The organism is Flavobacterium taihuense, from assembly GCF_019351435.1.
Taxonomy (GTDB): domain Bacteria; phylum Bacteroidota; class Bacteroidia; order Flavobacteriales; family Flavobacteriaceae; genus Flavobacterium; species Flavobacterium taihuense.
In genome coordinates, this window is the sequence record NZ_JAHWYN010000004.1 from 51,394 (window position 1) to 109,064 (window position 57,671).

Genomic DNA, 57,671 nt, shown 5'->3' on the forward strand with positions numbered 1-57,671 from the left:
GTGTTGAAGTAGCGACTCTGCGGTAATTTGTTATTACAGTTACAGCTGGTGGATCGAAAGTTGCAGATGTAGCACCTGCGATATTTGCCCAAGTACCATCACAACCCGTTGTACTCATTTGCCATTGATATGAAATGACTCCTGCTCCTGTAGTACTTCCTGCTGTAGTGTTGGTAAAGGCTACGGCATCAAATGGGGAACAACCTATTTGATCTCCAGCGATTACTCCAGGACTTACTGGGTTTGGAGTTACTGTCAAGCAATTACTGTTTGCAGAACACACAACATTATTGAGTGTAGCGGTAGTGACTCTACGGAAATTAGTTATTACGGATACGACTCCTGCATCATAAGTTGCAGATGTAGCCCCTTGGATGTCAGTCCAAGTACCGTCACAGCCAGTTGTACTCATTTGCCATTGATATGAAATTACTCCACCATCACTTGCACTTCCTGCTGTAGTGTTGGTAAAGGCTGCAGGATCAAATGGAGAACATAATGTTTGATTGCCTGCAATGACACCAGGATTTACGGTGTTTACTATTGCAGTAACCTGAGTTCTTGGACCTTCACAGCCTGAACTACTGGTACAACTTACCCAATAACTGGTAGTTGTAGAAATAGTTGGGCTATAGGTGAGTCCCTCATTAACTTTTGTACCATTTGTAGCAGCATCATACCATTTTAGAGTTCCTCCAGTACAGCCATTAGCGGAAAGATTTACTTGTACCGGGCCAGGGCCGCATACAGTAGCTCCTGTGGTACTTGGAGCATCTGGTCTGAAATTCAAATTCAACTGAATAGGAGCTCCAGGAAAATCTTTTAATTCAGATTGAGATGAACTTCCAGAGGATCTTGTTCGAATAAACAATGTGCTAATTGAAGTGCAGGGGTTATTTAGGTATGTTAACACCTGAGTAAGATTTATGGCTCCTTCAGCCCATTGATTTGGAGCATAAACGCCTGGGTTTACTCCATAAGCATCAAATGGAACTGTAGTGGTTACATTATTATTGGTGCAAAAAATGAATCCAGGAAAAACAGTATTAGGAATAACTACATACTCATAAGCTGAACCTACTAGTTTCCATTGTCGTATTACAACAGTTGCATCACCACCACCTTGGGTAAACTCAATAGTGATCAATATGTCACCAGGGGTACGGCCACCAGTTGCATCAGGAGCTGCGCTATGAAATACACCACTACCTCCAGTAATTGGAGCAACACCCGTAAAAGGGTCAGGAGGCCCGTAAGTGGCCCCAGTCATCGTTAAGGGAGCTTGTAAAAATTCAAAATCAATATAGCTGCTACCATTAGTAACTTGGCGGTCACCAGCAAATAGACACCATAAATCAGTTGCTGATCCTGAGACTCCTCCAGCAGGGGATGGACTAATAAAGGTGCCAGATGCATCTGTTACACCACCTTTAATACCTGGATCACCATAACTAAAATGAGCTCCACAATTTTGAATTTCATTTTTGTTAGGAGATGTTCCTGCTCCCCAAGAATAGGTATTGGGATTATCGTTTATTTTATTGGAGAGGGTGAATATCGTAAGATCATCTATATAGCGATCTTTTATCTGATAAGTCACGGGAACACTCTGAGGAGTGGGGGGATCTGTAACAGGGCTTGGTTTATATAGAACATTACCTGAAATAGGATCAATCAATCCATGATTGATGTTATGCATATTAGTTGCATTGTTTGGATCATAAGCAGGACTGCCTGGATTATATCGATCATCAAACAAATCCCCAACTTTTTCAAAATTAGTACCAATAGGCTGATGAGCCCAAAAGTCTCCATCAATTGCATCTCCACTCACTGGGGTAGACACAGGAACAATTCCTTTAATGTTTTGAGCGCTAACGGTCGTGTAACCAGTCATAAGAATGCCCAAAAAGACTAATGGCAAAGCTAGCTTTTGATGCCAACTGGTTAGCCAAAGTTTTAATACTTGATTTAAAGGAAATGTGAAATTAGATTTTGAGAATCCTGTTTTGAAGCAACAGGAAAAAGCGAAACAATATTGTTGCATGCTTTTTATCGTAAAAGGAATAATTTTTTTCATATCAGTATGGTTTTTATGACCATAGTATCAATAAGAAAAGATTAGTAGATATTGGGTTTTCGAAAAACCAGAGAATGTTGTTTCATATAGTATAGTTTGGTTAGGTGAAATTTAAAAAAGGGCACTCCTTTTTTAAGGAATGCAGCTTTTAAATCAGGAAATAAAACACAACCCTCATAAATTCATTTATGAAGTACACGATCATCAAAAAGACATTCTATTGTGGGGAACAATAATTAAATTCTTTTTCTAACAAAATTTGTTTTAAAAAATCAAAAATTTTAATTTCAAAAAATGCTTCCAAAAAAATGAATTAATGCAAAATAGATTAAAAACTGAAAATGTGTCTTTAGAGAAAACAGCACTTGCAGCAAAATGACAAACTTCAAATTAAAATACTGAAGTCTAAGATCTTATTCTTAAATAGTTTTGTTGTTTTGATTGTTTTTTGCTTTTTTTATTCAAATATTTCTATTTTGAAACAAACTAAAATAATATCAATGCATTCAACTGTCAAAGAATAATAACCAATTCATTTATTTACCTTATGCTCATCCTTTTGGATGGGCAAAATCACTTCTAAGAGTGACGGTATAAAATTAATTAATAATAAAAAAATAAGCTTTACAAATCGTTAAATCTCCGACTATAGGATCAATATAAACGACAAAATACGACCAAAATGCGAATTGGCTTACATGTAAAATCTAAATAACTATTCATTAAAAATTAACATAACTTATTAATAATCAGATAAATACGTGTTAATAAATTTTTACAAAAACCAAAAAATGTAGAATAATTTAGGTTTAATCAGTATCTAAAGTATTTTACCTTAAAAACGGCAATATTTTAACTTAAAAGCTGCTTTATTTAAGAGTTAAGCGCAAATCAAAATTAATTCAGAAAGTATTGATTAAATATATTTTGTATAAAGGGTTTTTACGACAAAAGGGTTGTGTATTTGAATCGAAGTTTGTTTAAAAACGGTATATAGCACAAAAAAAAACCTTAACTTTACTCAACTTTCAAGTATAAGAAATGTATTTAAATAATTGATCATCAATTTCTTGAAAATTAGGCCCCTTATTATATTCTTATCATTTCGTTAATTAATCGAATTTATTGTTCAATTAAAATAACTACTTCCGATGAAAATAATACTAACAGGTGCGACAGGTGTTTTGGGTTCTCAGATTATGTATGAAATCCTCGAATTATTTATCAAAGAATCTATTGATGGCAAACTTATTTTGATTTCCAGAAGCAAGAAAAAGAGAACTGCTTTGAATAGAATAAACAATTTGCTTACCAGTACTTATGCTCCGCAATTTCTAAAAGACATAGGAACTACAAAGCTCGACGAATATATAGAAATTGTAGATACCGATTTAGACTCGGTTAAAGAAAGCTTTTCAAATAAAATAGATGGAGCTTATTTTATTCATTCGGCTGGATATGTCAATTTATCAACAGATGAGGAACATCGCGATAAAATATTTGAAGAGAATACGAAGATTACCAAATTCATTTTAAATAATTTTCATCATTTTATCAAAAAATTCATTTATATCGGAACTGCCTTTTCTTCTGGTGAGCGTTCAGGAATTGTTGATAATGATTTTCATAATCTCGGTTTTGTTCCCAAACATCGAAACGCATATGAAAACGCAAAATTTCATTCAGAAAAATTTGTTGCACAACGATGTAAAACTTTAGGATTGCCTTATCAGATTTTGCGTCCAAGTGTTATTTGTGGGAAAATGTTAAGTGATGAAAATAAATATTTTATCTCGAAATACATGGTTTTCTATCTATTGGCCAAATTTTTTTATTTTGCGGCCCAAAGAAAAACGGAACAGGAAAATGTCCGCTTTGCAATCAACAAAAAAACGGGGCTCAATATCATTCCGGTCGATTATGTGGCCAAAGTGATTGTTTCTGTGTTTAGAAGAGACGATATACAGCAGCTCAATATAGTGAGTCATAAAAGTCTAAACCTCGTGAAAGGCTTAGAGTTGATTATGAAAGAAGTTGGATATAACAATTACACTATTATAGAAGACACACCCGATTTTGAATATCAAAACACTACCGAAAAATTATATTATGAGAGTATAGGGAAGCACCTCAAACCTTACCTTGTTTCTAGTGCCAAACAATATAACACCTCTTTATTGAATTCTATTCTAGAAATCCCGGTACTGGATGACGAAACATTTACTCAATTGATCCGGTATGCCAAATTGCATAAATTTAAAGACGTTGAAGTGTAATTTAGTTTCTTAATTAATTCAAGTTGCTGGACAATCCAATAAGTTTTATTGTAAATTTGAGGAATAAATCCCCAAATTATGAAGTTTTTAATCACGTTGCTATTTAGTTTTACGGTTTCCTGTGTCTTCGCTCAAGAACAAATTTCATTTTTTTTTGATAGTGATAAGTTTGTTTTGCAAAAAAACGAATTATTGAAATTGAACCAATGGCTGGTAGCGAACAAGGAAGTTAAAGTTGTTGGTGCTTATGGTTTTTGTGATGAAGAAGGTTCAGTAGGATATAATGATACTTTAGCCAAAAAAAGAATCGATTATGTATTTAATGCCATTAAAAACAAAGTAAAAATTAGAGAAGATTTCAAGACTAGAAATTTCGGAGAGCTGCATACATCGTCTGCTATTAAGGCAGAAAACAGAAAAGTTACGCTTTATTATATTCTGCCAAAAGATTTTGTGAATGAAGAAAAAATAATTGGCTTTAGGAAAGCAGTGGTAGTAGAAAAGAAAAAACCAAACATAAAATTTTCGGATATTTATATTTATGAAAACCCAGACGGTTCTACAGCAAACATTAAAGTAGACACTGTTTTTATGAAAAAAGTTAGTGTTGCTAATGTAGGGGAAAAGATTAAACTGGAAAGCATGAATTTTTTTGTAGACACTTTTGCGATTATGCCTCAATCCAGATCGGTTATGTTTGAACTGTTGGCTGTAATGAAAAGTTGTCCAAATTTAAAAATACAAATTCAAGGACATATTTGCTGTGTGCAAAAAGATGTTAGGGATTTAAGTACGCAAAGAGCTAAAGCCATTTGTAAATTTTTAGAATATAATGGTATTGAGAAAAGCAGAATGACCTTTGTTGGTTATGGAAGTACAAAACCATTGTATCCTTTACCCGAAAAAACAGAAGCAGAACGCGAAGCAAATCGTCGAGTAGAAATTGAAATTGTAGCTAATTAGAAGAGAATTTCAGATTTCAGAATTAAGATTTCAGATTTCAGATTTCAGAAATTTGCCATTATAATTGCCATTAAAATTGATTCCTTATATAATTGTATAATTGTTACATTAAAATTATCTTTGCCCAACATACACACAACTAAAAAAATGAGTTCAGATACTTCAAAAAGATATGCACAACGCGGTGTTTCGGCATCCAAAGAAGATGTGCATAACGCCATTAAAAATATTGACAAAGGTTTATTTCCTCAAGCATTTTGTAAAATTGTTCCTGATTATTTAACTCAGGACGAAGACTATTGCTTGATTATGCATGCAGATGGTGCTGGGACAAAATCTTCTTTGGCCTATATGTACTGGAAAGAGACAGGAGATATTTCGGTTTGGAAAGGCATTGCTCAAGATGCTTTAATCATGAACATTGACGATTTATTGTGCGTAGGTGCCACCGATAATATTTTGCTTTCTTCTACTATTGGAAGAAATAAAAATGTAATTCCAGGCGAAGTTTTATCTGCTATTATTAACGGTACCGAAGAACTCATAAAAGAATTGGATTCTTTTGGAGTAACTATTCATTCCACAGGTGGAGAAACTGCCGATGTTGGTGACTTGGTGAGAACCATTATTGTAGATTCTACCGTAACGGCTAGAATGAAACGCTCCAAAGTAATTGATAATGCGAATATAAAAGCAGGTGATGTTATCGTTGGGTTGGCCTCTTTTGGTCAGGCTACTTACGAAAAAGGCTATAACGGAGGAATGGGAAGCAACGGACTAACCTCTGCTCGACATGATGTATTCGGCAACTATTTGGCCAACAAATATCCAGAAAGTTTTGATGCGGCTGTTCCTAGTGAATTGATTTATTCCGGTCAAGTAAAATTGACTGATGCTGTTGAAAATTCACCAATAGATGCGGGTCAGTTAGTGCTTTCTCCAACAAGAACTTATGCGCCTATAATCAAGAAAATTTTAGACAAATATACATCGAAGGAAGTTCACGGAATGGTACACTGTAGTGGAGGTGCACAAACCAAAATTTTGCATTTTGTACAAAATCTTCACATTATAAAAGATAATTTATTTCCAGTTCCGCCTTTATTTCAATTGATACAAGAACAATCCAAAACGGATTGGAAAGAAATGTATCAAGTATTCAACTGTGGACATAGAATGGAAATATATGTACCGGAAAACATTGCACAAGATATTATCAGTATCTCAAAAGCATTCAATGTCGATGCCCAAATCGTGGGTAGAGTAGAAGATTCTGATTCCAAAAAATTAACAATTACTAGTGAGTACGGTACTTTCGAGTATTAATATAATAAAACAATACTATGTACGAATTGCTATTTTGGAAATACTTGGACGAAGTTTATTTGAATCATCATGAGGTGTACGAAGCTATTGACGACCAGCAAGAAGTTGAAGGTCTTGAAGAGCTACCTATTACTGTTATTATGAATAGAATTAATTCCGTGTTTTCAACTTGGGAAAAAGTAGATGAAAACAGTTGGAAAAATCCAAATGGCAAAGGAGCTTTTCATGTAAAAACAACTCCGCAAAGTGTTAAAATAGATTGTTACGGTACAGAGGGTAAAACTATGAATTTACTTGTAGATACCATGGCCGAATTCAAATGTCCGCTCTACGATCCTCAAGTTCCAGAGCGTTATGATGAAATGACCGAGTAATATTCCAGGAGCTTCATCCAGCTATCCATTACAAGTCCGCGCATAAAATACCATTTTTTCTAAGTCATAAAAGGAGCTTCCTTGGTCGCTCTTTTATAACAAGAAAAAATAGTTTTTTATACTGTGGGCTTTTCATTTTATCTGGGCTATGACATCAGTGGGTATTTGTAAAAAGGCTGTAATTTGTCTTTTTTTTATACATTAGCAAAAAAAAAAAAAGATAATGCCAACTTCTCAATTTCCCCAAGATGTTATACTCGAAGACGAAATGGTTTTGCTTCGTGCTCTTCAAGCAACTGATGTTAATAATCTATTGGATATTTCACTCCATGAACCCGAAACCTGGGAATACTCTTTAGTTCGCGCCAATGGAAAAGAAAATCTGGAAAACTATATTCAAATTGCTCTAAAAAATAAAGAAGATCAAACCGAATTCCCTTTTATTGTTTTGGATAAAAAATCGGGAAAATACGCTGGAAGTACTCGTTTTTATGATATCAATATGGGCTTCAAAACCCTGCAATTGGGGTACACGTGGTATGGTAAAGATTTTAGAGGTACTGGCCTCAATAAACACTGCAAATACCTTTTACTACAATTTGCATTTGAAACATTGGGAATGGAGCGCGTAGAATTTCGTGCCGATAATAACAATCAACGAAGTATTGCAGCCATGAAAAGTATAGGTTGTAAAGTAGAAGGTGTTATGCGTAGCCATATGCCAACATTAGGCAGCGATGTTCGTAGAGACAGTATTATATTGAGTATTCTTAAATACGAATGGTTTGATGAGGTCAAAGAAAATTTGAAATCAAGATTATAATCGATTTTATTACAGTCGCTAGTTGATAAAATTTGTAATGCTTATGTGTTTTAAAATTGTATTTTATTTTAGAGAATACAATTGGTTTATTTTTGCCTTGTTCATCTTTATAAGTACCTCATAAAGTATCTTCTTGTTTATTTAAGGTTAGAAAATGTTTTTCTTTGGTTTCTATCCTGGTATTTATTGCTTTGATAACAATAACATCATGGGTAGCAGACGTGTGTTTTATTTCTCCAATATTATATTTGACCATTTTGGTGCCTTTAAATTCAAGGTAATGATTCATGATGATTTTATTACAATCTTGCGCAATTATCACAGAGCAATTTTTAAAATTGCTGGAGTTTTCATCTGAGCATACGCCATTTATATTTGCAGGTGGAGCATCTGTTTTTAAAGCACATGAAGATATAATCGTAGCAAGGGTTAGAATAGCAATAGTCTTTTTAGATAAGACTTTTGTTTCGTATTAGTTCTGATTAAAAAGCAAAAAAAATTAGTATGAATTAAATTAGGTTAGAATCCCTATTTGGGAAACTGATGTAAAAAGTAGTTCCTTTTCCTTCTTCGCTTTCAACCCAAATTTTACCCTTGTGTTTGTCTATGAATTCTCTACATAAAATTAAACCCAACCCTGTACTAGGCTCGTCGTCAGTTCCAATTCGATTGTTTTGTCCATCCAGGTTGAATAAGTTTTGAATCGTTTTAGGGCTCATGCCAATACCATTATCGGAAACAGTTATAATTGTATTTTTACCCTCCTGCTTTCCTTGAATAGTAACAGCTCCATTTTTTTGGGTGAACTTTATTGCGTTTAAAACGACATTACGAATGATCGCCTGTAACATGTTTTTGTCTGCAAATATCTCTATGGAATTTGGTATGTTAGTGCTAATATTTATTCCTTTTTTATCAGCGTTGTTGTTTAATGTTATAATACTGTCCAGAACAAATTGTTTTAATGGATATTCTTGTGGATCAAATGGAATTAGATTTTGCTCCATGCGGGACCATTCCAATAAATTTTCCAAAAGATTAAAAAGATTTTGGGCAGAACTTTTCATGTTAATAGCCGCAAATTTTATTTCATCTTTTGACATAAGATCGATATCTTCGGCCATTAACTCGGTTAGTCCCAAAAAGCCGTTGAAAGGGCCTCTCAAATCATGTGCTATAATAGAATAAAATTTATCTTTTTGAGCGTTAATATTAGAAATTAATATGTTTTTTTCTTTAAGGAGTTGGTTGTTTTTCCTTTTGGATACGTATAAAAAAAGAAAAAGTCCCAGTAAAGCGGCAACGGAAATAGATATTGTAATTAATAAATAGACTTTACGGGTTTCACTATTTATTCTAAGGGTTTGAATTTCTATTTGTTTATCCCTTAAGTCTATTTCTCTTTGGAACTTAACATTAGCTAACTTTTTTTTACTTTCTTTAGAAAAGATAGAATCTTTGATCTCGGAATATTTTTCAAAACAGTCTAATGCTACAGCAAAATTACCTTTGACTTTATTTACTTTGGACAGATAAAAATAAGTTTCCTGTATGTCTTTTAAGGAGTTGTATTTTTTGAAGTTTTGTAAAGCATTTTCAAGTAAACGAATGGATTTCTCAATATGTGTATTTTTGTCATTCTTGTATTTGTCATCTTGTGACATCAAGTAATGGGCTCTCCCTAGATCATAAATGTTATATGTATTGAACAAACTTGAAACGTCATCATAAGTAGCGATTGATTTGTTTAACATTTCAATCCCTTTTTCGTAATTTTTTAGGTTTATATTACAGATGCCTATATTAGAAAGATTTAACCCTATTCCTTCAATATCTTCAAGCTTTTTGTTTATTATTAGTGCTTTGTAAAAATAGTTTAGCGCATTTTTATATTCCTTTTTTTGCAGATAGACATCACCAATATTGTTTAAAAGCAAAGAAACATTTCTTTCTTTTTTTGACTGATAACTTAATCGTAATGCTTTATTATAAAAAATCAGTCCTTCCGGATAGTTTTTAAGGTCAATGTAAATTAATCCGAGGTTGTTGAATATGCTAATTAATTTTGTTTTGTCATTCAGGTTTTCAAAAATTGTTAGTGCTTTATATAAATTTTTCAAAGCATGGGCATAGTCTGATTTTATTTCATACGCTGTGCCTAAATTTCCATAGGCATCTCCAATCAGTTTTTCATTTTTTGTTTTTTGAGCATAATAAAGTCCTTTTTTGGCATAATTGATGGCTTCATCAGGACCTATATATTCGGAATAAGAAGAAAGTTTTGTTAATAAAAGAGCTTTATCAGAATCGTTTTTTGAGTTTCTCAATTCTAGTTTTAATGAATCAATAGTTTTGTAGGCAGCATTTTGTGCTGAAATTGGAGTAAAAGAAAGTATTAAAACAAAAAAGATAAGTAGAGTAATTTTTTGAATCATTCAGGTGGTATTTTTTTCAAAAATACACTTAATTATGTAATAGCATGAGGAAAATTAAAATAAAATATGGAGCCTTTATTTACTTCACTTTCTAGCCAGATTTTGCCTCCGTGTTTTACTACAAATTCTTTACATAATATCAGTCCCAATCCAGTACTTGGCTCACCATCGGTTCCAATTCGATTGTTTTTTGCATCAAGTTGGAATATGTTTTTGACCATTTTGGTATCCATTCCTACTCCCGAATCGATAATTGAAATGACAGTATTTTTTTGGTTTTCTCGAGCTTGTATTTTTACTGTTCCATTTTTTGGGGTGAATTTTAGAGCATTAGATAAAATATTTCGAATGACAGATTGTAAAATGTGGTAATCTGCAAAAACCGAAATATTTTTATCTATATTAGTTTCAATTAGGATGTTTTTTTTGTTTGCAGCATCTTGTAAGGTTGCAGTACATTGTTTTACCGCTTCGGTTAAATTTATTTTTTGTGGTGAAAATGGAATTAAACCCTGTTCCATTCTAGACCATTCTAATAAATTTTCTAGCAGTAGGTTCAAGTTTTTGGCTGAATTTCTCATGTTTATAGCGGCAAACTGGATTTCTTCCTTGTCCATGTCATCTATGTCTTCGGCTAATAGTTCAGTCAATCCCAGAAAACCATTGAATGGGCCTCGTAAATCATGGGCTATGATTGAGAAAAATTTGTCTTTTTGTTTATTGATGTTGGATATGATTTTGTTTTTTTTCTTTAATTTTAAATTTATTTTTCTTTTGGATAAATACAACCACAGAAATAAACTGAGCAAGATTATTACTGTTGAAATTATGGTGTATAATAAGTAAACTTTTGCAGAATCACTTTTTATTTTAAGATTTTGTATCTCTATTTTTTTATTTCTGAGTTCGATTTCTCTTTGCGATTTTAGAAATTCTATTTGTATTTTGTTTTCATTTGAAAAAATAGAATCGTTAAGATTTGAACTTTTTTCAAAAAACGCAAGTGCTTGTTCTGTTTTTTCATAAGCTTTATAAATCTTAGATAAATAAGAATAGGTATCTCTTATGTCGATTAGAGATTCTTCCCTTTCAAAGATTTTTAAAGCCTCATTAGTATAGTCTAAGGATTGCTGTAAAAGTTGATTTTTTTTTATTTTATTTTGTTCTGCAATTGCAAGATAATAATGGGATATGCCTAGCTCCAATTTATTATAAGCATTGAATATACTTGAGTCATTATTATAAATTAAAGCGGATTTGGTACAAAATTTTATAGATTTTTTATACTCTTTAAGGCGGTTTAAAGTAATGCCAATATTGGTGTAGTTTAGTCCAGCTTCGTAACTGTTTTTTTCAAACACATTCATTTTAATGGCCTTATCGAAGTAGTATAAAGCTTTTGCGAATACTTTCGCTCTCAAATAGACATCTCCAATATTGTTTAAGTAAGTAGCAATTGATTTTTTGTCGTTTATTTCTTGACTGGATTTTAGTGCTTTGTTATAACAAGATAATGCTAATTTGTAATTTTTAAATTCAACATAGATTGTTCCAAGACCATTATTTGTTTTTGCAATACCACTTTTGTCGTAAAGGCTTTCATATATGTGAAGCGATTTATAATTGTATTTTAATGCTTTTGGGAAATCAGATTTTAGTTTATAATAGACGCCAAAATTATTGTACGAAAGAGCTATTCCTTTAGTGTAGTTTATTTTTTTTTGAAAGGCTGTAGATTGATTTGGCATATTGTAAACTTTTTTTTGAGTCAATATAATAGTAAGCGGTAGATAAGCGATTCAATAGATCTATTTTTGTGGTATCTACTGTTGTTTTATTTAAAAGTACTTTTAAAGAGTCAATTTCTTTTAGTTGGCTTTTTTGAGAAAAGCAACTTACAATTACAAGAAGAAAACTCATTAAAAATATAACTTTTTTCATTTTGTTTATTTTTGAATGCCTAAATGAGATTGACTGTATTGTTTTTTTTGGGGAAGCTAATATGAAATGTAGATCCTTCCCCTTCTTCACTTTCTACCCAAATTTTACCACCATGTTTTTCTACAAATTCTTTGCAAAGAATTAAGCCCAATCCAGTACTAGGCTCGCCATCGGTTCCAATTCTATTCGATTTGACATCAAGTTGAAATATGTTTTTGAGTATTTTGGCATTCATTCCTATTCCAGTATCGGATATGGAAATGGTGGTATTGGCATCATTTTCTTTTCCTTCAATGTTTATAGTTCCTTTTGTTGGAGTAAACTTAATAGCGTTTGACAAAATATTTCGAATTACTGCATGAAGGATATTGTTGTCTGCATAAACTTTTGTGTCCTCTGGTATTGTGGTGTTTATTTTGATTTCTTTTTTGTTGGCAGCGTCTTGTAACATGCTAACACATTCCGAGGCTACAGTGAGTAGTTTGTTTTCTTGTAGCAAAAAAGTAATTAAACCCTGTTCCATTCTAGACCATTCTAATAGGTTTTCCAATAAATTATTCAGATTGTGTGCTGATCGTCTCATATTGATGGCCGCAAACTGAATTTCTTCTTTGTCCATGTCATCGATATCTTCGGCTAGTAATTCTGTCAATCCCAAAAAGCCATTAAAGGGACCTCGCAAATCATGAGCAATGATCGAGAAGAATTTGTCTTTTTGTTTATTGATATTTTGTATTTCTTCGTTTTTGTCCAATAACAATTGATTTGTACTTCTTTTGGAAACATACAACCAGAAAAATAACACAAAGAGCAAAGCAATTGAAATGGTCATGGTAACTAACAAATATACTTTTCTGGAATTACTATTTATTTTAAGTTTTTGAATTTCAATTTGTTTGTCTCTTAAATCGATTTCTCGTTTGGATTGCAAATTGGCTAGTTTGTTTTGGCTTTCATTTGAAAATAATGAATCTTTAATAGTATTGTGTTTTTCAAAATAATTTAAAGCCTCGTTGAAATTACCTTGTTCCTTTTTAGTTTTGTAAAGTTCAAAATAGCATTTACTTAATCGGTCAAACATGCCTATTTCTGAAAATAGATGGAGAGCCTTATTTAAGTATTTAAAGGACTCAGCTAATAATTGTTTCTTATTTGAATTTTCTAAAGCCATTTTTTGATATGAAATTCCCATTTCAATGTAGGTATTTCCAATGTTATAAGTTTGGCCTTTATCGTAGTTGTTTAATGCTTTTTTGAAGTAGTAAATACTCTTTGAATATTCTTTTAGATCGGAATAAATTTTTCCAATTTTGGAGTAGCAGTATCCTAAACCATTTGAATCATACATGGAAAAGTTTAAGTCTTTTGATTTATTGTAATATTCAAGAGCTTTAGCGTAATTTTTTTTATCGGAATAAGCTACAGCAATATTATTTAGGTTGTAAACCATTAAAATTTTATTGTTTGTTTTTTTGTTAATAGCGTAAGCTTTATTGAAATATGCAAAAGCTTGATTGTATTTTTTTATTTCAACATTAACTAATCCTAAATTATTATAAGCTCCAGAAATACCATTTTGGTCTTTTAAATCTTCATAACTGGATAATGATTTGTAAAAATAGTTAATGGCTTTTGGGTAGTCTGTTAGTACCCATTGGCATACTCCAAGATGATCATTTGCCAACGCAATTCCTTTTTTCCAATGAATTTTTATGGCTAATCGAAGTGCCGCTTCTCCGTATGGAATTCCCTCTTTAGGGTTGGTATAAAAGTAGCTGCTGGCAATTCTATTTAGAATATTGATTTTGGTTGTGTCGACGGTAGATTTTTTTAGTAATTCCTTTAATGAATCTACTGATTGTGAATATTGTTCTTGTTTGGATGATATTCGTTCTAATGTTTTTATTGAAAGGGCAACATATTTTTTTTTGTTTTTTGCATCTGCCTGTGACATCAAAAGATATACATTGCTCAATTGCCTGAGTGTGTTGTCAATGTTTTCAATTTGATTTTTATCGTATTTCTCTAAAGCTTTTGATAAATAACTTAGGGCTTTTGAGTATTCTTTTTTAGTTGAATAAATTTCGCCAATACGACTGAAGCAATAGGCAAGGCCATTATTATCCTTTAAGTTTTCATTTATTGTAATAGATTGGCTGTAATGGTAAAGCGCTTTTGAATTGTTATTTTGTTTGAAATATACATCAGCAATATCATTGTAGTTGTATACCATTAAGCGTTTATTGTCGCTAAGTTGATTTATTTTTAATGCTTTATTGAAGTACGAAAGAGCTTCTGGATATTTTTTTTGTGCCAAATAGACGAGTCCCATATCTTTGAGTGTTCCCGAAATCGCTGATTGGTTCTGTAGTTCTTTATATAGTTGCAAGGCTTTCTGAAAATGGCTTAAGGATTCTGTATAATAGGATTGAGTTAGGTTGCAAATACCTAGGTTCTTATTTGCTGTAGCAATCCCTTTTTTCCAATGTATTTTTTCGGCTAACGCTAATGCATTTTTCCCGTAGCTTATCCCTTCTGGAGCATTAGAATATTTATAAATTGCTGAAATTTCGTTAAGTATTTTGATTTTGGTCGTATCAATGGTCGTTTTCTGAAGTTCGATTTTTAAAATGGCTATAGATTGTGAATTTTGGTTCTGGCCGTAAATTAGGTTTCCTGCTATTAGTAAACCAATTAACCATTTATTTATTTTATAAAAAGTATTCATATCTGTTTGCTATATTGTTATTTAAATCTTTTTTTAAATTTAAATAATGATTTACTGATGTGATTCAATAATCGCACCAAAATAAATAAATATATCGATTTTATTGCTTTTTTTATCGATGAAAATCATTTTTTTATTTATTATGTAGTAATATCGCTATTTATTTTTTTTTGAAATTTATTTTATAAGAAATAAGGTTTATTTTTTTAAATCATCTTAGAAAAACATTCAATTTGATACTTTGTTTTAATTTGATTTGCAAAGAATTTAGATTATGCTAATTAAATGGATCACAGGTGAAAATATTTAAAGTCTCTTTTTGACAGTAATTTTTTTAGTAGAGCAAATTTTCGGTTTTAATAGTATAACTATAGAGTTGCGATTTAGTAATTTTTAGTCAGGATTTGTTTGTTTTAAATAAAGGGATGAATTGGTTTTGTCTTCAAAAAATACAGTTCCCTTAAAAAAACAATATCTTTGCGAGCTGTAAGGAGGAAATAAATTAAAACAAACAACAATGAAAATAAACCCTAAAAACGGAATTGATAAACTCATTTTCGGAATGAAACAAAATGATGTTATTGCTATTTACGGTAAACCCAATAAAAATTACAAAGACGAAGATGATAACGTGATTTTTGTTTATAATGAACTTAAAATTCGCTTGACTTTTTACCAGGAAGAAGAATTAAAATTGGGATATTTAGTAGCTTCAAGTCCAAATTTGGAGTTGTTTGGGTATAAAATAATCAATAGAAAAATAACGGATGTCAAAAAAGATTTGGCGCAAAAAGGGATAACCAAATTTACGCAGGAAGAATTTGATACTTTCGAAAACTACTTTAATGAAGAGAATTGGATTATTCTTCAAACCGAATTTGAAGAGGTCGTTAAATTCGAAATTGGAGCAATAATCAATGACAAAGACGAATTTGACTGGAAGTTTAAAAAATAATGCCGATTGTTTTGTGTAAAAAACCCGACAGATTTTAAAAAAATTGTCGGGTTTATTTTTTTGCGTAATTTTTAGGTTTTATTGATTTATTTTTATCAATTCCACTTCAAAGATTAAATCACTTTTCGGAGGAATAGCACCTGGATAACCTCTTTCGCCATACGCTAAAGTATAAGGGATGTAAAATTTGTATTTCGCACCTTCCTTCATCAATTGAAGCCCTTCTGTCCAGCCTTTAATTACTTGATTTAAATTAAAATCAATTGGATCTCCACGTTGAACACTGCTGTCAAAAACTTTACCATTAACAAAAGATCCTGTATAGTGTACTTTAACATTACTTGTTACCGTTGGCATCACACCTGTGCCTTCTTTTAAGACAATGTATTTTAATCCGCTTACGGTTGTTTGACCATTAGCAAATTCTTTTAGAGCAATTGCATTTGCAGCAGCTCTTTCATTCTCTTCTTTCTCAGCTTTTAATTTTTCTTCAACAGCTTTATTTCCATAATAGCCGGTAAAGACTTTAGCGGCGTCAAATTTCTTGGCTTGATCTCCTTTTCTAGTGATAGTAATTTTTGTAATGACATCATCTTGCGCAATGGCATTTACAACTGACATGCCTTGTGTTACTTGGCCATAAATGGTATGTTTTCCGTTTAGCCAAGGCGTATCTTTATGAGTAATAAAAAATTGACTTCCATTGGTCGCAGGTCCAGAATTGGCCATAGCCAATACTCCAGCTTTGTCAAATTTTGAATCAGTAAATTCATCTTTGAATGCATAACCAGGGCCTCCTGATCCATTGCCATCCGGATCACCACCTTGAATCATGAAGTCTTTGATGACTCTATGGAATTTTAAACCATCAAAAAATGGTTTTCCTTTTAGTTTTTCGGAGGTTACAAATTGATTTTTGCCTTCGACCAACGATATGAAATTAGCGACTGTAATGGGCGTTTTTTTATAAAACAATTCAACGGTTATATTTCCTTTGTTGGTTGCTATAGTGGCAAAAATGCCCTCGGCAGCAACAGGAGCTTTTACAGTTGATGTAGTTTTTTTAGTTGTAACCGCCTTTTTTGTATTTTGTGCGTGTAAATTAAACAACCCTAAAAAGAGTAATAATGCGATTTTAGATTTCATTTTATAAAATTTAAGTGTCAATTAGTTTTGAATTAGTTTGGCATTTTTTCCATTAACTCAATCTCAAAAATGATATTGGTATTTGGCGGGATTACATCTCCTGCTCCAGCTTCTCCATAAGCAAGATGTGAGGGAATAAAGAGTACAGCTTTGTCTCCAAAACTCATTTTTTCTATTCCTTCAATAAAACCAGGAATCAAACCGTCTTTTCTCCCGGCTTGAAAAGGTATTGGAATATATTGTTTTGCTGCAGCTCTTGCTGGATCAAACTTTCCAAAAGTTTTAGATACATCTTCAAGACTTGAATCAAACAAAGTTCCATTTTCTAAAAATCCGGCATAATGAATGTATATGGTAGAACCCATAGCTGGTTTTTTGCCACTTCCTTTTTTTGTAATTACATATTGAAGTCCAGTTGCTGTTTTTGCAGATTTGTTTTTTAAGGCTACAAAAGAAGTTGCTTTTTGTTCACAAACCGCTTTGTATTTGGCTTCATATTCTTTTTTGGCTGCTGCTTCAGCGGCTACTTTTTGTTTTTGACTTTCAGATTCTATTTTGAAATAGTCATAAAAAGTTTTTTTTGCATCAAATTTCTTAGCTTCTTCACCATTTCTAATGATAGATACACTTTTTATAAAATCATCTTGTTCTATTTTATTTACTACTTCAAGATTGTAATTCACTACATGGCCAAAAATGGTGTGTTTTCCATCAAGCCATGGTGTTTCTAGATGTGTGATAAAAAATTGGCTGCTATTGGTTCCAGGTCCATTATTGGCCATGGCCAAAATGCCTCCTTTGTCAAATTTTAAATCAGAAAATTCGTCTTTGAATTTGTATCCAGTATCTCCAGATCCTGTTCCTAATGGATCACCAGTTTGAATCATAAAATCTTTGATAACTCTATGAAATTTCAATCCGTTATAAAACGGTTTCCCTTTCAAAGTGTCATTGACGATAAATTCATTTTCGCCTTCTGCCAATGTTATGAAGTTAGCAACAGTTACTGGGGCTTTTTTATAATCTAATTCTAATAAGATACTTCCTTTGTTTGTTTCTATTTCGGCATATAAACCATCGGGTAAATTGTTGTGTTCTTTGTTACAGGAAATTAAACTTGTAATTACTAGTAGTGCAAATAAAATGTTTTTTTTCATTCTGCTTTTCTTTTAGTTTGTTAACGTATCTTTTATAGTTGATTTTGGTTTTATAGGTTTTATTGGTGTTGGCGTGATGGCTTTTGCAACAACATTGGGTTGGATTTGCGAATTATACTTTGATTCAGGCATAAAATCGCGCAGTGTTACGGTACAAAATAAAGGTTGATTCGTTCCTATTTTATTGTTATCACCATGGTAACCATATCCCATGTGTGAGGTAAAAAGAAAGTGTACTTTCTCTGTTTTGCGCATTAATTTTATTCCATCTCTCAATCCCATCATAATTTCCTGTTTATCTACCTTATAGATTTGAGGTTCTAATTCTTCTTGAGAATAAATAATATTGCCTTTTAAATCTTTTATTTCATAATCAAAAAAAGCAATATCTCCTTTTTTGGGAGTTAGACTATCGGTTAGATTTCTGGTTTCATAATAATACCAATAGCCTTTTTTGGAGGCTATGTATTTTTTGGTAGGATCGCTTTTTATCACAGCTTCGATTTGGTCTTCTTCTCCAGCGATCATTTTTTTATTTCGGGCTATTGATTGTTTCATGAAGCTTCCAGATGATTGTGAAATTGGTTTTCTGGCTTCCTGGTGTTGTTTGCAACCTGTGAATAACGCAGTAGCAAATAATACAATTAGTAATACTTTGAAATAGTTCATGGGCTATTATATTTTTAAATTTTGTACTAAACTTTCAAATTTATGTAATGTTTCTTCCATCGAAACTTCTGATTTTCCACCTGCCGCATTACTGTGGCCACCGCCTTGAAAATAATCTCTGGCAAATTGATTTACATCAAAATCACCTTGTGAACGGAAAGAAATTTTGATGATTCCTTCTTCTTTATTTTCGATGAAAATAGCGGTAAAGACAATGCCCTTTATACTTAAACCATAATTGACAATACCTTCGGTATCCCCTTTTATATAATTGAAACTGTTTAATTCCTCTTGTGTTAATGAAGTGTAAGATGTTTTATGATCCATCATCACTTTCATGTTTTGCAATGCTCTTCCGAGTAATTGCAAACGGTTATAAGAGCTATTATCGAATAATAATGTTGGGATTAAACTGTTTTCAACTCCAAGATCAATCAATTCGGCAATGATTCTGTGGGTTGTTCCAGTGGTTTTTGGGAATCGGAATGAACCAGAATCAGTCAGGATTCCGGTGTAGATGCAAGTAGCTATTGTTTTATCAATATCTTGCTTTTTTCCTAAAAAGCAAATGAAGTTATACACCATTTCGCAAGTAGAGCCAAATGCAACATCCGAATAGGTATAAGTAGCATAGTCATCTGGCCTTTGATGATGGTCTATCATGATAAAGGGAGTGGTAAGTTTTTCTAAAACCTGTTCCATTTCGCCCACTCTGTGAAGTGCATTAAAATCCAAAGTAAAAATAAGTTCAGCTTCTTCAAGGATTTTGGTACAAACCTCTTTATTTTTTTCGTATATTTTAACCGAATCAGAGCCTGGCATCCAAGCTAGGAAATCGGGAAAATCATTTGGAGAAATCACTGTTGGATAGTGATTGTTTTTTAATAAAAAATGATATAATGCTAATGTTGAACCCATGGCGTCTCCGTCTGGACCTCGATGCGGAATTATGGCAATTTTTTTTGGAGTTGATAATAACAACTGTATCGCTTGTATGTCGTGTGTATTCATAGTTTGCGAAATTACATTTTTTAAACTAAAAGTTGAAATCATTTAAGAAATTAACAAATTATATAATTTTAGAAATATTTCAATCCTTTTTTTCTAATACTTTGGTATAGAATCGCTTTTGGACCTTTCACAATTTGAGATTTGTAAATGCCAATCGAACCTGAAAAAAAGTAAGAAATGATGCAAGCTATTCCAATGTAAACACCACTTTCCATACCAAAAAGTTCCATTCCCATAACTGTACAAGCGATAGGAGTGTGAGTCGCCCCCGAAAAAACAGCGACAAATCCCATTCCGGCTAATAAAGCTATTGGCAAAGGAAAAATTACAGCCAAGGCACTTCCCAGTGTAGCTCCCACAAAAAAGAGTGGGGTTACTTCGCCTCCCTTAAATCCAGCTCCAAGTGTAAATCCGGTAAAAAGTATTTTTAAAAGAAAATCATACGGCGCATTATAAATAGAAAAAGCGTTTACAATCATTGGTACTCCTAGTCCAATGTATTTTGTGGTGCCAATACAGTAAATCGTTATGGCTAATACAACACCGCCAATGAAAGGTCTTAATGGTGGGTATTTTATGTTCTTGGAAAATAATTTTCCCCAAAAATGGGTGCTTCTTGCAAAAAGTAAAGCGGCTAATCCAAATAAAATACTGGCAATACTTATCCAAAATAAAATGGTAAAATTTATTTCGGGAACAGCGGGGATACTATAGTGAGTGTGCTTTATTTCCCAGAATTCAACAGTATAATATGCTATGTGGGCTACCAGAAAAGAAAGAACAATGCCTCTGAAATTAATTTTGTTAAAAAAAACAACTTCCAAAGCGAATATTGCTCCCGCTAGCGGTGTTCCAAAAACCGAAGCAAAACCAGCACTGATTCCCAAAATAATCAATGTTCTTCTTTCAGAATGATTCAGTGTGAAGATTTTGGAAAACAAATCGGCAATGGCACCTCCCATTTGCACAGCAGTGCCTTCTCGGCCCGCTGATCCTCCGAAGAGATGCGTGATCAATGTGCCCACAAGTACCAATGGAGCCATCATAAATGGAATCTTTTTCTCGGGTTTGTTGTATTCTTCCAAAAGCAAATTGTTTCCTTTTGCGATTTTGGAATCAAAATAGTAGTAAAGATATCCAATAAGTAGACCACCAAGAGGTAAGAACCAAATAATCCAATTGTTGTGATTCCTAACTTGGGTAACATACTCTAATGAAACCAAGAAAAAGGCTGAGGCCGAACCAGAAAAAATGCCTATCAAACTACAAATGAAAATCCATTTGATAGTAATAGGCATTAGTTGTTTTATTTTTTGAAAATTCATCGATTGCAATACTTTTTGAAAATAAATTTTATGCTAAAGTATTACAATTCGTATTATATTTTGAATTATTCAGGTGCAATTGCTGTAAATTCAATTTCTACCAAATATTCTGGAGCAACCAATTGATTGATGCCATAAAACCCTGTTGTAGGTTTGATGTCTTTAAAAAAAGTGGCATGCGCTTTTGCTACAGCTTCAAAAGTAGAAACATCCGTAGTGAATATTCGGGTACGAATTACGTCTTTCATTCCTGCGTTAAGATCTTCTAACACTTTTTCTACTCTTTCTAGGATGTTTAATGTTTGTGCATAAGCATCATCCGCCTTTACTTTTTCAGTATCAATTATGGCAACAGTACCTGATACTTCAATGATGTTTCCAATGCGAACTGCACGACAATACCCCATTTTGTCTTCCCATGGTGAACCAGTTAAGATGTTTTCTCTTTTCATTATTTAGTTTTTTAGATTTGTTAATTGCTCTTCACGGTATTCCCCGAATCATCGGGTTTTCTGTTAAAGTCCGCAATTTATAAAAATTAGAATTAAAAAAAAGGCCTCTATTTGTAGTAGAGGCTTTCTGGGAGGTATATTTCTTTTTTATAACAAAATAACCGGGATATTTTAATTTCTGTTAGTTCATTTCACGGAGTTCGCCATAATATTTTTTTAATTCATCTGAATGCGATTTATAAGCGCCCAGTTCGATGGCGACAAATTCTTTGTCAAAATTTGGGTTTGCATTCAGTCTATGTATAGCTGTCTTTTCTTTTTCAGCAATCAGTTTTTCTATTTTTTTGTTTGTTTTGGCACTGGATAGTTTTCCATAATCATAATCAACTTCATAAGCCGATTCTTTGGCTAGGAAATTATTGATATCAGATCCAGTTCCACTATACTTAATTGTTTCCCTAAAATGATTGGCATCCATCGTAATTTGTAAATCATATCCTTTTTTGAGATAGATTTTGAAATATTCAGTGCCATCAAATAATAAATACAAACCATCCTTTATAGATGATAGGTCAGCTTTGAAAAGGCCATCGTTATCGATATCTATTATTTGTACTGTATTATAATCGGTGTCTTTAATGTAGAGATGATCCCAATTTCTGTTTTCTATTTTTGCTTGAAAAAGCACTTCATTTTTGGTTTGTCCACTTGCATTAATAAAAATTAATAACAAGCAGGTACTAAATAAAAAAGTCTTCATTTTTAAATTTATTTATTTTTTTTCAAATCTATATTTTAAATTAAATAAAAGGAAAAAAGCTGTATGATTAAAAAGGTATTAAATTGTTAAGGATTTATACTCAGTGGTTTTGAAGATGGAGTTTTTTTGTTTTTTTTAAATTTAGAATATCTTAACAAGCCAAAGGGAATAAATTATGTTAGTTTTGTGATTTTATAAGTGCTGTTTTTTTATTTTTGGAAATGTTTTAAAATAGAAAACCTACTTTTTTAATACTATGAAGCAAATTTATTTATTTATTTTTCTAATAGGTTTTACAACTTGTACTTATGCTCAATTTGAGTCTAGTACAAAGTTTAAGAGCATTCCACCAGCTACTATAAAACCAAAACCCGAAAAAAAGGAAACTCCGCCGCCTACTGATTTCCCAGTTATTATTCCACCCAATGTTTATAAAAATCCAAATCCACCGAATGCTATTACGGATTATAAATTAGAAATAAAAAGTGAAATTTCTATGATCCCAAAGAATGAGTTTATCAATCCCGGGGATGAAATTAGAGATAAGTTAAACAAAAAAACAGATCGTCAGGAAGGAATTGCTTACCGTCGTAATCAAAGTTTAGGTACTTATAAAACCACATCAGTTTCTGCACAGGTAATGTATCGAGATGCACAATTTGTTGATGGTGATTTAATTCGGGTTTACTTGAATGGAGTTGTTATTCAGTCTCAAGTGTATCTGGACAGTAATTTTAAAGGATTTGAAATTGCTTTACAAAAGGGATTTAATAAAATAGATTTTGAAGCGCTAAATCAAGGAGATTCTGGTCCAAATACAGCCGAATTCAGAGTTTATGATGATGATAAAAAACTGGTTTCGGCTAGTGAATGGAATCTGGGAACAGGTTTTAAAGCTACCATTATTCTTGTCAAAGAATAGTTTGAAACTTTTTTGGAGATCAATTAAAAAGGATCTGCAGTAACTTTAAATTTCATATCCGCTTTTATGGTTGTCTCTTGAGTCAAAGTTTCCTTTGTAGTTACAGTTGTTCTTATTTTATAACTGGAAGCCTTGATGTATTTGTCTAATTTTTGAGAAGTACAGGTTAGAATGATTGTATTTGTAGTTGAACTAATATTATCTTGAAAAGCTAGTTCTATTTCATCATCTGCGGTTGTGGAAATGTACATGTGAACCGATTTCAGAAAACTAAATGTTTTATCTGCAGGACTTGTGATACTCAATTTTAATTCTTGTAATTTTACATCTTTGACTAAATTTGCATTGGTATTGTTGTTCTTAAATTCAGATGTAGAGTTCGTGGTAACATCAGGAGTAGCTACTTCAAAAGGTGAATTAAAAGGGAGTCCACTATTTATTTTGAATGTAGTTTGATTCGAAATGGTGAAAGTTAATAATTGATCAACTGCATTACACGAAATGACTAGCAGCGATAATATCGCAATAATTGTAATTTTTTTAGATTTCATTTTAGGTTAAGATTTAGGATTTGGATTTTTTTTGCGAATATATGCTATAAATGGAAAATTCAATTCTATCTCATAACGGTATTCGAGTTGAATTATTATAGTGGCTGGGTCCAGAGCATACAAGTTATTTTAGTGTAAATGGATGGAATGTCTTCCAGCTATGCCAATATTCTTGATAGGCTTTTATCGGTTTAAGGTCTCTAATTAAAGGGTTTCTTGATTGGCCTAGAAAGGTGTATTCGTTTTGACCATCATTTAAAACAGTGTTTGTCAAATTGAATTTTTGTTCTTTACTGCTTCTTTCGAAAGCAATAAAACTCGTATTATCATTAGCCAAAATCAATACAATAGGTTTGTTGTTGATTACATCATAAATGATTCTTTTCTTGACAAAATCATTCCAGTCATAGGCTTTGCTTTGATTGTCAACTGTAATACCAACAATCCATGATTTGTCTTTCCACGAAAGCGTGTCTCTCCTTGTTAGATTTCCTTTTCTTCTGCCGGATTCATAATTGCTTAAACTATCATACTCGGTTTTGAAGCCTTTATCCATTTGCATAATTAAACTTTTTGGATTTAAGGCTAACCATTGCTTCAATGACATTTGGCGGCTTGGTAATTCAGGTAATGATTGCCCTTTTAAAGTTCCGGCAATAGCTTCACCAGTAGCTTGTCTCCACCAGCTTTTGGTTGTTTGGTCTTCAAACATTGCATTAAAATGATCCATACCGACCAATCTGAAAGTTTCTTTTGTGCCATTTACGATTGGTTCAAAAACACGTCCAGATCTGCAAACTGTACAATACGTTACCAGTATAGGATGTTGAGCAATGGTATCAAATACCTGATGGTGATATCCTAAAAATTGTATCGGATAAGCTCTTGATTCTCCTTTATATGTTATCCCAATAACAATTCGACTTGTATTGATTTTACTTTTTGAAGCATCACTCATTTTTAGGTTATGGGTTTGGAGGAACATCGAATCTGCTGCCATGACATAATTTGTGGCATAACCAATTCCTATAGCGATAACAAAAAATATAAGGGAGAGAATTTTGGATTTTTGAAAGGCAGCTTTAAAACCATAAAGTAACATTAGTATAAAAACCAATCTAAAAATCCATCGCCATGAATATAAAAAATAAGCCAAATCAATACTGTTCATTTCTTGACTTCCGGGCATTGGCATTATGAAATAAACATTTGCAATTTCAAACAATACTATTCCTAGTATGCCTAAGTAGTAGATTTTTTTTGCCATAGTACATAGATTTGGTTTTAATTAATAGTAGGTTTTGTTTTTTTATAATTAGTTGTAAATTGTGTATTTTTTCTTTTTTGTTGCTTTTTCTTGAATTTTTTTAACTCTTTTGCTTAAAATAAAGAAAAGTTATTCGATAAAAATAAAATAAAAATTTTTCAAAATACAATTTTTCAAATCCGAATATATAAAGTATTTTTGCGCATGCAACACAACGTACTTATTTTAGATTTCGGATCGCAATATACACAGCTTATTGCGCGTAGAGTTCGCGAATTAAATATATTCTGCGAAATTTTTCCTTACAATCATTTTCCGAGTGATTTATCAAGTTATAAAGCCGTAATTCTTGGAGGAAGCCCTTTCTCTGTCAGAGGAGAAGATGCACCACATCCAGATTTATCACAAATTAGAGGTAAACTACCAATGTTAGCCGTATGTTACGGTGCGCAATATTTATCTCATTTTAGTGGTGGTGAAGTAGCTGCTTCCAATACTAGAGAATATGGTAGAGCCAATTTGTCTTATATCAAAGAAGATGAGATTTTCTTTGAAGGTGTTTCTGAAAACAGCCAAGTTTGGATGAGCCATAGTGATAGTATTAAAGCATTACCAACTAATGGAGTGAAATTGGCCAGTACACATGATGTAGAATATGCCGCTTACAAAATTGAAGGGGAAACTACTTATGCCATTCAATACCATCCTGAAGTTTTTCACTCTACGGATGGTTCAAAAATGCTGGAGAATTTCTTGGTAAAAATTGCCCACGTCCCTCAAAATTTCACACCAAATGCTTTCGTTGAAGAAATAGTGGCTGAAATGAAAGAAAGAATCGGAAACGACAAAGTTGTTTTAGGTCTTTCAGGAGGTGTAGATTCAACAGTGGCAGCGGTTTTATTGAATAAAGCAATTGGTAAAAACCTGTATTGTATTTTTGTTAATAACGGATTGCTTAGAAAAAATGAATTCCAAAGCGTTTTAGATCAATACGAAGGAATGGGATTGAACGTGAAAGGTGTAGATGCTTCTCAACGTTTCTATGATGCCTTGGCCGGAGTTACTGATCCTGAATTGAAAAGAAAAGCAATTGGTAACGCCTTCATCGAAGTTTTTGATATTGAATCCCATCGTATAGAAGATGTTACTTGGTTAGCCCAAGGAACTATATATCCTGACGTAATCGAATCGGTTTCGGTAAAAGGACCATCGGCAACTATCAAATCACACCATAATGTGGGTGGTTTGCCGGATTATATGAAATTAAAAGTGGTTGAACCTTTGCGCATGCTTTTCAAAGATGAAGTGCGTAGAGTAGGAGCAACTTTAGGAATTGATCCAGAATTGTTAGGAAGACATCCTTTTCCAGGACCTGGATTATCCATCAGGATTTTAGGAGATATTACTTTAGAGAAAGTGCAAATTTTGCAAGATGTTGATAAAGTCTTTATCGATGGATTAAAATCTTGGGGATTGTATGATAAAGTTTGGCAAGCAGGAGCCATTTTATTGCCTGTAAACAGTGTTGGTGTTATGGGAGATGAACGTACTTATGAGAAAGTGGTTGCACTTCGTGCTGTAGAATCTACAGACGGAATGACTGCTGACTGGGTACACCTTCCTTATGAATTCTTGATGAAAGTGTCGAATGATATTATCAATAAAGTAAAAGGAGTGAATCGTGTTGTTTACGATATAAGTTCAAAACCACCAGCAACAATTGAGTGGGAATAATATAATTTTTTTAACATTAAGTCGTTACATTTGTAACGACTTAATTTTTAAAATTATATTTATGAAAGGACTTTTAAGAGTTTTATTATTTATCGGTTTTGTTTCTAATGTCTCTTTTGGACAGCAATCTGCAACAAAACACACTGTTTTAAAAGGCGAAACAATCCCCCAAATCGCTCAAAACTACAACACTACTCCTTCTGAAATTTACAGACTTAATCCAGAAGCCCAAAACGGAATCGCAGAAAACCAAATGCTGAACGTTCCAGAATTACTTCCTCAATCAAAAAATACAATTACTCATATTGTTGCCCCAAAAGAAACATTGTTTGGTTTGTCGACCAAGTATAATGTAAAAGTAGAAGCCATCCAAAGTGCAAATGCTGTAGCTTTAGCCAATGGATTACAAGTAGGACAACAATTAGTTATACCACAAGATACTACTCAGAAAACAGAAACTGGTATTGCAAAAAACACTCATTTAGTTCAGCCTAAAGAGTCATTATTTAGTATTGCCAGGCTTTATAATGTATCTGTTGAAGATTTAGATAAAGCTAATTCGGCTATTTTAAAAGACGGATTGCAGGTTGGACAAGAAATTAAAATTCCAAATAAAAAGAAAACGCTTGACGGTAGAATTAGAGTTATCAATGCCGAAACTGTTTTTTATGTGGTAAAAGCAAAAGAAACCAAGTATTCAATAGCGAAACAATTTGGAATTACTGTAGAACAATTAGAATCCCAAAACCCAGAAATTGTAAATGGATTGACCGAAGGAAATAAATTGGCCATCAATGTAAACGAAGTAAAGCCAACCAATGAAAATGAAGAATTAATGCTTGCTTTGGCAGAAAAACAAGTTGTGGTTGAAAAATCCAAAGCTAATACCAAAGAAATTAATAGCCTAAAAGAAAAACTAATATTACAAGAAGAAATCAATCAAAAGGTGATTAATGTAAATGGTCTTTTGGTAAATCTAAAAGAAATTGACAATACCAAAGAGGGTTCTGCCGAAAAACTTAAAATGGTTTTGGAAGCCAATAAAAACATTCAAGAAATTCTTTTGGTTAAATTGGATTCTTTGGTAAAGACGATGGGTAAAGATTTAAATGATTTAAAAAAAACAGAATTGGTTGATCTTGATGAATCGATTCGTTTGCAAAAAATATCCAATGAGAACATTCAAAAAACCAATGAATTGTCGCAACAGCTTAAAAAACAATTGGCCGAAAACAGAAAAGTATATTCCGGTTTGATGGATAAAGCGGAGCGAATTGTTGTAGAAGAAAATCAAGAATACAAAAAAAGTATTCGAGAAAACAGCAAAGCAAAAACGGCCGATGAAAAATCTGTGAAATTGACTCCAGTAGATTTGAAAAATATGGAAATGGAACAACGTGTTAGGGATTTGAATAACATTAAGCTGATTACGAAACTGGATTCCTTAAATAGAGAAAGCAAATCTGAATTAAATCTGCACATCAGTAAGGCAACTTTTTATAGTAAACAAGCTCGGTTGTTTGACGATAATTTGGCCAAATTGAAAAATCAAAGTTACCAAAATAAGGCTTATGAGTCTCAAAATAAAACCGCAGCTAAAACAGGAGTGGCGTCTAAGACGCTTACTTTTGATCAAATGAAAAATGAATTGGCCAAGCAACCTACTAAAGTTAAAGCAATTAAAATTGAAACTTTGGATAATATAAAGGATTTAAAAGCAGGTTACTATGTCATAATTGGGACATTTGAGGAAGCAAAGGAAAGAGATGCTTTTATTAAGAAATTAATTGATTCGGGTTCTTTGGATGCTAATTTTTTTTATAATATGAATGTACTGGCCTACAACGTTTATTCTAAGATTGCTTTTACTAAAGAGGAAGCTCAATACGAGTGCATTCAAAAGCAAGGGAAGCCACTTTTTGAAAAAATGTTTATCGCTAATGTAATCAGTGAAAACATAATTAAGGAATAAATTAACAGCTCGAAAAGGAATATTTGCCATAAACACAGTATTTTTACTGCACTAAAAAACACACATGAACCCCACTAATATGAATTATTTTTCAGTAGTATTTTGTACTATTTTATTTTCAGTAACCTCGAGTTTTTCACAAGAAAAGATAGATAAATACGTTGTAGGTAAAGGAGAAACAGTGAGCCAAATTGCTCAAAAATTTAAAATCACTCCTTATGAAATTTATAAACTCAATCCTGATGCACAAAACGGATTGAAACCCAACAGCGTATTGCTGATTCCAAAAAGTAATGGGAAAAGTAATGTGACTTCATCAAAAACGGCTAAGCAGCAGCCAAAAACACATTTAGTGGTTGCTAAAGAAACCCTATTTGGAATTGAAAAAAAATACGATATAACGGATGAAGCTTTGAAAAAAGCCAATCCAGATATAGAAAAATACGGTTTACAAGTAGGTCAGATTTTGAACATTCCTTCTAAAAACACTTCTAAAACCAGTGTTGTTGCAAAAAATGTGGTGGTTTATCATACAGTGTTGCCAAAGGAAACCAAGTATTCGATCGCTAAACAATATGGTATGACAATTGAAGAATTAGAAAGGAAAAATCCCGAGATTGTAGCTAATTTAGCTGTTGGATATGAGTTGTTGATAAAAGGAAATGGGTCAAAGCCTGTCGCCAAAGTTGTTCCTGCCGAAACAAAAGTTGTAAGTGAAAAACATGTAGCTGTCAGTGTTCCTGAACCAGTAAATTATATTGATTATACGGTGAAACCAAAAGAAACATTTTATAGTTTATCAAAAATGTTTGGATTGACACAACAGCAATTAATTGAATTGAATCCTGCTTTATCCGCGGGTGTTCAAGAAGGAATGGTTTTAAAAGTGCCATCAAAATCAAATCAAATCGCATCGAACTCAGTTAAGCAAAAAGTAGTTTTAACTAAAAAAAGCAGTGACATTAAAAAGACTTTGGTATTGTTACTACCGTTCAATATTGCAAAAAATGGAGGAGATACTATCAGTTCTAATGTGAATCGATTGAATAATGATAAATTTCTAAATATGACTTTGGATTTTTATTCGGGAGCTTTGATGGCAATAGATTCTGCTAAACAAGTTGGTGTTGTTATGGATGTGAAAATTTTTGATTCCAATGAGGCAAAAACAACTTCAAGCGTTGCTTCTATTTTTAGTGATAACAATCTTGCCAATGCAGATGCAGTAGTTGGACCATTTTATCAAAGTAATGTTGAAAAAACGGCAAGTTTGTTTGCGCAAAATAATGTTCCAGTGATTTCACCATTGTCTAAAGATACTGGTAATCCGATGCCCAATTTATACCAGTCTATTGTGTCGACAGCTGTTTTGAAAAGCGCCATGTTTGATTTTATGAATGCTAAACAAGGCAATGTAATTGCAGTGATTGACAAGAAAAAAGAAACGATAAGAAAGTACATTTTAGAAAACCAAAAAGAGGTTAAAATTGCGCCATTAACTGCAACAGGAGGTTTGGATGTCGAAAGTTTTAAAAAATTATTGGTAAAGGACAAAATTAATTATGTTATTTTGGAAACTGCTAATACGGGAATGATAAAGTATACCATGAACACCATGCTCGGTGTAATGGCCAATTATCAAGTGCAATTGGTAATTTTGGAGCCAAATGAAACTTTGGATACTGATGAAATCAGTTTTGAGAATTTGACTAAACTGCATTTAATGTATCCTTCCGCAACTCGCGAGAATACCTCTCCAGAGGCTCAATTATTCATGCAGAGTTATAGAAAAAAGAATAAAGTCAATCCAAGTACATTTGCTATCCGAGGTTTTGATATCACTTTTGATACCATGATGCGTTTGTCTCAAGATAAAACCTATCAAGAAACTGCTGAGACTATGATAACCGAACAAGTGGAAAATAAGTTTGAATATCGTAAAAAAGAAGAGGGAGGTTATGTAAATAACGGAACCTATATCTTGTATTATGATACTGATTTGACTATTAAAGAAGCAAGGTGAAACTAGTTTGCAGTATTCAGATTGCAGATAACAGATAACTCGTAACTCAAAATTAAAATGACTTCAAAAGTAACTTATTTGGGAGATTTAAGAACTTCCTCTATACACATACAATCGGGTAGCGAAATCTTATCCGATGCACCAGTTGACAATAATGGAAAAGGCGAAGTTTTCTCTCCAACAGATTCAGTTGCCAATGCTTTGGCTACGTGTATGATGACGATAATGGGAATAAAAGCGAGAGACTTGAATGTTGATTTTAAAGGCTCAACTGCAGCGGTTACTAAAATCATGAATGCCGAACCAAGACGTATCGGAGCAATTGAAATTGTTTTTGAAATGGTTGGAGTTTTTGTGCAAAAAGATAAAACGATTCTGGAAAGAGCAGCGATGACTTGTCCTGTTTTCTTGAGCTTGAATACTGATATTGACAAGCGAATTGTTTTTAATTGGAATTAAATTAAATTAAGAATATAGAAAACAGAGTATAGGATAAGGAATTCTTCAGTACGTCTATTCTCTATTTTCTATTTTTTTAAAAATGGATCAAAACCAGAAACAACTCATAAAACTAGCGCACACCAAAATGCCCTTTGGGAAATACGGAGGCTGGTTTCTTATCGATATCCCCGAATATTATATTGTTTGGTACAGTAATAAAGGTTTTCCAAAAGGAGAATTGGGTGAACAGTTGAAATTAATTTACGAGCTAAAACTCAATGGACTCGAAGAATTAATTCGTAATATAAAAAAGAAATATCCAAAACCTTAATTGGATTGTTAATTTATTTGGAATTTTCTAATGTTAGATTAAAGTTGTTTGCTAATTAGCCAATAATCTAATAAGTCTAAAATTCTAATAATTGGACAGTCTAGTATTCCAATTAAATTTGTACTTTTGCGACGTTTTTTACACAACTACAATACAAACAACAACAGAATGAATCAAACGAAATATATTTTTGTTACAGGCGGTGTGACTTCTTCTTTAGGAAAAGGAATTATAGCGGCATCTTTAGCAAAATTGTTACAAGCAAGAGGGTACAGAACGACTATTCAAAAATTTGATCCTTATCTCAATGTTGACCCTGGTACTTTAAATCCATACGAACATGGCGAATGTTATGTAACTGATGATGGAGCGGAAACTGATTTGGATTTAGGACATTACGAACGTTTTTTGAACGTACCTACTTCTCAGGCAAATAACGTCACTACAGGTAGAATTTATCTTTCGGTAATAGAAAAAGAACGTAGAGGAGAATTTTTGGGTAAAACGGTTCAAGTTGTACCTCATATCACAAACGAGATTAAAGAAAGAATGCAATTGCTTGGTAATTCAGGTGATTATGATATTGTTATTACCGAAATTGGTGGTACTGTTGGGGATATAGAGTCTTTACCTTATATAGAATCAGTTCGTCAATTGGTTTGGGATCTAGGGGAGCATAATGCAATTGTTATTCATTTAACATTGGTTCCTTATTTGGCAGCTGCTGGTGAATTAAAAACAAAACCAACACAACACTCTGTAAAAACTTTGATGGAAAGCGGAATCAAAGCTGATATCTTGGTTTGTAGAACAGAACATGAGATTTCTGATGAAATTCGCAATAAATTAGCCTTGTTTTGTAATGTAAAAAGAGAGGCAGTTATTCAATCTATTGATGCTTCTACAATTTACGAAGTTCCAAATTTAATGTTGGAAGAAGGATTGGATGTGGTGGCTTTGAAAAAATTGGATTTGCCTAAAAAAGCAGCTCCAGATTTAAAAAACTGGAATACCTTTCTACGTAGATTAAAATTTCCAAAACATACCGTAAACATTGGTTTGATTGGGAAATATGTGGAAATGCAAGATTGTTACAAATCAATTTTGGAGGCTTTCATTCATGCAGGTGCTACGAATGAAACCAAAGTAAATGTGATTTCGATACATTCTGAATTTATAGATGCAGAAAATATTAAAGAAAAATTATCTGGATTAGATGGAATTCTTGTAGCTCCAGGTTTTGGAGAGAGAGGAATTGAAGGTAAAATAGAAGCAATTCGTTATGCTCGTGAAAATAAAGTTCCTTTTTTTGGAATTTGTTTGGGAATGCAAATGGCGATTATCGAATATTCTAGAAATATTTTAGGTTTGGCTGATGCAAATTCTACCGAAATGAATGATAAAACTTCGAATCCAGTTGTGAATTTGATGGAAGATCAAAAAAATGTTACCGATAAAGGTGGAACAATGCGTCTTGGAGCCTGGAAATGTGATATCACACCTGATTCATTGGCATTTAAGATCTACGGAAAAACATCTATATCAGAACGTCACCGTCACCGTTACGAATACAACAGTCAGTATGTGAGTCAATTGCAAAAAGCAGGATTGATTTCTTCAGGTGTTAATCCAGATACAGGTCTTGTAGAAATTGTAGAATTGGCAGATCATCCTTTCTTTATTGGAGTACAATACCATCCTGAATATAAAAGTACCGTAGCCAATCCACATCCAATTTTTGTGAGTTTTGTTGCAGCAGCCGTAAAAGGGAAAAAGAAATAAAAGTAAAATAGATTTTCAAGGCTTTGATAATGTTATAAAATGTAACATTAAAGTTGTTTTGAAGACTAACGGATTCAGTTTCTAATTTATTTAAATTTAGGAAGACGAAAAACAACAATAAATAAAATGGAAGAAAAAAAATTAGACCTTAACTCGGTTATAGGTATTGTGTTGATAATTGGTATTTTTATATGGATGATGTACCAAAACAAACCATCAGAGGCAACTCTTGCTGCAGAAAAGGCTAAAAAAGAATTGGTTGCAAAAGAAGCACAAGCTAAAGCTGCAGCGGTAAAACCTGTTGTTACTGCTACGGCTGTTGTAGCTGGTGATTCTACACAATTGGCCCAATTGCAAAAAACGTTAGGTGGTTTTGCTTATTCTGCAACTTTGCCTTCAGCTAAAAATGATGTTACAACAATCGAAAATGATTTTGTAGTATTAAAAATTGCTAACAAAGGTGGTTATATTGTAGAAGCTACTTTGAAAAATTTCGAAAAATTCAAAAAGAATTCAGGGCAATTGGTTTCTTTGATTAAAGACAACAATGCCGATTTGAATATTCAATTGCAAACAAGCGATAATAGAGTTTTAAATACAAAAGACTTGTATTTCGAGCCTACATTGACTAAGGTTGGTGCCGATCAAGTGCTTTCAATGAAATTGAAATCTGGAGCTAATGAGTATTTAGAATACAAATACAGTTTGAAACCAAACGATTATATGGTTGGTTTTGATATTCGTTCCCAAGGTTTAAACAAAGTTTTGAATACGGCTAAACCATTGGATTTACAGTGGAATTTAAAAACGTTTAGAACAGAGAAAAGTATTGCTATAGAAAACAGGTTTACCGAAATTCATTATGAATATGAAGAGGGGAAAACCAATTATGTAGGCGACGGAAATAATAAAGAAGAGGCTCCGGATAAAGTAAGTTATGTAGCATTCAAGCAGCATTTTTTCAGTACTATTTTATTGACTAATACTCCGTTTGCTAAATCGGTATTAAAGTCGAATAAATTAGTTGTTGATGAAGCTATTGATACAACCTATATTAAGCAATTTAATGCAAATGTTCCTTTAGCTTATACAAATGGTGAACTGGATTATAAGATGAGTTGGTATTTTGGTCCTTCAGACTATAAAACTTTAAAAGCATACAATAAAAATTTAGAGAAAGTTATTCCGCTTGGTTGGGGGATTTTTGGTTGGATTAATAAGTTTATATTCATTCCATTATTTGGATTTTTAAGTGGTAATATATCTTATGGAATTGCAATTATAATTTTTACGATTATCATTAAAATTGCGATGTCGCCCATTACCTATAAATCATTCTTGTCTCAGGCCAAAATGAAAGTACTGAGACCAGAGATTACTGAATTGGGGGAGAAATTTAAAAAAGACCCAATGAAGAAGCAACAGGAAACAATGAAATTGTATAATAAAGCGGGAGTGAATCCTATGGCAGGTTGTATTCCGGCTTTGATTCAGATTCCATTTATGTATGCTTCATTTCAGTTTTTCCCCTCTGCTTTCGAATTAAGACAAAAAAGTTTCCTTTGGGCAGATGATTTATCTTCATATGATTCTGTTTACCAATTACCTTTTCATATCCCGTTATACGGAAGTCATATTAGTTTGTTTCCTATAATGGCGGCAATAGCTATTTTCTTTTACATGAAAATGACATCTGGCGACCAGCAAATGGCTGCTCCTCAACAAGAAGGAATGCCAGATATGGCTAAAATGATGAAATATATGATCTATATTTCACCAATTATGATGTTGATTTTTTTCAATAGTTATGGTGCTGGATTGAGTTTGTATAACTTTATGTCCAATTTAATTACTATCGGTATTATGTTTGTAATCAAAAATCACATAGTTGATCCCGATAAAATTCATGCTCAAATTCAAGAAAACAAGTTGAAGGAACCAAAAAAACCGGGTAAATTTCAGCAAAAATTGCAAGAAGCTATGGAGCAAGCCGAAGCTCAAAAAGCAAAAGACAAAAAGAAATAAAATTAGAAATAAATAGAAAAGCTCCTAGTAAATAGGAGCTTTTTCGTTTTTAACAAATTACATTAACAACCAATTAATTATATTTATTAAAACGTGGGTAGTAGCACTTTGTCTAATACATGTATGATTCCATTGGAGCATTGAACATCGACTGCAATGATATTGCAATTTCTGCCGCTCACATCCAGCAAGCGTGTAGGGGTAAATTTTACGGTAATATCTTGTCCTGAATAAGTGGTTACAACTTGATCATTTGTCAATTGACTTGATGGTACATTAGCACCAGCGACTACGTGATATTTTAATGTTTTTTCTAATACATTGGCAGGAATTGCAGCTAATCCAGAATAATCAGTTTCTGTTAAGAAAGCTCCAAATGCATCATTTGTTGGTGCGAAAACGGTAAAAGGTGAACTTGCAGTTCCAGATAAGATACCAGCAAATCCTGATGCAGGATTATAGGTTAAAGCCGCTACTAATGTTGTGAAATTTGGGTTGGCAGTAGCGTGATCTACAATAGTAGGAAGCCCTATTACTGCATCTACAACATGTATAATCCCATTTGTTGCCATGATATCAGCAGTAACCACTTTAGCTACTCCATTTAGTTTTACGCCGGATGAAGTGTTGACATACATACTTAGAGTATTGGTGGTTGATGCTCCACCTTTGGCCATAGTTTTTATGTAACCCGTTGTTAAATCGGTCGATTTTACTTTGCCACTTACTACGTGATTGAGCAATATTTGTGTTAGAGCTTCTTTTGGGACGTCTTTGATTGTTGCGTAGGGAGTGGTTTTGAGGAAAGCGGTAAATGCAGCATTCGTTGGTGCAAATACTGTATAGGGACCAGTTCCTTTTAGGGTCGACGTTAAATCAGCTTTTGTTAATGCTTCAACTAACATTGAGAAATCGGCATTACTTGACGCAATTCCCGTAATAGTATTATCTGCAACAGGTGTTGGAGTTGTGTCGTCATCATTGTTGCATGATGTGCCAATAATTATTAGAAGGGCTAAAGCTATTACCTTTTTGAATTTCAATAAATTTTTCATGATATTAATTGTTAAGTGTTGATTATTAGTTGATTATTGCTTAACAAAGCTAACTATAATATTTTTATTTTGTTTATAGTTATTAAAAAAAAATTAAACAATTAATGATAATTTATGTTTTTATTTAATTTTGTTTAAGTGTCAATTTTGATTTGTAACTTTATAATTAATGCGTTGTATTTTAGTTATTTATGATTTTTCGTTGGCTTTTTACTCTTCTTTTTTGATTTATGTTTTTTTTAAAATATTAAACAAAATTTAATTTTTTTTGTTTCTTTTTTTTTAATGAATTCCGATACGTATTGAGATACAATTATAAAGTCTGTTATGATTTTTGATTATTAAGTTTTGTGTACTTTTATAAAATAATAGCGGCTTGTCTTCTTATTGTTTTTTTAATAATTTAATTGAAATTGTATGTTAACTATTTTTAGAGTGATAATCCTTTTTTTTTGTTTCCAAAATGTTTTTTCCCAAACTGAAAATAATCCAGTAGATGCAAATGGAAAAAAGCATGGTGTTTGGAAAGGATTTTACGAAGAATCTGGTAGATCCAGATATGAAGGAACTTTTGAACACGGTAAAGAAGTTGGTGTTTTTAATTTTTTTGACGATACAAAAGCGAAATCAACTATAGCCACAAGAACTTTTAATGAAAAGGATAATTCATGTTATACAATTTTTTATGATCAGAACAAAAATGTTGTGAGTGAGGGTAAAGAAGTCAATAAATTACGTGAAGGCCCATGGAAATACTATCATAAAGCTTCAAAAGCAATTATGACATTGGAGAATTATAAAATAGGAAAACTTGAGGGTACACGAACAGTATATTATCCTAACGGTAAAATTGTAGATGAAACCATTTATAAAAATGGATTGAAGAACGGTGTCTATAAAAAATATTCGGAGAAAGGTATTGTTTTGGAATATAGTTTTTTTAAAAATGGCGAGTATGAAGGCGAGGCAATATATAAAGATCCAAATGATCTTGTCATTGCGAAAGGGATGTTTAAAAATGGTAAAAAAGTTGGGAAGTGGCAATTTTTCGTCAATGGGAAATTAACCAGTGAAGAGAATATGGACAAACCTAAAAAACCGCAATTAAAAAGGGATAAAGTAAAAATTGATTAAGGTCTTTGGAATTGTGGATTGATTTCTTATGGCATTAGTTCGTGTTATTGTTGCATTGTTTTCATCAATCCTGATGTAGCTATAAGTAGGTTTATTATTTGTACTTTTGCAAAAGATTAAAATGTAAACAATCAATTTTTTGACAATGAAACGTGTAGTTGTAGGTCTTTCGGGAGGTGTAGATTCAAGTGTTGCAGCTTATTTGTTGCAACAACAAGGATATGAAGTTATAGGTCTTTTTATGAAAAATTGGCACGATGATTCGGTGACAATTTCTAATGAATGTCCTTGGTTGGAAGATAGTAACGATGCTTTATTGGTTGCTGAAAAATTAGGTATTCCTTTTCAGACAGTTGATTTAAGCGAACAATATCAAGAAAAAATTGTCGATTATATGTTTAGTGAGTACGAAAAAGGGAGAACTCCAAATCCTGACGTACTTTGTAACCGCGAAATAAAATTTGAGGTTTTCATGAAAATTGCCTTAAGCCTTGGTGCCGATTATGTAGCTACTGGTCATTATTGTCGAAAAGGTGAAATAGAAGTGAATGGTGAAAAAGTATACCAGCTTCTCGCAGGTGTTGATAATAATAAAGATCAATCTTATTTTTTATGTCAATTGTCTCAAGAACAATTGTCAAAAGCATTGTTTCCAATTGGTGAATTGACAAAACCCGAAGTACGCGAAATAGCTGCTCAAATGGAATTGGTTACTGCCGAAAAGAAAGATTCACAAGGATTGTGTTTTATTGGCAAAGTACGTTTGCCTGAGTTTTTACAACAAAAATTGCAGCCGAAAGAAGGCACAATTATCCAAATTGATAAAAATGATTCGGTGTATTCATACGATATGCAAAACGAATTGTCCGTTGAGGAACAATTACTTTTTGCTTCCAGAAAAATGCCTTATACTCCAAAGATGGGTAAAATAATGGGAAAACATCAAGGAGCTCATTATTTTACGGTTGGTCAAAGAAAAGGACTTAATGTTGGCGGAACTACTGATCCATTATTTGTTATAGCCACAGATGTTGAAACCAATACCATTTACACAGGGTTGTCCAGTATGCATCCCGGTTTATTCAAAAAAGCGTTGTTTATAGAAAAATCTGAAGTACATTGGATTCGAGAAGATTTGGCTTTGGCCAATGGAGAAACGATGGAAGTAATGGCTCGCATTCGTTACAGACAGCCTTTGCAAAAAGCCACCTTGTTTCAATTTGAAACCGGTATGTATATTTCATTTGAAGAACCACAATCTGCCATTACTGAAGGGCAGTTTGCCGCCTGGTACCTAAATGATGAGCTAATTGGTTCTGGGGTTATTTCTTAAATCAAAATCTTAATTCTGGCAAGACATGAAAAAAATAGTGTGTTTTATTTTGTTCTTTTCCTGTTTTGTGGGGTTTTCTCAAGAAGATGCTTGGGTGTATTTTAATGCCAAAAATAATTCTCAAACATATTATGACAATCCTTTGGAAATGCTTTCGCAAAAAGCGTTAGACCGCAGAACCAAGCAAGATATAGTTTTGGACTTCAAAGATATTCCGATTGATAAAAGTTTTATTAGTCAGGTAAAAGCAGTGTCAGGAATTACGGTCTTGGCACATTCCAAATGGTTGAATGCTTTGCATATTCGCGGGACTCAAGCGACAATCAATTCTTTAAAATCTTTTTCGTTTGTGGATAAAATTGATTTTGCCAATAAATCACTCAATACCACTGGAAGGAAAACAACTGAAGACAAAATAAAAGTTGTTACTAAAGCACTGGAAACAAAAGTTGATTTGACTTATGGAAGTTCAGCAAACCAAATACAAATGCTTCGTGGTGATGTTTTGCATCAACAAAACTATACGGGTTCAGGTAAAATAATTGCGGTTATGGATGCCGGTTTTCCAGGTGTTAATACTACTCCACCATTTCAGCGGTTAAGAGACAATAACCAAATTTTGGGTGGTTATGATTTTGTGAATAGAAATGCCAATTTTTATATAGGAAACTCACATGGTGCTATGGTTCTTTCTTGTATGGGAGGTTATAAAAGCAATGCTCTTGTTGGGACTGCTCCAGATGCTTCGTATTATTTATTTATCACAGAAGATGCTTCCTCTGAAAATCCTGTAGAAGAATCCTATTGGGTGGAAGCAGCAGAGAAAGCGGATAGTTTAGGAGTCGATGTTATTAACACTTCATTAGGCTATTTTGAGTTTGATAATACCACTTACAACCATACTTATACTGAAATGGACGGAAAAACGGCATTTATGACGAGGGGCGCTGAAATTGCTTTTTCTCGCGGAATGATAGTTGTGGCTGCAGCGGGGAATGAAGGAGCAACAGTAAATCCTCATATTGCAGTGCCTGCAGATGGTATTTCGGTACTCACGGTGGGCGCGGTAAATGCTACAAAAACGGTAACTAGTTTTAGTTCCATCGGCTCTTCATTTGACGGAAGGGTAAAACCGGATGTTATGGCACAAGGGGCAGCTGTTGTTTTATCGGATCCTTCGGGGAATATAGTAACAGCGAATGGAACTTCGTTCTCGAGTCCGATTACAGCAGGAATGGTGGCTTGTTTGTGGCAGGCGTTTCCCAATAAAACCAATCGAGAAATTAAAGATTTAATTATAAAATCAGCCGATCGATATAGTATTCCTAATAATCAATATGGGTATGGAATTCCAGATTTTAGCTTGGCTTTGTCCAACGGATTAGGAGTAAATGATTTTTCAAAAAATGATGTTTTTGTGTATCCTAATTTAACAAGTGATTATGTTACTTTTTCTATATCGACTACTTTTCGTAAAGGAATAATTAGGTTTTATGCACTAAATGGACAAAAAGTTTTGGAGAAATCAATCACTGATGAGTTTTTATTAGTATCTCTAAGAAACTTGCAATCAAGTGTTTATATTTATAGAATGGTCTGTAATGGAATCGTTATAACCGGAAAGATTATCAAGCAATAGTTCTAATAAGAGATTCTAAGAAATTAGTATTTTTTTGGAATGCTCAAAAATGGATTTAAATTAGATAAAAAATGTCTTTTTTTTAATCTTAGAACCTTAGTATCTTAGCACCATAGAAACTTTTTATATGAACAAAATTACAAGCCTTTTCAACATTAAATATCCTATTATTCAGGGAGGAATGATTTGGAATAGCGGTTATAAACTAGCCAGTGCCGTTAGTAATGCAGGTGGTTTGGGCTTGATAGGAGCGGGTTCTATGTATCCGGAAGTATTGAGAAAGCATATTCAAAAATGTAAAAAAGCAACAGATAAACCATTTGGTGTCAATGTTCCGATGTTGTATCCCAACATTGAAGAAATAATGAAAATTATTGTTGACGAAGGGGTTAAAATTGTTTTTACATCAGCGGGAAATCCTAAAACGTGGACTCCTTTTTTGAAAGAAAACGGAATAACAGTTGTGCATGTAGTAAGTAGTTCTCTTTTTGCCTTAAAAGCCCAAGATGCGGGAGTAGATGCTGTTGTTGCCGAAGGTTTTGAAGCTGGTGGACACAATGGGAGGGAGGAAACCACGACTTTTACTCTAATTCCGATGGTAAAAGAAAAAATTTCGATTCCGCTAATTGCTGCGGGAGGGATTGCAACGGGTCGTGGAATGTTGGCGGCGATGGTTCTTGGGGCAGATGGAGTTCAGGTTGGAAGCCGATTTGCCGCTTCATTGGAATCTTCTTCACATCAAAATTTTAAACAAACCATTCTTGAGGTTCAAGAAGGTGGTACTCAATTAACTTTGAAAGAATTGGCTCCTGTTCGTTTGATAAAAAATAAATTTTATCAGGATGTTCAACAATTGTATGAAAAATGTCCTAGCAAAGAACAATTAACCACTTTATTGGGAAGAGCAAGAGCCAAACGAGGAATGTTTGAAGGAGATTTAACGGAAGGTGAATTGGAAATTGGTCAAATAGCGGGATTAATCAAAGAAATATTACCGGCAAAAGACATAATCAATTCGATGATAGCGGAATTTGAGGAAGCAAAGCAAGAAGTAGTTTTTTTTGATTTTTAAAATGGTTATATTTGTTATTACGCAAAATTTTATAATATGGGTAAATTAAAAATTGGATTTCTATTACTGTTTCTCTTTTTGGGATTAAATCGAGGATTTAGTCAAAACTATAAATTCAAAACCACAGGTTTGAGCGTTTCTGTAAAAGGAGAAAACGGTAAATTTGGAGATTGGAGCGAATTAAAACCTGTAAGTATAGTGGTTAATTTGGATTCAAAAAAAAATAGAATTGTTATTTATTCAGAGGTAATTCAGTTGTTTGAAATTGTTGAATATCTTCCTACTGAAGAAAATGAAACCGATCTTGTTTATCCATTTGTTTGTAAAGACAACAATGGAGAAGATTGTACGCTGTCTTTTATTACTAGAAAAAAACAACAAAATAGGAAACAGTTGTACGTCAAATATGATAATAGGGTGTTAGCTTATAATATTGTCAATTTTGAATAAAATTGATTTTGGTAAGTTTTTTAAGTCGTTAAATAAATTACTATTTTCTACTATTTTTTAATTCTAATTTGCATTGCATAATCATAAGGGTCTAGTGGTACAAAGACAATGTTTTCGGATTTTACAAAAGGTAAATAGGCTTTGATTTTCTCGGGGGTAAATCGTTGTGACCAAAACTTTTCTTTGGTTGCTGTGAAGCTGTCGTTAGCATTTGTAATTATTTTCATTCCCATTTTGAGGTAGGATTGCTCTTGTTTTTTTCGGGTGTTGTTATTGTCGATGTAACAGGCGCCAAGGATTATTTCCCCGTTTGGCTGAAGCAATGAATAAGCTTTTGAAAAAATAGCCGTGAATTTTTCATTCTTCGATAAATCTAATCGTTTGCTAGAATCATTATACTCGCTAAAAGGAAATTCTTCTGGATAAAAATTACCTGGTGTAAACCACGTGCAAATAATCAAATCATATTTTTTTTGCAATTGGTCTAAGTTTATTGCGTCTAGTAAATGTACTTTTAGTTTGTCTTCGATTTGTAATTCTTTTGCCGTGGCTTGTGACAGTTTTATGCAGGCTTCGGCATTATCAGTGCCTTCGAAACTTTCTATCATTCGCCACATTTCTGGGATAGCGCTCATATGACGGGCTATTCTGGCACTTCCTATTCCGATGTCTAATAACGATAAAGGACTTCCTTTTTTTAGATATACTTCGGAGATGACTTTTTTGAGTTCCGTAAATTCGGCCCATTGCGCTTGTAATAAATCTTCGGATAGATATTGATCGTCAAATGATTTTTGGACGGTATTTTCGTTATCGTACATGTTCATGGTCAGCGGTTTGATGCTCAAATTTAGTATTTATTTTCTTTTTTTTGACAAATAAAATGAATGTTTTGTAGTGAAAAGACAAATAATATAAGAATTTATTTGTTTTTTTTTGTCCTTTCCTTAAATTATGAAAACTAAGGTTTTTATTTTATAATTAGTGCTTGATAGCAGTGAGCGTGAGGGATAGAACAAGGCGCCATGCGCTCGTGATAGCCTGACCGCAGTAGGGAAAGAGGCCGATTACCCACAAGATAAGTTAGGCCTGTTTTCCTAATGGGGTCACGCCCTGATAATTTTGATGATTTGATAATTTATGATTAAGAATAGATTAATTTATTGCTTTGTATTTTTTGTTTTACGGTTTTTTTACAAGATAAAGTGTATTTTTGTGTACCATTTAAAATGTATTATGAGAAAAATTGTTTTGTTTTTAGTATGTGTTTTTGCTATTCATAGTCAAGCACAACAGCGACCAAAGTTGGTTGTTGGAATTGTTGTAGATCAAATGAAAATGGAGTATTTGTATCGGTTTTCGGATGATTTTTCTTCCAACGGTTTTAAGAGACTGATGGGGAATGGCTTTACTTTTTATAACATGAATTATAATTATGTACCTACATTTACGGCTCCTGGTCATGCTTCTATTTATACGGGTACCACTCCCGCAACGCATGGAATTATTGGAAATGATTGGTACATTCGTTCGGCTGGCAAAAGCATGTATTGTACAGATGATGCCAGTGTAAAAACGCTGGTGGAAGGTACAGAAAAGGAAGGCGCAATGTCTCCAAAAAATCTTTTGAGTACTACGATTACGGATGAATTGCGAATGGCAACAAATTTTAATGGAAAAGTAATTGGTTTGAGTATTAAGGATCGTGGGGCTATTTTGCCGGCGGGTCATTTTGCGAACTGGGCATTTTGGTGTACTAAATCAGGGGCGTTCATTTCAAGTAGTTTTTATGGAGATAAAATGCCGGATTGGGTTACTCAGTTCAATGCTGAAAAGAACTATATGAAATATATCAATAAAGGATGGAGTTTATTGAAACCAGTTGAAACCTATAACGAAAGTTTGCCTGACAATAATCCATATGAAGGACGATTAGATAAAACTTTGCCTCCTGTTTTTCCTTATGATTTGAATAAAATTTATAAAGAAACTGGAATGGAAGTTTTAAAAACAACTCCATTTGGAAATGATTTTTTGGCTGAATTGGCGATGCGAGCGATAGATAAAGAAGAATTGGGAAAAGATAATACTACTGATTTTTTGACAGTAAGTTTTTCATCAACTGATTATGTAGGACATACTTTTGGTCCAAGGTCTATGGAAATTCAAGATACTTATTTGCGTTTGGATCTAACCATTGCTTCATTTTTGGATTATATGGACAAGACTGTGGGCAAAGATAATTATTTGGTTTTCTTGACTGCCGATCATGCTGTTGCCGAGAACCCTATTTATTTGAAAGATCACAAATATAATGTAACGAACGTACCTTCAAAGGAAACTTTTAATGCACTTACTAAATTTTCAACGGATACATATGGGGTTAATTTAGTTATGAATTACTCTAATTTCAATGTTTTTCTGAACAGAGATCTTATAAAGGAAAAAGGACTGGAACTAATTAAAGTGAAACAAAGTTTCAAAGACTTCTTGATGACATTAGAGTATGTAAAAAGAGTATATACTCAAGAAGAGATTTTGGGGGCTACCGGTCAAGATTATTATTTGAATTTTATTTTTAAAGGATATGATCCTAAACTAAGTGGAGATCTTGTTATTCTTCAAGGTACAGGATATTTGGAAAGTATTGAAACTGGAACTACCCACGGAACTCCTAATAGTTATGATACCAATGTACCATTGATTTTTTATGGTTGGCACGTTCCAAAAGGGGAGTCTAATAAGAAAGAGTACATTACAGAAATAGCTCCGACACTTTCTAAAATGTTAAAAATTACGGCACCAAACGGAACAGAATCCGAAGTTTTAGAAGAATTGTTCGTTAAATAATAATTTATTTTTCACATAACTTAAATCCCATTCGCTTCTGTGAATGGGATTTTTAGTTTTATTGCTTTTTTTCTTATTTTTGAAATAGTGTTTTAGAATTGAACACAATTAAATTTGAATTGTTTAATTAATCCAGGTTTTAAATATGATGAAGATTATCAAAGTATTTTTATTGTTATTTGTAATCAGTATAGTTTCATTTTTATTGTATATAAAGTTGGCTTTGCCTAATGTAGGAGAAATGGAATATCTCAGTGTCAAGCCTACAGCAAGCAGATTACAACGCGGAAAGTATTTGGCTAATCATGTTTGTGTTTGTGTAGATTGCCATTCAACCAGAAATTGGAATGAGTTCTCAGGGCCATTGTTAGATGGGACTCTAGGAAAAGGAGGAGAAGTTTTTGATCAAAGATTTGGTTTCCCGGGTAGTTTTTATTCTAAAAATATAACGCCTTCCGGCATAGGTGATTGGACAGATGCGGAAGTTTTAAGAGCAATTGCCTGTGGGGTTTCTAAAAATGGCAATGCGTTATTTCCAGTAATACCTCATCCTCATTTTGGGCAAATGGATAAGAATGATTTGGAATCTATCATTGTTTATTTACGAACGTTAAAGCCTATTGAAAATAAAGTTCCAGAATCGAAAGCTGATTTTCCAATGAATTTTGTTATTAATACGATTCCAAAAGAGGCTCGTTTTTCGAATAAGCCAAATGAAAATGATGCCGTTGCTTACGGTGGCTACCTATTTAATGCTGCTTCTTGTTCTGAATGCCATTCGAAACAAGAAAAAGGAAAACCAATTGAAGGCATGGAATTGGCAGGTGGTTTTGAGTTCCCAATGGTGACTGGTGGTATTGCACGTTCGGCTAATATAACTCAGGACAAAGTTACTGGAATTGGCAAATGGACAGAAGCTGATTTTGTTAGACGTTTTAAGTCATATACCGATAGTACTTATGTTCCTAATAAGATTTCAAAAGGACTTTTTAATACGGTTATGCCTTGGACCATGTATGGAGGGATGAAAGAACAGGATTTAAAAGCAATTTATGCCTATTTGAAAACGATAAAACCGATACACAATAGTGTTGAGAAATTTACAAATCCTTAACGTTGCATATAAAAATAATCCCGAAACTTTGATGGTTTCGGGATTGTCTTTTTTAAACTGTTGCTGTTATTTCTACTGGCAATGGAATCTGATTTTGAAGTAAGTCTTCAAATTTTTCGTGTGCTCTGATTAAATAGCCTTGTCCATTCATCCATAAAACCTCTGCAGGTTTGTATCTTGAATTATAATTGGAAGACATTGAGAAGCAATAAGCTCCAGCATTACGGAAAGATAAAATATCACCTTCTTTAATTTCAGAAATTCTTCTGTTGGTTGCAAAAGTATCTGTCTCACAAATATATCCTACAACAGAGTAAAAACGTTCTTTTCCTTTTGGATTTGATATGTTTTCGATAAAATGTTGTGAACCATAAAGCATTGGTCTAATCAAGTGATTGAAACCACTGTCTATACCTGCAAATACAGTAGAAGTTGTTTGTTTTACTACGTTTACTTTAGCCAAAAAGAATCCAGCTTCACTTACTAAAAATTTACCTGGTTCGAAAATCAAAGTCAAATCTTTTCCGTATTCAGCACAGAATGCGTTGAATCTTTTTGATAATTTTTTACCTAGTTCATCAATATCAGTAGCAATATCATCTTTTTTGTAAGGAACTTTGAATCCACTTCCAAAATCTAAAAATTCTAAATTTTTGAAGTTCTTAGCAGCGTCAAATAAAATTTCCGCGGCATATAAAAATACTTCAATATCTAAGATGTCAGAACCGGTATGCATGTGAATACCTACAATATTCATGTTTGTATTCTCAACAATACGAACTAAATGTGGTAATTGATGTACAGAAATACCAAATTTACTGTCGATATGACCCACTGAAATATTGGCATTTCCACCCGCCATTACGTGTGGGTTGATACGAATACAAACAGGCACATGAGGGTGTTTTGCGCCAAATTGTTCCAATATGGATAAGTTGTCAATATTGATTTGTACTCCCAAGGCGTGAACCTCTTCAATTTCTTCGAGAGAAACACCATTTGGAGTGTAAAATATTTTTTCTGGTGCATAACCAGCATGTAAACCTAACAGTACTTCTTGAATAGAAACAGTATCTAATCCAGATCCCATATCTCTCAATAATTGGAGTATGGCAACATTAGACAATGCTTTCATTGCGTAATTGATGCGTAAATTAGGTACTTTAGAAAAAGCCTTCGTTAATCGATTATACTGTGATTGTATTTTTTCTGCATCATACACATAAAGTGGACTTCCAAATTGTTCTGCTAAGTGTAGTAAATCGTTTGCTTGCATCTTGATATTGCTTATTATTTTTGACAAATTTATTATTCTTTCGTATTACGACCAAACAATTTGTTGTTATTTAACAAATTATAACAAATTGTTTAAATTATAACAAATAGTTCTTATTTGTGCTTTTTTTTAACTTTAATTAAAAACTAGGTTCTGTGTTATATATTTAGTATGAATACTTATAATTGGTGTAAATACCGATTAATTAACATTTTTTTTATAGAATAATTATATTTTTAACTAAGTTTATAATCTGATTGATTTAAAAAAAGAAATCCCTTGATAAAAATGATATCAAGGGATTTTATAAAATTATTTTAATTGTTATAAACTAGGGAGATCACCATTACCTTTTGTTGGTAAATTAGTGAATCCCATTAAATATAAATCAACTTCTCTCGCTGCTTCACGCCCTTCAGATATTGCCCATACGATCAAAGATTGACCTCTTCTCATATCACCGGCAGTGAAAATATGCGGGACATTAGTTTGGTATTTTGTTGCTTTATAATTGCTTCTTGCGTCAATTTCTAGGCCCAATTGTTCTGCTAATGTTTTTTCTGGACCTGTAAATCCAAGAGCTAACAAAGCCAAATCGCAAGGCCAGATTTTCTCAGAACCTTCTTTTTCGATAAGTTCGGGTCTTTGTCCAGGTGTCATTTTCCATTCCACTTCAACGGTTTTCAATCCGACTAATTCACCTTTTTCGTTAGCAAGAAATTCTTTAGTATTAATTAACCAGTTTCTGTTGCAACCCTCTTCGTGTGATGAAGATGTTTTTAATTGCAACGGCCAAAATGGCCATGGTGTAGATTCGCTTCTTCCTACTGGAGGTTTTGGCATGATTTCAAAATTAGTCACTGATTTTGCTCCGTGTCTGTTTGAAGTTCCTACGCAATCTGATCCAGTGTCTCCACCACCAATAACGATTACATCTTTTCCGGTTGCTAATACTTGATCTTCAATTTTTTCTCCGTACAATACTTTGGTTTGTTGCGTCAAGAAATCCATAGCTTGAACAACACCTTTACTGTCGGCACCTTTAGTTGGTAAGCCTCTTTTTTCAGTTGCTCCGCCGCATAATACGATAGAATCGAAAGCTTTTAATTCTGCTACACTAAAATTAACTCCTACGTTTACATTCGTTTTAAAAGTGATGCCCTCTGCTTCTAATACTTTTACTCGTCTGTCGATAATTCCTTTTTCTAATTTGAAATTTGGAATTCCATAACGTAATAAACCACCGATTGCATTGTCTCTTTCAAAAACAGTAACCGTATGACCCGCACGATTCAATTGTTGTGCAGCAGCCAATCCAGCTGGGCCAGATCCAATCACGGCCACTGTTTTTCCTGTTCTTTTCTCTGGAATTTGAGGTTTAATCCAACCTTCAGCAAAACCTCTTTCGATTATATTTTTTTCAATATTTTCAATTGCAACAGGTTCACTGATAATTCCTAATACACATGACTTTTCGCATGGGGCAGGGCATAAACGACCTGTGAATTCAGGGAAGTTATTTGTAGATTGCAGAATTTGCAATGCACTTTCCCATTCTTCCTGGTGTACCATGTCATTAAAATCAGGAATTAAATTTCCTAAAGGACAGGCACTATGACAAAAAGGAATTCCGCAATCCATGCATCTGGAACCTTGTTCTTTGATTTTTTCTTTTGTTAACGGAATTGTAAACTCATTATAATTTGATACTCTTTCTAGAACAGCAACGTTACTTTCGTCGGCTCTATTATATTCTTTAAATCCACCTATTTTACCCATGATTATTGTGCTATTAATTCTTGAATTTGCTTTTCTTCTGCCAATCTTTGTAATGCTTTTTTGTAATCTGTTGGCATTACTTTTATGAAATGCTTGCTTTCATTTTCCCAATCTCCTAAAAGACGTTTTGCTAAAGGGCTATTGGTGTACATCGAATGATTTCTGATCAAGCGTCTTAATTTGGCTAAATCTTCTTCTTCCAATGTTTCTAAGGCAACCATTTCCATATTGCACAATCCATTTTCAAATTTCTTTTTGTCATCATAAACATAAGCAACACCACCACTCATACCAGCAGCGAAGTTTCTACCTGTTTTTCCAAGGACAACTACTGTTCCACCAGTCATGTATTCACAACCATGGTCTCCAATTCCTTCAACAACTGCTGTTGCTCCTGAATTTCTAACTGCAAAACGTTCTCCAGCCATACCATTAATGTAGGCTTCTCCAGTAATTGCACCATAAAGTGCCACGTTACCAATGATGATATTGTCTTCAGGTTTGAAAGTGGCAGTAGGAGGGACTTTAATAATTAGTTTTCCTCCAGAAAGTCCTTTCCCTAAATAGTCATTACAGTTTCCGTGAATTTTGAATGATAATCCATTAGTGGCAAATGCTCCAAAACTTTGTCCAGCAGAACCTGTAAAGTCAACAAGAATTGTATCTTCCGGTAATCCTTGAGCACCATATATTTTTGAAATTTCATTACTCAAAATTGCACCTACTGAACGATCCGTATTTTTGATGTCAAAAGTAACTCTGGTTCTTTCTTTTCTGTAGATAGAAGGAATAGCCGCTTTAATGATATCAAAGTCAAGTACGTTTTCTAATGCGTGGTCTTGAGTAGTGGTATTATGGTTTGGAACTGTTTTTGCTTTTTCTGGTTTATAAAGAATGGTAGATAAATCCAATCCATTTGCTTTATAATGTTTAATCGCTTTGTTGACATTCAATTTTTGCGATTGTCCAACCATTTCTTTCAATGTTCTAAAACCAAGTTGAGCCATAATTTCTCTTAACTCTTCGGCGATAAAATACATGAAGTTGATAACGTGTTCGGGTGTTCCTTTGAAATTTTTTCTCAATTCAGGATCTTGTGTTGCAATACCTACTGGACAAGTATTCAAGTGACAAGCTCTCATCATGATACATCCAGAAGCTACAAGAGGAGCTGTTGCAAATCCAAATTCTTCTGCTCCTAGCAATGCCGCAATAGCTACGTCACGTCCTGTTTTTAATTGTCCATCACATTCTAAAACCACACGACTTCTTAAATCGTTCAAGATTAAAGTTTGTTGCGCTTCGGCAAGACCAAGTTCCCATGGAATACCGGTGTGTGTTAATGAAGTTAATGGTGCAGCACCAGTTCCTCCATCATATCCTGAAATCAAGATAACGTCTGCTTTTGCTTTGGCAACACCGGCAGCAATAGTTCCAACACCTACTTCAGCAACTAACTTAACGTTAACTCTTGCTTCACGATTGGCATTTTTTAAATCAAATATCAATTGAGATAAATCTTCAATAGAATAGATGTCGTGGTGTGGAGGAGGAGAGATAAGACCTACGTAAGGAGTAGAGTTTCTTGTTTCTGCAATCCAAGGCACAACTTTTTCACCAGGTAATTGACCTCCTTCTCCAGGTTTTGCACCTTGAGCCATTTTAATCTGAATCTCTTGGGCGTTTGTCAAATAGTTGATAGAAACTCCAAATCTTCCAGAAGCTACTTGTTTAATAGCACTGTTTTTTGAATCTCCATTCATTTCTTTTTGGAAACGTTTTGGGTTTTCTCCACCTTCACCAGAATTAGATTTTCCTCCAATTCTGTTCATGGCAATCGCTAAATTCTCATGAGCTTCCTGGCTGATAGAACCGTACGACATTGCTCCAGTTTTGAATTTTTTAACGATTTCTGTCCATGGTTCTACTTCGTCAATAGAAATAGGGTCAAGATTGTTAAATTCAAATAAACCTCTTATGGTCATCAAGTTTTCACTTTGATCATTTACCATTTTAGAGTATTCTTTATAGCTTTCTGGGCTATTCAATCGAACTGCTTGTTGTAATTTTGAAATGGTAGTTGGATTGAACATGTGTTTTTCACCATTTCTTCTCCATCTATATATTCCACCAATTTCTAATGGCAACAGGTTTGCAATTTCTGATTTTGGAAATGCATTTTGGTATCTTTTCTTAACTTCTCTTTCAATTTCCATTAGTCCAATACCTTCAATTCTAGAAGGAGTGTAAGGGAAATATTTTGAAGTAAATGTCTTGTTTAAACCTAAAATCTCAAAAATCTGTGCAGCTCTATAGGAATGTAAAGTAGAGATACCAATTTTATTCATGATTTTTAGAATCCCTTTTGCAATTGCTTTATTATAGTTTGTAATTGCATAATCCGCTTTTACACCTGTAATAAATCCTTCGTTTACTTGGTTATGAATGATTTCATTTACCATATAAGGATTGATAGCGCTTGCTCCGTAACCAAATAGTAAGGCAAAATGATGTGGTTCGCGTGGTTCGGCGGATTCGATTATAATACCAAATTTCGAACGAACTTTTAGAATGTTCAAAGAGTGGTGAATATAAGAAGTAGCCAATAACATTGGTATTGGAGCGAATTCTTTGCTTACTCCTCTGTCCGAAAGGATAACAATATTACATCCTTCAGAAACTGCTTTGAAAGTAGCTTGTACACATTTTTCTAAAGCACGCTCTAAACCATTAACACCTTTTTCTATTTTATATAAAGTAGAAATGGTAACCGATTTGAAATCAGAATGGTCAATGTTTCTTATTTTATCCAAATCCTCATTAGAGATAACAGGATTTTGAATTTTAATTTTTTTACAGTGAATATCGGTGATGTCAAAGATGTTGTAATCTCCTCCAATTGCCAAACTTGTGTCTGTAATTATTTCTTCACGAATACCGTCCAATGGAGGATTGGTTACCTGTGCAAATAATTGCTTGAAATAGTTGTATAACAATTGAGGTTGATCTGATAACACAGCAAGAGGAGTGTCATTACCCATAGAACTTAATGCCTCATTACCTTGAGCCCCCATCGGATTAATGATCGTTTTTAAATCCTCAATTGTGTAACCAAACAAACGTTGTCTGGTTTCAAAATCAATTTTTTCTGTTGGAATTGGATTGTTCGTGTAAGGAATTTTAGCCAATTGCAACAAGTTTTTATCCAACCATTCTCTATAAGGACGTTTAGTCACTACAGAATGTTTGATTTCTTCATCTTCTATAATACGACCTTCGTTCATGTCTACAAGGAACATTTTTCCTGGTTCCAATCTTCCGTGTTGTACTACATCTTCTGGTTTTATGTCAAGAACACCAATTTCTGATGACATGATCACAAATCCGCTTTTGGTTAATGTATAACGAGAAGGACGCAATCCATTTCTGTCTAATAATGCTCCAATAACATTTCCGTCTGTAAATGGAATAGAGGCAGGACCATCCCATGGTTCCATGATACAAGCATTGTATTCGTAGAACGCTTTCTTCTCATCTGACATGGTTTTGTGTTTTTCCCATGCCTCAGGCACAACCATCATCATAACTTCCGGTAAAGAACGTCCAGTCATTAATAACAACTCAACAACCATATCCATAGAAGCTGAATCTGATTTTCCTTCTAAAATGATCGGGAATAATTTTTTTAGATCTTCTCCAAAAACATCACTTTTCATCAATTCTTCACGAGCACGCATTCTGCTCACGTTTCCTCTCAAAGTATTGATTTCTCCATTATGACACATGTATCTGAATGGTTGTGCTAAATCCCAGGAAGGAAATGTGTTTGTAGAGAAACGTTGGTGAACCAAAGCCAATCGGGTCACTAAGTCGCTATCTAATAAGTCAGTGTAGTATCTGCTGATGTCTTCTGGCATCAATAGACCTTTATATATAATAGTAGTAGTAGAACAACTTGAAAAGTAAAACATATGACTTTCCGAAGTTCTTGAATTACGGATCGTGTGTTCAGCAATTTTTCTAGCCAAAAATAATTTGGCATTGAATTGTTGTTCTGTAATATCTAAGCCGTTTTTGCCAACAAATACTTGTTTAACGGTTGGTTCTTTTTCTGCTGCAATCTGTCCTAAATTAGAAACATCAACAGGAACATCTCTCCATCCTAATACAGATAGATTTTGATCTTTTATAGCGTCTTCAAAAGTTGTTTTGCAAAAGGCAACTTGATTCGGACTTTTAGGCATAAAAACCATTCCTACAGCATATTCTCTAACTTCAGGGATTTCAAAATCACAAACTTTCTTAAAGAATGCGTGTGGAATATCAAATAAAATTCCAGCACCATCTCCAGTTCTTCCATCAGAACTTACTGCTCCACGATGTTCTAACTTTATAAGGATATCTAGAGCCTTATGAATAATGTCATTAGACTTAATTCCGTTCAAATTACATATAAATCCTGCGCCACAATTGTCGTGTTCAAATTCGGGTAAATAAAGGCCTTGTTCTTTAACTCTCATGCTTGATATTTTTTTTTACAAAATTAAAGATTTCGTAACATATATTGAGTGAATAGATCGTTTAGGTTCTATTTTTGTTATAAAAGTAAAAAAAGGATGTATATTTGATAATAATGCTGAGTTTTCCTTTCTGAATTGATATATCTTCAATAAATATTTTTTTAATTTTAGAAAACCTTTAATTTTTGTAATAAATATAGGATTATACTTTTTGTGGTTAATTATTTTAACAAAAACACTGAGAATTTTTAAATTTATTATACTATAACGATTGAGATACAAGAATCATTAATTTTTACTTTTATCTGTTATTATAATTAAAAAAAATTTCAATTAAATTAAATTTTGCTATTTTTGTGCCACTTTTATTCTGAAATAGATTCAGAATCCAGACAAATTCTATATTATGAACATACACGAATATCAAGGAAAAGAAATTTTAGCTAGCTATGGAGTTCGCATTCAACGCGGAATTGTAGCCAATAGTCCAGTAGAAGCTGTTGCTGCTGCAAAACAATTAACTGCCGAAACAGGTACAAGTTGGTATGTTGTAAAAGCCCAAATTCACGCAGGTGGTCGTGGAAAAGGTGGTGGAGTTAAACTTGCCAAAGGAATTGACAAAGTAGAAGGAATTGCTGAAGAAATTATTGGAATGCAATTAATTACGCCTCAAACTTCTGCTGAAGGAAAAAAAGTGCACAAAGTTTTAATTGCTGAGGATGTTTATTATCCTGGTGAAAGTGAAACTTCTGAGTTTTATGTTTCTGTTCTTTTGAATAGAGCTACAGGGCGTAATATGATTATGTATTCTACTGAAGGTGGAATGGATATTGAAGAAGTAGCGGAACATACTCCACACTTAATTTTCACTGAAGAAATTGATCCATCTGTTGGATTGCAAGGTTTTCAAGCAAGAAGAATTGCTTTTAACTTAGGTCTTTCAGGAAATGCTTTCAAGGAAATGGTTAAATTCATCGATTCATTATACAATGCTTACATTGGTTCTGATGCCTCCATGTTTGAAATCAACCCGGTTTTAAAAACTTCAGATGATAAAATTTTAGCTGTAGACGCCAAAGTAAATATCGATGATAATGCTTTATACAGACAAAAGAAATATGCTGATATGCGTGACGTTCGTGAGGAAAATCCAATCGAAGTTGAAGCAAAAGAAGTAGGATTGAACTATGTAGATCTTGACGGTACAGTTGGATGCATGGTAAATGGTGCTGGACTTGCAATGGCAACTATGGATTTAATTAAGTATGCTGGTTTTGAACCTGCAAACTTCCTTGATGTAGGTGGAACTGCTGACGCAAAACGTGTTGAAACTGCTTTCCGAATTATCTTGAAAGATCCAAACGTAAAAGCAATCCTAATCAATATTTTTGGTGGAATCGTTCGTTGTGACCGTGTGGCACAAGGAGTTGTTGATGCTTACAAAAATATGGGTGATGCTATAAAAGTGCCAATTATTGTTCGTTTGCAAGGTACTAATGCTGCTATCGCAAAAGAATTAATTGATAATTCAGGAATGCCAATTTTATCGGCTGTTGAATTCCAAGAAGCGGCTGACCAAGTAAAAGCAGCACTTTCTTAATTAGATAAAATCTATATATTGAAAATCCTGAGTGAAAGCTCAGGATTTTTTGTTTTACATTTTAAACCATCAACATTTTACATAACATTTGCATTCAGATAATACAATACTAATTGTTTAAATTCTGTTTTATTTTTTACAACAAAGAATTCTGTTTGGTTTTTTAAATCCATCAAAACCCCTTGTTCTAAATGCACTACAAAATCAGAAGTTTTATTTTTGAAATATATTCTAAGAATTACACAACCTTTCTCTAATAAAGTATCAAGATGATATATTTCTATATTATTCAAATGTTTTTTAAAATGTTCAGGATTGCATTTGATTGGTTTTTTTGAATTTAAATTTGAAGATTTAATTCCGTTGCAATAGTTGTATTTTGAAAAGGAATACAATTCAATTTTTCGAATGTTTTTCCAATTATAGTTTTCTTGGCTAAAACTTATGCTAAAAAATAGGAATGTAAATAGAACGGAATAAATTAACTTCATCAGATTATTTTATATTTAATTCATAATCATTAATCAGTACACTTGGTGATAGATCTAGACGTACAGTTAAATTACGAATCATTTCCACAGTTAATTTTCGTTTGCGATTCAATATTTCTGAGACTCTGCTTTTTCCTCCGATCGCATCAACTAAATCAATCTGTTTTAGTTGCATTTCCTCCATTCTTATTTTTATGGCTTCAATTGGATCTGGAGCTTCAATTGGATAATGTGTGTTTTCATATTCATCTATTAATATGGCAAGAATTTCTGCTTCATCACCTTCAGGAGTTCCAATTTTAGCATCAAAAAGGAGTTCGAATCTTTTTAACGCAATTTGGTAATCAGTTTCTGTTTTTATAGGAGTAATTTTCATTTTCTATTTTTTTTAAATTGTATTGGCGTCTATTTTATCATACTCGGAATGAGTTCCAATAAACCGTATGAAAATCCATTGTCTTTCAAAATTAAATTTTGCCACCAAGCGGTGTGAGTTGCCTTTTATATTAAAAACAATTCTGCTCTCTTTTAGAATACTGGCGTTCACATAACTTTGTTTTACATCAATTGGATTTTTCCAATTAGCATTGATTGCAGTGTCATACCAAGTTTTTAGATATTGTTCAGTTTCAGGATGTTTTCCCCAATAATCTCTCAATGTTCCTTTTACAAATATTCTTTGCATATTTATTTGAAATTATTTAGCAAAGATATTTATAAATTCTCAATTTGGGAACTTTTTTTAGAATCTATCTTACTGCGGGAAGATTAGTTTTTTTTATATAAACAAAACGACTTTGGTCATAAAATAAAATTATCGCAAGAATTCAATTATCTTAAAAGGATGAAATACCTTTACAGCTGACTGGGTTTTATAATTCTAGTTCGAATACTCTTAAAGAAATGAAACTTTACATACAAAATAATTTTACAACCGAACTGCCTGCTGATCCAAGCGAAATCAATATTCCGAGACAGGTTGAGCAAGCCTGTTTTTCTTATGTAGAACCAAAAAAAACTTTCAATCCGTCTTTAATTCACGCTTCGGTTGAGGTGGGCAATTCTTTAGGATTGTCTGAGGAAGATATTCATTCAGATGATTTTCTAAATACTTTTTCGGGGAATACCATTTATCCAAAAACAAAACCATACGCTTTAGCTTATGCTGGACATCAGTTTGGAAATTGGGCAGGGCAATTGGGTGACGGTCGTGCCATCAATCTAACCGAAGTGGTACATAATGATAAGTCATATACATTACAATTAAAAGGGGCAGGTCCTACGCCATATTCTCGCACAGCCGACGGTTTTGCAGTATTGCGATCTTCAATACGAGAGCATTTGTGTGCAGAGGCTATGCATTATCTTGGTGTCCCGACAACGCGTTCACTTTCGCTAATGCTTTCTGGTGATCAGGTAATACGCGATATACTCTATACTGGAAATCCGGCTTATGAGAAAGGAGCCATAGTTTGTAGAGTAGCTCCTTCGTTTATTCGTTTTGGTAATTTTGAATTATTTGCTTCAAGAAAAGATCACACTACACTTCAATTATTAGCGGATTATACCATCAAACACCATTTTCCGAATATTAAAAGTGAAGGTGTCGAAAAATATCTAGACTTTTTTCAAACGGTAACTCAGACTACTCTTGATATGATTGTAAATTGGCAACGAGTAGGTTTTGTTCATGGCGTTATGAATACTGATAATATGTCAATTCACGGCATTACGATTGATTATGGACCGTATGGATGGTTGGAAGATTATAATCCCAATTGGACTCCAAATACAACCGACAATCAGCACAAAAGATACCGATTTGGTAATCAACCCGATATTGCCTTGTGGAACTTATACCAATTAGCCAATGCTTTGTATCCTTTGAT

General features: G+C 33.2%; 46 protein-coding genes (1 of these 46 running past the window's edge). 23 read left to right on the forward strand and 23 right to left on the reverse strand.

The annotated features are described in order from the left end of the window. A partial coding sequence (locus KZH69_RS05585; RefSeq protein WP_500796431.1) for an immunoglobulin domain-containing protein occupies window positions 1-2,080 on the reverse strand: 2,080 nt, incomplete at its 3' end. 1,151 nt (window positions 2,081-3,231) lie between these two features. Between KZH69_RS05585 and KZH69_RS05590 the strand changes: the two genes are divergently transcribed. The 5 genes from KZH69_RS05590 to KZH69_RS05610 all read left to right on the forward strand — a co-directional run bounded on the left by KZH69_RS05590 (window position 3,232) and on the right by KZH69_RS05610 (window position 7,842). After that, complete coding sequence (locus tag KZH69_RS05590; RefSeq protein ID WP_219316464.1) at window positions 3,232-4,356, forward strand: SDR family oxidoreductase; 1,125 nt, start codon at window positions 3,232-3,234, stop codon at window positions 4,354-4,356. Window positions 4,357-4,434: 78 nt separating this feature from the next. Beyond that, entirely contained in the window at window positions 4,435-5,319 is an 885-nt protein-coding gene (locus KZH69_RS05595) for an OmpA family protein (protein WP_219316465.1), read from the forward strand. Between the two features lie 147 nt (window positions 5,320-5,466). Then, window positions 5,467-6,645, forward strand: a complete 1,179-nt coding sequence (locus KZH69_RS05600; protein ID WP_219316466.1) for an AIR synthase related protein — start codon at window positions 5,467-5,469, stop codon at window positions 6,643-6,645. A gap of 17 nt (window positions 6,646-6,662) precedes the next feature. Next, window positions 6,663-7,019: a hypothetical protein gene (locus KZH69_RS05605; protein ID WP_219316467.1), complete on the forward strand. Its 357-nt coding sequence runs from the start codon at window positions 6,663-6,665 to the stop codon at window positions 7,017-7,019. Between the two features lie 223 nt (window positions 7,020-7,242). Then, window positions 7,243-7,842, forward strand: coding sequence for a GNAT family N-acetyltransferase (locus tag KZH69_RS05610; RefSeq protein WP_219316468.1), 600 nt, complete (start codon window positions 7,243-7,245; stop codon window positions 7,840-7,842). Between the two features lie 118 nt (window positions 7,843-7,960). On the opposite strand, the gene KZH69_RS05615 is transcribed toward KZH69_RS05610, so the two are convergent. The 5 genes from KZH69_RS05615 to KZH69_RS05635 all read right to left on the reverse strand — a co-directional run bounded on the left by KZH69_RS05615 (window position 7,961) and on the right by KZH69_RS05635 (window position 14,946). Then, on the reverse strand, window positions 7,961-8,131 hold the full coding sequence (locus KZH69_RS05615; RefSeq protein WP_219316469.1) for a hypothetical protein: 171 nt from the start codon (window positions 8,129-8,131) through the stop codon (window positions 7,961-7,963). Window positions 8,132-8,351: 220 nt separating this feature from the next. Continuing rightward, window positions 8,352-10,277 carry a tetratricopeptide repeat-containing sensor histidine kinase gene (locus KZH69_RS05620; RefSeq protein ID WP_219316470.1) on the reverse strand — a complete coding sequence of 642 codons (1,926 nt, stop codon included), beginning with the start codon at window positions 10,275-10,277 and terminating at the stop codon, window positions 8,352-8,354. 32 nt (window positions 10,278-10,309) lie between these two features. Further along, window positions 10,310-12,025, reverse strand: a complete 1,716-nt coding sequence (locus tag KZH69_RS05625) for a tetratricopeptide repeat-containing sensor histidine kinase (RefSeq protein WP_219316471.1) — start codon at window positions 12,023-12,025, stop codon at window positions 10,310-10,312. Next, on the reverse strand, window positions 11,979-12,218 hold the full coding sequence (locus KZH69_RS05630) for a hypothetical protein (protein WP_219316472.1): 240 nt from the start codon (window positions 12,216-12,218) through the stop codon (window positions 11,979-11,981). The genes KZH69_RS05625 and KZH69_RS05630 overlap by 47 nt, the downstream gene beginning before the upstream one ends. A gap of 19 nt (window positions 12,219-12,237) precedes the next feature. Then, on the reverse strand, window positions 12,238-14,946 hold the full coding sequence (locus KZH69_RS05635) for a tetratricopeptide repeat-containing sensor histidine kinase (RefSeq protein WP_219316473.1): 2,709 nt from the start codon (window positions 14,944-14,946) through the stop codon (window positions 12,238-12,240). 517 nt (window positions 14,947-15,463) lie between these two features. Here KZH69_RS05635 and KZH69_RS05640 point away from each other — a divergent pair. Further along, entirely contained in the window at window positions 15,464-15,901 is a 438-nt protein-coding gene (locus KZH69_RS05640; protein ID WP_219316474.1) for a hypothetical protein, read from the forward strand. Window positions 15,902-15,979: 78 nt separating this feature from the next. On the opposite strand, the gene bamJ is transcribed toward KZH69_RS05640, so the two are convergent. The 7 genes from bamJ to KZH69_RS05675 form a co-directional block, all read right to left on the reverse strand. Beyond that, a complete protein-coding gene (gene bamJ, locus KZH69_RS05645) occupies window positions 15,980-17,047 on the reverse strand; it encodes a BamJ family beta-barrel-assembly machinery protein (RefSeq protein WP_219316475.1) in 1,068 nt (355 codons plus the stop codon). A gap of 32 nt (window positions 17,048-17,079) precedes the next feature. Then, window positions 17,080-18,204: a peptidylprolyl isomerase gene (locus KZH69_RS05650; protein WP_219316476.1), complete on the reverse strand. Its 1,125-nt coding sequence runs from the start codon at window positions 18,202-18,204 to the stop codon at window positions 17,080-17,082. A gap of 12 nt (window positions 18,205-18,216) precedes the next feature. Beyond that, the gene (gene gldI, locus KZH69_RS05655; RefSeq protein ID WP_219316477.1) at window positions 18,217-18,873 is read right to left on the reverse strand and encodes a gliding motility-associated peptidyl-prolyl isomerase GldI; all 657 of its coding nucleotides are present in this window, start codon (window positions 18,871-18,873) and stop codon (window positions 18,217-18,219) included. 6 nt (window positions 18,874-18,879) lie between these two features. Further along, on the reverse strand, window positions 18,880-19,884 hold the full coding sequence (locus KZH69_RS05660) for a DHH family phosphoesterase (protein WP_219316478.1): 1,005 nt from the start codon (window positions 19,882-19,884) through the stop codon (window positions 18,880-18,882). 68 nt (window positions 19,885-19,952) lie between these two features. Next, window positions 19,953-21,209, reverse strand: coding sequence for a voltage-gated chloride channel family protein (locus KZH69_RS05665; protein ID WP_219316479.1), 1,257 nt, complete (start codon window positions 21,207-21,209; stop codon window positions 19,953-19,955). Between the two features lie 65 nt (window positions 21,210-21,274). Beyond that, complete coding sequence (locus KZH69_RS05670) at window positions 21,275-21,661, reverse strand: RidA family protein (protein WP_219316480.1); 387 nt, start codon at window positions 21,659-21,661, stop codon at window positions 21,275-21,277. Between the two features lie 181 nt (window positions 21,662-21,842). Further along, entirely contained in the window at window positions 21,843-22,421 is a 579-nt protein-coding gene (locus KZH69_RS05675; RefSeq protein WP_219316481.1) for a hypothetical protein, read from the reverse strand. A gap of 256 nt (window positions 22,422-22,677) precedes the next feature. Here KZH69_RS05675 and KZH69_RS05680 point away from each other — a divergent pair, with 256 nt between their 5' ends. Next, window positions 22,678-23,343 (forward strand): hypothetical protein, encoded by a 666-nt coding sequence (locus tag KZH69_RS05680; protein ID WP_219316482.1) that lies wholly within the window; start codon window positions 22,678-22,680, stop codon window positions 23,341-23,343. Window positions 23,344-23,366: 23 nt separating this feature from the next. On the opposite strand, the gene KZH69_RS05685 is transcribed toward KZH69_RS05680, so the two are convergent. Together KZH69_RS05685 and KZH69_RS05690 are read right to left on the reverse strand one after the other, a co-directional pair. After that, a complete protein-coding gene (locus KZH69_RS05685) occupies window positions 23,367-23,894 on the reverse strand; it encodes a hypothetical protein (RefSeq protein ID WP_219316483.1) in 528 nt (175 codons plus the stop codon). Window positions 23,895-24,018: 124 nt separating this feature from the next. Continuing rightward, window positions 24,019-25,161: a DUF3179 domain-containing (seleno)protein gene (locus KZH69_RS05690; RefSeq protein WP_219316484.1), complete on the reverse strand. Its 1,143-nt coding sequence runs from the start codon at window positions 25,159-25,161 to the stop codon at window positions 24,019-24,021. A gap of 204 nt (window positions 25,162-25,365) precedes the next feature. Here KZH69_RS05690 and guaA point away from each other — a divergent pair, with 204 nt between their 5' ends. The 7 genes from guaA (at window position 25,366) to yidC (ending at window position 35,469) form a co-directional block, all read left to right on the forward strand. Beyond that, window positions 25,366-26,895 carry a glutamine-hydrolyzing GMP synthase gene (gene guaA / locus KZH69_RS05695; protein WP_219316485.1) on the forward strand — a complete coding sequence of 510 codons (1,530 nt, stop codon included), beginning with the start codon at window positions 25,366-25,368 and terminating at the stop codon, window positions 26,893-26,895. 61 nt (window positions 26,896-26,956) lie between these two features. Next, window positions 26,957-28,867: a muramidase family protein gene (locus KZH69_RS05700; RefSeq protein WP_219316486.1), complete on the forward strand. Its 1,911-nt coding sequence runs from the start codon at window positions 26,957-26,959 to the stop codon at window positions 28,865-28,867. A gap of 64 nt (window positions 28,868-28,931) precedes the next feature. Next, window positions 28,932-30,890, forward strand: a complete 1,959-nt coding sequence (locus KZH69_RS05705) for a LysM peptidoglycan-binding domain-containing protein (RefSeq protein WP_255557649.1) — start codon at window positions 28,932-28,934, stop codon at window positions 30,888-30,890. Between the two features lie 57 nt (window positions 30,891-30,947). Then, entirely contained in the window at window positions 30,948-31,349 is a 402-nt protein-coding gene (locus KZH69_RS05710; RefSeq protein ID WP_219316487.1) for an OsmC family protein, read from the forward strand. An 82-nt stretch (window positions 31,350-31,431) separates the two neighbouring features. After that, window positions 31,432-31,662 (forward strand): DUF3820 family protein, encoded by a 231-nt coding sequence (locus KZH69_RS05715; RefSeq protein ID WP_219316488.1) that lies wholly within the window; start codon window positions 31,432-31,434, stop codon window positions 31,660-31,662. Window positions 31,663-31,830: 168 nt separating this feature from the next. Beyond that, window positions 31,831-33,444: a CTP synthase gene (pyrG, locus tag KZH69_RS05720; RefSeq protein ID WP_219316489.1), complete on the forward strand. Its 1,614-nt coding sequence runs from the start codon at window positions 31,831-31,833 to the stop codon at window positions 33,442-33,444. Window positions 33,445-33,570: 126 nt separating this feature from the next. Then, window positions 33,571-35,469, forward strand: coding sequence for a membrane protein insertase YidC (yidC, locus tag KZH69_RS05725; RefSeq protein WP_219316490.1), 1,899 nt, complete (start codon window positions 33,571-33,573; stop codon window positions 35,467-35,469). A gap of 86 nt (window positions 35,470-35,555) precedes the next feature. On the opposite strand, the gene KZH69_RS05730 is transcribed toward yidC, so the two are convergent. After that, window positions 35,556-36,524, reverse strand: a complete 969-nt coding sequence (locus KZH69_RS05730; RefSeq protein WP_219316491.1) for a fasciclin domain-containing protein — start codon at window positions 36,522-36,524, stop codon at window positions 35,556-35,558. A gap of 417 nt (window positions 36,525-36,941) precedes the next feature. On the opposite strand from KZH69_RS05730, the gene KZH69_RS05735 reads away from it, so the two are divergent. From KZH69_RS05735 to KZH69_RS05755, 5 genes are all read left to right on the forward strand, one after another. Then, complete coding sequence (locus KZH69_RS05735) at window positions 36,942-37,658, forward strand: toxin-antitoxin system YwqK family antitoxin (protein ID WP_219316492.1); 717 nt, start codon at window positions 36,942-36,944, stop codon at window positions 37,656-37,658. 145 nt (window positions 37,659-37,803) lie between these two features. Next, entirely contained in the window at window positions 37,804-38,991 is a 1,188-nt protein-coding gene (gene mnmA, locus KZH69_RS05740; protein WP_219316493.1) for a tRNA 2-thiouridine(34) synthase MnmA, read from the forward strand. A 25-nt stretch (window positions 38,992-39,016) separates the two neighbouring features. Continuing rightward, entirely contained in the window at window positions 39,017-40,630 is a 1,614-nt protein-coding gene (locus KZH69_RS05745) for a S8 family peptidase (protein WP_219316494.1), read from the forward strand. Window positions 40,631-40,757: 127 nt separating this feature from the next. Continuing rightward, entirely contained in the window at window positions 40,758-41,702 is a 945-nt protein-coding gene (locus tag KZH69_RS05750) for an NAD(P)H-dependent flavin oxidoreductase (protein WP_219316495.1), read from the forward strand. 36 nt (window positions 41,703-41,738) lie between these two features. Then, window positions 41,739-42,152, forward strand: coding sequence for a hypothetical protein (locus KZH69_RS05755; protein ID WP_219316496.1), 414 nt, complete (start codon window positions 41,739-41,741; stop codon window positions 42,150-42,152). Between the two features lie 50 nt (window positions 42,153-42,202). On the opposite strand, the gene KZH69_RS05760 is transcribed toward KZH69_RS05755, so the two are convergent. Then, on the reverse strand, window positions 42,203-42,979 hold the full coding sequence (locus KZH69_RS05760) for a methyltransferase domain-containing protein (RefSeq protein WP_219316497.1): 777 nt from the start codon (window positions 42,977-42,979) through the stop codon (window positions 42,203-42,205). Between the two features lie 409 nt (window positions 42,980-43,388). On the opposite strand from KZH69_RS05760, the gene pafA reads away from it, so the two are divergent. Together pafA and KZH69_RS05770 are read left to right on the forward strand one after the other, a co-directional pair. Further along, window positions 43,389-45,002 carry an alkaline phosphatase PafA gene (pafA, locus tag KZH69_RS05765; protein WP_219316498.1) on the forward strand — a complete coding sequence of 538 codons (1,614 nt, stop codon included), beginning with the start codon at window positions 43,389-43,391 and terminating at the stop codon, window positions 45,000-45,002. A 145-nt stretch (window positions 45,003-45,147) separates the two neighbouring features. Further along, complete coding sequence (locus KZH69_RS05770; protein ID WP_219316499.1) at window positions 45,148-46,116, forward strand: c-type cytochrome; 969 nt, start codon at window positions 45,148-45,150, stop codon at window positions 46,114-46,116. 52 nt (window positions 46,117-46,168) lie between these two features. Here KZH69_RS05770 and lysA read toward each other — a convergent pair whose 3' ends face one another. The 3 genes from lysA to gltB form a co-directional block, all read right to left on the reverse strand. Beyond that, on the reverse strand, window positions 46,169-47,392 hold the full coding sequence (gene lysA / locus KZH69_RS05775) for a diaminopimelate decarboxylase (protein WP_219316500.1): 1,224 nt from the start codon (window positions 47,390-47,392) through the stop codon (window positions 46,169-46,171). Window positions 47,393-47,716: 324 nt separating this feature from the next. After that, window positions 47,717-49,171 carry a glutamate synthase subunit beta gene (locus KZH69_RS05780; protein WP_219316501.1) on the reverse strand — a complete coding sequence of 485 codons (1,455 nt, stop codon included), beginning with the start codon at window positions 49,169-49,171 and terminating at the stop codon, window positions 47,717-47,719. Between the two features lie 2 nt (window positions 49,172-49,173). Continuing rightward, window positions 49,174-53,691 carry a glutamate synthase large subunit gene (gene gltB, locus KZH69_RS05785; RefSeq protein ID WP_219316502.1) on the reverse strand — a complete coding sequence of 1,506 codons (4,518 nt, stop codon included), beginning with the start codon at window positions 53,689-53,691 and terminating at the stop codon, window positions 49,174-49,176. A 406-nt stretch (window positions 53,692-54,097) separates the two neighbouring features. Between gltB and sucC the strand changes: the two genes are divergently transcribed. After that, window positions 54,098-55,291: an ADP-forming succinate--CoA ligase subunit beta gene (gene sucC / locus KZH69_RS05790; RefSeq protein ID WP_219316503.1), complete on the forward strand. Its 1,194-nt coding sequence runs from the start codon at window positions 54,098-54,100 to the stop codon at window positions 55,289-55,291. A gap of 77 nt (window positions 55,292-55,368) precedes the next feature. Here the strand turns inward: sucC and KZH69_RS05795 are convergent, their stop codons facing one another. Genes KZH69_RS05795 through KZH69_RS05805 form a run of 3 tightly spaced genes read right to left on the reverse strand, consistent with a single transcriptional unit; the run spans window position 55,369 to window position 56,467 of the window. After that, the gene (locus tag KZH69_RS05795; RefSeq protein ID WP_219316504.1) at window positions 55,369-55,782 is read right to left on the reverse strand and encodes a hypothetical protein; all 414 of its coding nucleotides are present in this window, start codon (window positions 55,780-55,782) and stop codon (window positions 55,369-55,371) included. 4 nt (window positions 55,783-55,786) lie between these two features. Beyond that, complete coding sequence (locus tag KZH69_RS05800) at window positions 55,787-56,158, reverse strand: helix-turn-helix domain-containing protein (protein ID WP_219316505.1); 372 nt, start codon at window positions 56,156-56,158, stop codon at window positions 55,787-55,789. A gap of 12 nt (window positions 56,159-56,170) precedes the next feature. Then, window positions 56,171-56,467, reverse strand: coding sequence for a type II toxin-antitoxin system HigB family toxin (locus KZH69_RS05805; protein WP_219316506.1), 297 nt, complete (start codon window positions 56,465-56,467; stop codon window positions 56,171-56,173). A 218-nt stretch (window positions 56,468-56,685) separates the two neighbouring features. On the opposite strand from KZH69_RS05805, the gene KZH69_RS05810 reads away from it, so the two are divergent. After that, window positions 56,686-57,671, forward strand: the 5' portion of a protein-coding gene (locus tag KZH69_RS05810; protein WP_219316507.1) for a protein adenylyltransferase SelO. 580 nt of this gene lie beyond the right edge of the window; 986 of the gene's 1,566 nt are visible here — the first part of the coding sequence; the start codon lies at window positions 56,686-56,688; its stop codon lies beyond the right edge, outside the window.

What these genes read in the sequence shown, in the direction of transcription:
- KZH69_RS05600 (WP_219316466.1), top strand. Translation starts at nt 5,467, where the DNA reads ATGAGTTCAGATACTTCAAAAAGATATGCACAACGCGGTGTTTCGGCA.
- KZH69_RS05780 (WP_219316501.1), bottom strand. Translation starts at nt 49,171, where the DNA reads ATGGGTAAAATAGGTGGATTTAAAGAATATAATAGAGCCGACGAAAGT.
- bamJ (WP_219316475.1), bottom strand. Translation starts at nt 17,047, where the DNA reads ATGAAATCTAAAATCGCATTATTACTCTTTTTAGGGTTGTTTAATTTA.
- KZH69_RS05715 (WP_219316488.1), top strand. Translation starts at nt 31,432, where the DNA reads ATGGATCAAAACCAGAAACAACTCATAAAACTAGCGCACACCAAAATG.
- KZH69_RS05610 (WP_219316468.1), top strand. Translation starts at nt 7,243, where the DNA reads ATGCCAACTTCTCAATTTCCCCAAGATGTTATACTCGAAGACGAAATG.
- KZH69_RS05630 (WP_219316472.1), bottom strand. Translation starts at nt 12,218, where the DNA reads ATGAAAAAAGTTATATTTTTAATGAGTTTTCTTCTTGTAATTGTAAGT.
- gltB (WP_219316502.1), bottom strand. Translation starts at nt 53,691, where the DNA reads ATGAGAGTTAAAGAACAAGGCCTTTATTTACCCGAATTTGAACACGAC.
- KZH69_RS05620 (WP_219316470.1), bottom strand. Translation starts at nt 10,277, where the DNA reads ATGATTCAAAAAATTACTCTACTTATCTTTTTTGTTTTAATACTTTCT.
- KZH69_RS05675 (WP_219316481.1), bottom strand. Translation starts at nt 22,421, where the DNA reads ATGAAGACTTTTTTATTTAGTACCTGCTTGTTATTAATTTTTATTAAT.
- KZH69_RS05805 (WP_219316506.1), bottom strand. Translation starts at nt 56,467, where the DNA reads ATGCAAAGAATATTTGTAAAAGGAACATTGAGAGATTATTGGGGAAAA.
- KZH69_RS05595 (WP_219316465.1), top strand. Translation starts at nt 4,435, where the DNA reads ATGAAGTTTTTAATCACGTTGCTATTTAGTTTTACGGTTTCCTGTGTC.
- KZH69_RS05795 (WP_219316504.1), bottom strand. Translation starts at nt 55,782, where the DNA reads ATGAAGTTAATTTATTCCGTTCTATTTACATTCCTATTTTTTAGCATA.
- KZH69_RS05755 (WP_219316496.1), top strand. Translation starts at nt 41,739, where the DNA reads ATGGGTAAATTAAAAATTGGATTTCTATTACTGTTTCTCTTTTTGGGA.
- KZH69_RS05660 (WP_219316478.1), bottom strand. Translation starts at nt 19,884, where the DNA reads ATGAATACACACGACATACAAGCGATACAGTTGTTATTATCAACTCCA.
- KZH69_RS05690 (WP_219316484.1), bottom strand. Translation starts at nt 25,161, where the DNA reads ATGGCAAAAAAAATCTACTACTTAGGCATACTAGGAATAGTATTGTTT.
- KZH69_RS05640 (WP_219316474.1), top strand. Translation starts at nt 15,464, where the DNA reads ATGAAAATAAACCCTAAAAACGGAATTGATAAACTCATTTTCGGAATG.
- KZH69_RS05800 (WP_219316505.1), bottom strand. Translation starts at nt 56,158, where the DNA reads ATGAAAATTACTCCTATAAAAACAGAAACTGATTACCAAATTGCGTTA.
- KZH69_RS05650 (WP_219316476.1), bottom strand. Translation starts at nt 18,204, where the DNA reads ATGAAAAAAAACATTTTATTTGCACTACTAGTAATTACAAGTTTAATT.
- pyrG (WP_219316489.1), top strand. Translation starts at nt 31,831, where the DNA reads ATGAATCAAACGAAATATATTTTTGTTACAGGCGGTGTGACTTCTTCT.
- KZH69_RS05590 (WP_219316464.1), top strand. Translation starts at nt 3,232, where the DNA reads ATGAAAATAATACTAACAGGTGCGACAGGTGTTTTGGGTTCTCAGATT.
- guaA (WP_219316485.1), top strand. Translation starts at nt 25,366, where the DNA reads ATGCAACACAACGTACTTATTTTAGATTTCGGATCGCAATATACACAG.
- KZH69_RS05685 (WP_219316483.1), bottom strand. Translation starts at nt 23,894, where the DNA reads ATGAAATCTAAAAAAATTACAATTATTGCGATATTATCGCTGCTAGTC.
- KZH69_RS05730 (WP_219316491.1), bottom strand. Translation starts at nt 36,524, where the DNA reads ATGAAAAATTTATTGAAATTCAAAAAGGTAATAGCTTTAGCCCTTCTA.
- KZH69_RS05665 (WP_219316479.1), bottom strand. Translation starts at nt 21,209, where the DNA reads ATGAATTTTCAAAAAATAAAACAACTAATGCCTATTACTATCAAATGG.
- gldI (WP_219316477.1), bottom strand. Translation starts at nt 18,873, where the DNA reads ATGAACTATTTCAAAGTATTACTAATTGTATTATTTGCTACTGCGTTA.
- lysA (WP_219316500.1), bottom strand. Translation starts at nt 47,392, where the DNA reads ATGCAAGCAAACGATTTACTACACTTAGCAGAACAATTTGGAAGTCCA.
- KZH69_RS05680 (WP_219316482.1), top strand. Translation starts at nt 22,678, where the DNA reads ATGAAGCAAATTTATTTATTTATTTTTCTAATAGGTTTTACAACTTGT.
- KZH69_RS05745 (WP_219316494.1), top strand. Translation starts at nt 39,017, where the DNA reads ATGAAAAAAATAGTGTGTTTTATTTTGTTCTTTTCCTGTTTTGTGGGG.
- KZH69_RS05625 (WP_219316471.1), bottom strand. Translation starts at nt 12,025, where the DNA reads ATGCCAAATCAATCTACAGCCTTTCAAAAAAAAATAAACTACACTAAA.
- KZH69_RS05605 (WP_219316467.1), top strand. Translation starts at nt 6,663, where the DNA reads ATGTACGAATTGCTATTTTGGAAATACTTGGACGAAGTTTATTTGAAT.
- KZH69_RS05705 (WP_255557649.1), top strand. Translation starts at nt 28,932, where the DNA reads ATGAACCCCACTAATATGAATTATTTTTCAGTAGTATTTTGTACTATT.
- KZH69_RS05750 (WP_219316495.1), top strand. Translation starts at nt 40,758, where the DNA reads ATGAACAAAATTACAAGCCTTTTCAACATTAAATATCCTATTATTCAG.
- yidC (WP_219316490.1), top strand. Translation starts at nt 33,571, where the DNA reads ATGGAAGAAAAAAAATTAGACCTTAACTCGGTTATAGGTATTGTGTTG.
- KZH69_RS05700 (WP_219316486.1), top strand. Translation starts at nt 26,957, where the DNA reads ATGAAAGGACTTTTAAGAGTTTTATTATTTATCGGTTTTGTTTCTAAT.
- KZH69_RS05760 (WP_219316497.1), bottom strand. Translation starts at nt 42,979, where the DNA reads ATGAACATGTACGATAACGAAAATACCGTCCAAAAATCATTTGACGAT.
- KZH69_RS05635 (WP_219316473.1), bottom strand. Translation starts at nt 14,946, where the DNA reads ATGAATACTTTTTATAAAATAAATAAATGGTTAATTGGTTTACTAATA.
- KZH69_RS05615 (WP_219316469.1), bottom strand. Translation starts at nt 8,131, where the DNA reads ATGAATCATTACCTTGAATTTAAAGGCACCAAAATGGTCAAATATAAT.
- pafA (WP_219316498.1), top strand. Translation starts at nt 43,389, where the DNA reads ATGAGAAAAATTGTTTTGTTTTTAGTATGTGTTTTTGCTATTCATAGT.
- sucC (WP_219316503.1), top strand. Translation starts at nt 54,098, where the DNA reads ATGAACATACACGAATATCAAGGAAAAGAAATTTTAGCTAGCTATGGA.
- KZH69_RS05670 (WP_219316480.1), bottom strand. Translation starts at nt 21,661, where the DNA reads ATGAAAAGAGAAAACATCTTAACTGGTTCACCATGGGAAGACAAAATG.
- KZH69_RS05710 (WP_219316487.1), top strand. Translation starts at nt 30,948, where the DNA reads ATGACTTCAAAAGTAACTTATTTGGGAGATTTAAGAACTTCCTCTATA.
- KZH69_RS05770 (WP_219316499.1), top strand. Translation starts at nt 45,148, where the DNA reads ATGATGAAGATTATCAAAGTATTTTTATTGTTATTTGTAATCAGTATA.
- KZH69_RS05735 (WP_219316492.1), top strand. Translation starts at nt 36,942, where the DNA reads ATGTTAACTATTTTTAGAGTGATAATCCTTTTTTTTTGTTTCCAAAAT.
- mnmA (WP_219316493.1), top strand. Translation starts at nt 37,804, where the DNA reads ATGAAACGTGTAGTTGTAGGTCTTTCGGGAGGTGTAGATTCAAGTGTT.